Origin of the sequence: Citrobacter sp. UYEF32 (assembly GCF_040546205.1) — a bacterium.
Lineage (GTDB): Bacteria > Pseudomonadota > Gammaproteobacteria > Enterobacterales > Enterobacteriaceae > Phytobacter > Phytobacter diazotrophicus.
The window spans coordinates 1-53,880 of the sequence record NZ_JBEPNI010000013.1 but is presented as its reverse complement, the minus strand read 5'-3'; the positions used below and the strand labels follow the sequence as shown (position 1 = coordinate 53,880).

The 53,880-nt window shown below is 46.8% G+C and carries 71 protein-coding genes; 22 read left to right on the top strand and 49 right to left on the bottom strand.

What is annotated here, in order from left to right; genetic code table 11:
* Nucleotides 1-19: 19 nt before the first annotated feature.
* From ABIB59_RS25505 to ABIB59_RS25465, 9 genes are read right to left on the bottom strand one after another with little or no spacing between them, the layout of a single operon-like run.
* A complete protein-coding gene (locus tag ABIB59_RS25505; RefSeq protein WP_033557746.1) occupies nt 20-514 on the bottom strand; it encodes a thermonuclease family protein in 495 nt (164 codons plus the stop codon).
* The gene (locus tag ABIB59_RS25500; RefSeq protein ID WP_210761562.1) at nt 511-1,053 is read right to left on the bottom strand and encodes a hypothetical protein; all 543 of its coding nucleotides are present in this window, start codon (nt 1,051-1,053) and stop codon (nt 511-513) included. The genes ABIB59_RS25505 and ABIB59_RS25500 overlap by 4 nt, the downstream gene beginning before the upstream one ends.
* Nucleotides 1,050-1,565, bottom strand: coding sequence for a hypothetical protein (locus ABIB59_RS25495; RefSeq protein ID WP_033557748.1), 516 nt, complete (start codon nt 1,563-1,565; stop codon nt 1,050-1,052). Before ABIB59_RS25495 ends, ABIB59_RS25500 begins: the two co-directional genes overlap by 4 nt.
* The gene (locus ABIB59_RS25490) at nt 1,558-1,866 is read right to left on the bottom strand and encodes a hypothetical protein (RefSeq protein WP_033557749.1); all 309 of its coding nucleotides are present in this window, start codon (nt 1,864-1,866) and stop codon (nt 1,558-1,560) included. Before ABIB59_RS25490 ends, ABIB59_RS25495 begins: the two co-directional genes overlap by 8 nt.
* On the bottom strand, nt 1,859-2,491 hold the full coding sequence (locus ABIB59_RS25485) for a recombinase family protein (RefSeq protein ID WP_033557750.1): 633 nt from the start codon (nt 2,489-2,491) through the stop codon (nt 1,859-1,861). Before ABIB59_RS25485 ends, ABIB59_RS25490 begins: the two co-directional genes overlap by 8 nt.
* A gap of 27 nt (nt 2,492-2,518) precedes the next feature.
* Nucleotides 2,519-2,965 carry a hypothetical protein gene (locus ABIB59_RS25480; protein WP_354037495.1) on the bottom strand — a complete coding sequence of 149 codons (447 nt, stop codon included), beginning with the start codon at nt 2,963-2,965 and terminating at the stop codon, nt 2,519-2,521.
* A 33-nt stretch (nt 2,966-2,998) separates the two neighbouring features.
* Nucleotides 2,999-3,505 (bottom strand): hypothetical protein, encoded by a 507-nt coding sequence (locus tag ABIB59_RS25475; RefSeq protein ID WP_354037493.1) that lies wholly within the window; start codon nt 3,503-3,505, stop codon nt 2,999-3,001.
* Nucleotides 3,506-3,524: 19 nt separating this feature from the next.
* Nucleotides 3,525-3,869, bottom strand: coding sequence for a hypothetical protein (locus tag ABIB59_RS25470; protein ID WP_210761559.1), 345 nt, complete (start codon nt 3,867-3,869; stop codon nt 3,525-3,527).
* Nucleotides 3,870-3,911: 42 nt separating this feature from the next.
* Nucleotides 3,912-4,391 (bottom strand): hypothetical protein, encoded by a 480-nt coding sequence (locus ABIB59_RS25465; protein ID WP_354037492.1) that lies wholly within the window; start codon nt 4,389-4,391, stop codon nt 3,912-3,914.
* Nucleotides 4,392-4,838: 447 nt separating this feature from the next.
* Here ABIB59_RS25465 and ABIB59_RS25460 point away from each other — a divergent pair, with 447 nt between their 5' ends.
* Nucleotides 4,839-5,099, top strand: a complete 261-nt coding sequence (locus ABIB59_RS25460) for a hypothetical protein (RefSeq protein ID WP_354037490.1) — start codon at nt 4,839-4,841, stop codon at nt 5,097-5,099.
* A 92-nt stretch (nt 5,100-5,191) separates the two neighbouring features.
* On the opposite strand, the gene ABIB59_RS25455 is transcribed toward ABIB59_RS25460, so the two are convergent.
* Both ABIB59_RS25455 and ABIB59_RS25450 read right to left on the bottom strand, forming a co-directional pair.
* Nucleotides 5,192-5,815 (bottom strand): hypothetical protein, encoded by a 624-nt coding sequence (locus ABIB59_RS25455; protein ID WP_354037488.1) that lies wholly within the window; start codon nt 5,813-5,815, stop codon nt 5,192-5,194.
* A gap of 13 nt (nt 5,816-5,828) precedes the next feature.
* On the bottom strand, nt 5,829-6,332 hold the full coding sequence (locus ABIB59_RS25450) for a helix-turn-helix domain-containing protein (protein WP_354037486.1): 504 nt from the start codon (nt 6,330-6,332) through the stop codon (nt 5,829-5,831).
* 164 nt (nt 6,333-6,496) lie between these two features.
* Between ABIB59_RS25450 and ABIB59_RS25445 the strand changes: the two genes are divergently transcribed.
* The 3 genes from ABIB59_RS25445 to ABIB59_RS25435 all read left to right on the top strand — a co-directional run bounded on the left by ABIB59_RS25445 (nt 6,497) and on the right by ABIB59_RS25435 (nt 7,973).
* Nucleotides 6,497-6,697 carry a hypothetical protein gene (locus ABIB59_RS25445; protein WP_033557761.1) on the top strand — a complete coding sequence of 67 codons (201 nt, stop codon included), beginning with the start codon at nt 6,497-6,499 and terminating at the stop codon, nt 6,695-6,697.
* Between the two features lie 268 nt (nt 6,698-6,965).
* A complete protein-coding gene (locus ABIB59_RS25440; protein ID WP_354037484.1) occupies nt 6,966-7,487 on the top strand; it encodes a hypothetical protein in 522 nt (173 codons plus the stop codon).
* Between the two features lie 27 nt (nt 7,488-7,514).
* Nucleotides 7,515-7,973 carry a hypothetical protein gene (locus tag ABIB59_RS25435; protein ID WP_354037482.1) on the top strand — a complete coding sequence of 153 codons (459 nt, stop codon included), beginning with the start codon at nt 7,515-7,517 and terminating at the stop codon, nt 7,971-7,973.
* A 58-nt stretch (nt 7,974-8,031) separates the two neighbouring features.
* Here the strand turns inward: ABIB59_RS25435 and ABIB59_RS25430 are convergent, their stop codons facing one another.
* The 12 genes from ABIB59_RS25430 to traJ form a co-directional block, all read right to left on the bottom strand.
* Nucleotides 8,032-8,211, bottom strand: a complete 180-nt coding sequence (locus tag ABIB59_RS25430) for an Hha/YmoA family nucleoid-associated regulatory protein (protein ID WP_354037499.1) — start codon at nt 8,209-8,211, stop codon at nt 8,032-8,034.
* Nucleotides 8,212-8,291: 80 nt separating this feature from the next.
* Entirely contained in the window at nt 8,292-8,756 is a 465-nt protein-coding gene (locus ABIB59_RS25425) for a KfrB domain-containing protein (RefSeq protein WP_033557764.1), read from the bottom strand.
* 59 nt (nt 8,757-8,815) lie between these two features.
* Nucleotides 8,816-12,640 (bottom strand): zincin-like metallopeptidase domain-containing protein, encoded by a 3,825-nt coding sequence (locus tag ABIB59_RS25420; RefSeq protein ID WP_354037480.1) that lies wholly within the window; start codon nt 12,638-12,640, stop codon nt 8,816-8,818.
* Nucleotides 12,641-12,645: 5 nt separating this feature from the next.
* Complete coding sequence (locus ABIB59_RS25415) at nt 12,646-12,831, bottom strand: hypothetical protein (protein WP_033557766.1); 186 nt, start codon at nt 12,829-12,831, stop codon at nt 12,646-12,648.
* A gap of 15 nt (nt 12,832-12,846) precedes the next feature.
* Nucleotides 12,847-14,877, bottom strand: a complete 2,031-nt coding sequence (locus ABIB59_RS25410; protein WP_354037478.1) for a DNA topoisomerase 3 — start codon at nt 14,875-14,877, stop codon at nt 12,847-12,849.
* Between the two features lie 2 nt (nt 14,878-14,879).
* Nucleotides 14,880-15,335: an ATP-binding protein gene (locus ABIB59_RS25405; RefSeq protein WP_354037476.1), complete on the bottom strand. Its 456-nt coding sequence runs from the start codon at nt 15,333-15,335 to the stop codon at nt 14,880-14,882.
* 32 nt (nt 15,336-15,367) lie between these two features.
* The gene (locus ABIB59_RS25400; RefSeq protein WP_033557815.1) at nt 15,368-15,664 is read right to left on the bottom strand and encodes a hypothetical protein; all 297 of its coding nucleotides are present in this window, start codon (nt 15,662-15,664) and stop codon (nt 15,368-15,370) included.
* An 18-nt stretch (nt 15,665-15,682) separates the two neighbouring features.
* A complete protein-coding gene (gene traF, locus ABIB59_RS25395; RefSeq protein WP_354037474.1) occupies nt 15,683-16,216 on the bottom strand; it encodes a conjugative transfer signal peptidase TraF in 534 nt (177 codons plus the stop codon).
* Nucleotides 16,213-18,156: a type IV secretory system conjugative DNA transfer family protein gene (locus tag ABIB59_RS25390; RefSeq protein ID WP_354037472.1), complete on the bottom strand. Its 1,944-nt coding sequence runs from the start codon at nt 18,154-18,156 to the stop codon at nt 16,213-16,215. The genes traF and ABIB59_RS25390 overlap by 4 nt, the downstream gene beginning before the upstream one ends.
* Nucleotides 18,140-18,301 (bottom strand): hypothetical protein, encoded by a 162-nt coding sequence (locus ABIB59_RS25385; RefSeq protein WP_210761545.1) that lies wholly within the window; start codon nt 18,299-18,301, stop codon nt 18,140-18,142. The genes ABIB59_RS25390 and ABIB59_RS25385 overlap by 17 nt, the downstream gene beginning before the upstream one ends.
* On the bottom strand, nt 18,298-20,931 hold the full coding sequence (traI, locus tag ABIB59_RS25380) for a TraI/MobA(P) family conjugative relaxase (protein ID WP_354037470.1): 2,634 nt from the start codon (nt 20,929-20,931) through the stop codon (nt 18,298-18,300). Before traI ends, ABIB59_RS25385 begins: the two co-directional genes overlap by 4 nt.
* A 28-nt stretch (nt 20,932-20,959) precedes the next feature.
* Entirely contained in the window at nt 20,960-21,319 is a 360-nt protein-coding gene (gene traJ / locus ABIB59_RS25375; RefSeq protein WP_033557772.1) for a conjugal transfer transcriptional regulator TraJ, read from the bottom strand.
* 348 nt (nt 21,320-21,667) lie between these two features.
* Between traJ and ABIB59_RS25370 the strand changes: the two genes are divergently transcribed.
* From ABIB59_RS25370 to traM, 3 genes are read left to right on the top strand one after another with little or no spacing between them, the layout of a single operon-like run.
* Complete coding sequence (locus ABIB59_RS25370) at nt 21,668-22,090, top strand: TraK family protein (protein ID WP_033557773.1); 423 nt, start codon at nt 21,668-21,670, stop codon at nt 22,088-22,090.
* Nucleotides 22,090-22,872 carry a P-loop NTPase family protein gene (locus ABIB59_RS25365; RefSeq protein ID WP_033557775.1) on the top strand — a complete coding sequence of 261 codons (783 nt, stop codon included), beginning with the start codon at nt 22,090-22,092 and terminating at the stop codon, nt 22,870-22,872. Before ABIB59_RS25370 ends, ABIB59_RS25365 begins: the two co-directional genes overlap by 1 nt.
* A complete protein-coding gene (traM, locus tag ABIB59_RS25360; RefSeq protein WP_033557776.1) occupies nt 22,872-23,312 on the top strand; it encodes a conjugal transfer transcriptional regulator TraM in 441 nt (146 codons plus the stop codon). The genes ABIB59_RS25365 and traM overlap by 1 nt, the downstream gene beginning before the upstream one ends.
* 220 nt (nt 23,313-23,532) lie before the next feature.
* Here the strand turns inward: traM and ABIB59_RS25355 are convergent, their stop codons facing one another.
* The 25 genes from ABIB59_RS25355 to ABIB59_RS25235 all read right to left on the bottom strand — a co-directional run bounded on the left by ABIB59_RS25355 (nt 23,533) and on the right by ABIB59_RS25235 (nt 40,040).
* Nucleotides 23,533-24,213 carry an IncP plasmid survival protein KfrC family protein gene (locus tag ABIB59_RS25355; protein WP_033557777.1) on the bottom strand — a complete coding sequence of 227 codons (681 nt, stop codon included), beginning with the start codon at nt 24,211-24,213 and terminating at the stop codon, nt 23,533-23,535.
* A gap of 22 nt (nt 24,214-24,235) precedes the next feature.
* Nucleotides 24,236-25,249, bottom strand: coding sequence for a KfrB domain-containing protein (locus ABIB59_RS25350; RefSeq protein ID WP_077779780.1), 1,014 nt, complete (start codon nt 25,247-25,249; stop codon nt 24,236-24,238).
* Entirely contained in the window at nt 25,246-25,443 is a 198-nt protein-coding gene (locus ABIB59_RS25345) for an antitoxin VbhA family protein (RefSeq protein ID WP_033557778.1), read from the bottom strand. The genes ABIB59_RS25350 and ABIB59_RS25345 overlap by 4 nt, the downstream gene beginning before the upstream one ends.
* Nucleotides 25,444-25,570: 127 nt before the next feature.
* Nucleotides 25,571-26,587: a transcriptional repressor gene korB gene (locus ABIB59_RS25340; RefSeq protein WP_033557779.1), complete on the bottom strand. Its 1,017-nt coding sequence runs from the start codon at nt 26,585-26,587 to the stop codon at nt 25,571-25,573.
* A gap of 22 nt (nt 26,588-26,609) precedes the next feature.
* Entirely contained in the window at nt 26,610-26,918 is a 309-nt protein-coding gene (locus ABIB59_RS25335) for a hypothetical protein (RefSeq protein ID WP_033557780.1), read from the bottom strand.
* Nucleotides 26,918-27,676: a ParA family protein gene (locus tag ABIB59_RS25330; protein WP_033557781.1), complete on the bottom strand. Its 759-nt coding sequence runs from the start codon at nt 27,674-27,676 to the stop codon at nt 26,918-26,920. Before ABIB59_RS25330 ends, ABIB59_RS25335 begins: the two co-directional genes overlap by 1 nt.
* Nucleotides 27,677-27,678: 2 nt before the next feature.
* The gene (locus ABIB59_RS25325; RefSeq protein WP_033557782.1) at nt 27,679-28,035 is read right to left on the bottom strand and encodes a TrfB-related DNA-binding protein; all 357 of its coding nucleotides are present in this window, start codon (nt 28,033-28,035) and stop codon (nt 27,679-27,681) included.
* 151 nt (nt 28,036-28,186) lie between these two features.
* Entirely contained in the window at nt 28,187-29,053 is an 867-nt protein-coding gene (locus ABIB59_RS25320) for a hypothetical protein (RefSeq protein ID WP_354037466.1), read from the bottom strand.
* A 1-nt stretch (nt 29,054) separates the two neighbouring features.
* Nucleotides 29,055-30,170, bottom strand: coding sequence for a toxic anion resistance protein (locus ABIB59_RS25315; RefSeq protein ID WP_033557784.1), 1,116 nt, complete (start codon nt 30,168-30,170; stop codon nt 29,055-29,057).
* Nucleotides 30,170-30,952: a toxic anion resistance protein gene (locus tag ABIB59_RS25310; RefSeq protein WP_033557785.1), complete on the bottom strand. Its 783-nt coding sequence runs from the start codon at nt 30,950-30,952 to the stop codon at nt 30,170-30,172. Before ABIB59_RS25310 ends, ABIB59_RS25315 begins: the two co-directional genes overlap by 1 nt.
* A gap of 70 nt (nt 30,953-31,022) precedes the next feature.
* Nucleotides 31,023-31,505 carry a hypothetical protein gene (locus ABIB59_RS25305; protein WP_033557786.1) on the bottom strand — a complete coding sequence of 161 codons (483 nt, stop codon included), beginning with the start codon at nt 31,503-31,505 and terminating at the stop codon, nt 31,023-31,025.
* A gap of 382 nt (nt 31,506-31,887) precedes the next feature.
* On the bottom strand, nt 31,888-32,277 hold the full coding sequence (locus tag ABIB59_RS25300) for a hypothetical protein (RefSeq protein WP_354037464.1): 390 nt from the start codon (nt 32,275-32,277) through the stop codon (nt 31,888-31,890).
* 28 nt (nt 32,278-32,305) lie between these two features.
* Complete coding sequence (gene kleE, locus ABIB59_RS25295; RefSeq protein WP_033557788.1) at nt 32,306-32,626, bottom strand: KleE stable inheritance protein; 321 nt, start codon at nt 32,624-32,626, stop codon at nt 32,306-32,308.
* A gap of 38 nt (nt 32,627-32,664) precedes the next feature.
* A complete protein-coding gene (locus ABIB59_RS25290) occupies nt 32,665-32,889 on the bottom strand; it encodes a DUF2688 domain-containing protein (RefSeq protein ID WP_072019480.1) in 225 nt (74 codons plus the stop codon).
* A 359-nt stretch (nt 32,890-33,248) separates the two neighbouring features.
* Entirely contained in the window at nt 33,249-34,373 is a 1,125-nt protein-coding gene (locus ABIB59_RS25285) for a protein klcB (RefSeq protein ID WP_354037461.1), read from the bottom strand.
* A 47-nt stretch (nt 34,374-34,420) separates the two neighbouring features.
* Nucleotides 34,421-34,888 carry an antirestriction protein gene (locus ABIB59_RS25280; RefSeq protein WP_033557791.1) on the bottom strand — a complete coding sequence of 156 codons (468 nt, stop codon included), beginning with the start codon at nt 34,886-34,888 and terminating at the stop codon, nt 34,421-34,423.
* A gap of 91 nt (nt 34,889-34,979) precedes the next feature.
* Entirely contained in the window at nt 34,980-35,300 is a 321-nt protein-coding gene (locus ABIB59_RS25275; RefSeq protein WP_354037459.1) for a glyoxalase superfamily protein, read from the bottom strand.
* Between the two features lie 58 nt (nt 35,301-35,358).
* The gene (locus tag ABIB59_RS25270) at nt 35,359-35,556 is read right to left on the bottom strand and encodes a DUF905 family protein (RefSeq protein ID WP_033557793.1); all 198 of its coding nucleotides are present in this window, start codon (nt 35,554-35,556) and stop codon (nt 35,359-35,361) included.
* Between the two features lie 89 nt (nt 35,557-35,645).
* A complete protein-coding gene (locus ABIB59_RS25265; protein WP_033557794.1) occupies nt 35,646-36,212 on the bottom strand; it encodes a hypothetical protein in 567 nt (188 codons plus the stop codon).
* A gap of 9 nt (nt 36,213-36,221) precedes the next feature.
* Nucleotides 36,222-36,797, bottom strand: a complete 576-nt coding sequence (locus ABIB59_RS25260; protein ID WP_033557795.1) for a hypothetical protein — start codon at nt 36,795-36,797, stop codon at nt 36,222-36,224.
* Complete coding sequence (locus tag ABIB59_RS25255) at nt 36,794-37,042, bottom strand: antirestriction protein ArdR (protein WP_033557796.1); 249 nt, start codon at nt 37,040-37,042, stop codon at nt 36,794-36,796. The genes ABIB59_RS25260 and ABIB59_RS25255 overlap by 4 nt, the downstream gene beginning before the upstream one ends.
* 2 nt (nt 37,043-37,044) lie before the next feature.
* Entirely contained in the window at nt 37,045-37,353 is a 309-nt protein-coding gene (locus ABIB59_RS25250; RefSeq protein WP_033557797.1) for a HigA family addiction module antitoxin, read from the bottom strand.
* A 9-nt stretch (nt 37,354-37,362) separates the two neighbouring features.
* Nucleotides 37,363-37,659 carry a type II toxin-antitoxin system RelE/ParE family toxin gene (locus ABIB59_RS25245; RefSeq protein ID WP_033557798.1) on the bottom strand — a complete coding sequence of 99 codons (297 nt, stop codon included), beginning with the start codon at nt 37,657-37,659 and terminating at the stop codon, nt 37,363-37,365.
* 1,029 nt (nt 37,660-38,688) lie between these two features.
* Entirely contained in the window at nt 38,689-39,657 is a 969-nt protein-coding gene (trfA, locus tag ABIB59_RS25240; RefSeq protein ID WP_240532223.1) for a plasmid replication initiator TrfA, read from the bottom strand.
* Nucleotides 39,658-39,680: 23 nt separating this feature from the next.
* Nucleotides 39,681-40,040: a single-stranded DNA-binding protein gene (locus tag ABIB59_RS25235; RefSeq protein ID WP_033557799.1), complete on the bottom strand. Its 360-nt coding sequence runs from the start codon at nt 40,038-40,040 to the stop codon at nt 39,681-39,683.
* Nucleotides 40,041-40,146: 106 nt separating this feature from the next.
* Between ABIB59_RS25235 and ABIB59_RS25230 the strand changes: the two genes are divergently transcribed.
* The 15 genes from ABIB59_RS25230 (at nt 40,147) to ABIB59_RS25160 (ending at nt 53,031) form a co-directional block, all read left to right on the top strand.
* The gene (locus ABIB59_RS25230) at nt 40,147-40,560 is read left to right on the top strand and encodes a transcriptional regulator (protein WP_033557800.1); all 414 of its coding nucleotides are present in this window, start codon (nt 40,147-40,149) and stop codon (nt 40,558-40,560) included.
* Nucleotides 40,561-40,747: 187 nt separating this feature from the next.
* On the top strand, nt 40,748-41,704 hold the full coding sequence (gene trbB / locus ABIB59_RS25225; protein ID WP_033557801.1) for a P-type conjugative transfer ATPase TrbB: 957 nt from the start codon (nt 40,748-40,750) through the stop codon (nt 41,702-41,704).
* Nucleotides 41,705-41,804: 100 nt separating this feature from the next.
* Nucleotides 41,805-42,188, top strand: coding sequence for a TrbC/VirB2 family protein (locus ABIB59_RS25220; RefSeq protein WP_033557802.1), 384 nt, complete (start codon nt 41,805-41,807; stop codon nt 42,186-42,188).
* 2 nt (nt 42,189-42,190) lie between these two features.
* Nucleotides 42,191-42,505 (top strand): conjugal transfer protein TrbD, encoded by a 315-nt coding sequence (locus tag ABIB59_RS25215; RefSeq protein WP_033557803.1) that lies wholly within the window; start codon nt 42,191-42,193, stop codon nt 42,503-42,505.
* Complete coding sequence (locus ABIB59_RS25210) at nt 42,502-45,039, top strand: VirB4 family type IV secretion/conjugal transfer ATPase (protein WP_033557804.1); 2,538 nt, start codon at nt 42,502-42,504, stop codon at nt 45,037-45,039. Before ABIB59_RS25215 ends, ABIB59_RS25210 begins: the two co-directional genes overlap by 4 nt.
* Nucleotides 45,036-45,743, top strand: a complete 708-nt coding sequence (locus tag ABIB59_RS25205; protein ID WP_033557805.1) for a VirB8/TrbF family protein — start codon at nt 45,036-45,038, stop codon at nt 45,741-45,743. The genes ABIB59_RS25210 and ABIB59_RS25205 overlap by 4 nt, the downstream gene beginning before the upstream one ends.
* Before the next feature lie 15 nt (nt 45,744-45,758).
* Nucleotides 45,759-46,652, top strand: coding sequence for a P-type conjugative transfer protein TrbG (trbG, locus tag ABIB59_RS25200; protein WP_033557806.1), 894 nt, complete (start codon nt 45,759-45,761; stop codon nt 46,650-46,652).
* A gap of 11 nt (nt 46,653-46,663) precedes the next feature.
* Nucleotides 46,664-47,104, top strand: coding sequence for a conjugal transfer lipoprotein TrbH (locus tag ABIB59_RS25195; protein ID WP_240532227.1), 441 nt, complete (start codon nt 46,664-46,666; stop codon nt 47,102-47,104).
* 3 nt (nt 47,105-47,107) lie between these two features.
* Nucleotides 47,108-48,535 (top strand): TrbI/VirB10 family protein, encoded by a 1,428-nt coding sequence (locus tag ABIB59_RS25190; RefSeq protein WP_033557808.1) that lies wholly within the window; start codon nt 47,108-47,110, stop codon nt 48,533-48,535.
* Between the two features lie 11 nt (nt 48,536-48,546).
* A complete protein-coding gene (gene trbJ / locus ABIB59_RS25185; RefSeq protein ID WP_033557809.1) occupies nt 48,547-49,317 on the top strand; it encodes a P-type conjugative transfer protein TrbJ in 771 nt (256 codons plus the stop codon).
* Nucleotides 49,318-49,380: 63 nt separating this feature from the next.
* Nucleotides 49,381-49,554: an entry exclusion lipoprotein TrbK gene (gene trbK / locus ABIB59_RS25180; RefSeq protein WP_033557810.1), complete on the top strand. Its 174-nt coding sequence runs from the start codon at nt 49,381-49,383 to the stop codon at nt 49,552-49,554.
* A gap of 4 nt (nt 49,555-49,558) precedes the next feature.
* The gene (gene trbL / locus ABIB59_RS25175; RefSeq protein WP_354037452.1) at nt 49,559-51,142 is read left to right on the top strand and encodes a P-type conjugative transfer protein TrbL; all 1,584 of its coding nucleotides are present in this window, start codon (nt 49,559-49,561) and stop codon (nt 51,140-51,142) included.
* 10 nt (nt 51,143-51,152) lie between these two features.
* Complete coding sequence (locus tag ABIB59_RS25170; RefSeq protein ID WP_033557812.1) at nt 51,153-51,458, top strand: TrbM/KikA/MpfK family conjugal transfer protein; 306 nt, start codon at nt 51,153-51,155, stop codon at nt 51,456-51,458.
* Between the two features lie 15 nt (nt 51,459-51,473).
* On the top strand, nt 51,474-52,325 hold the full coding sequence (locus tag ABIB59_RS25165; protein ID WP_430861272.1) for a lysozyme family protein: 852 nt from the start codon (nt 51,474-51,476) through the stop codon (nt 52,323-52,325).
* 19 nt (nt 52,326-52,344) lie between these two features.
* Nucleotides 52,345-53,031 carry a TraX family protein gene (locus ABIB59_RS25160; protein WP_050517058.1) on the top strand — a complete coding sequence of 229 codons (687 nt, stop codon included), beginning with the start codon at nt 52,345-52,347 and terminating at the stop codon, nt 53,029-53,031.
* Here ABIB59_RS25160 and ABIB59_RS25155 read toward each other — a convergent pair.
* Nucleotides 53,024-53,350 carry a hypothetical protein gene (locus tag ABIB59_RS25155; RefSeq protein WP_033557813.1) on the bottom strand — a complete coding sequence of 109 codons (327 nt, stop codon included), beginning with the start codon at nt 53,348-53,350 and terminating at the stop codon, nt 53,024-53,026. The two genes, ABIB59_RS25160 and ABIB59_RS25155, sit on opposite strands and share 8 nt — an antisense overlap.
* Between the last annotated feature and the right edge of the window lie 530 nt (nt 53,351-53,880).

The following is a 53,880-nucleotide window of genomic DNA, read 5'->3' as shown; positions in this document are numbered from 1 at the left end:
ACACTAGTCGAAAACGAAATTAATGACGCTTTTCGCTCTCACGATAACGCCAGGGTTCTACAGCTCCGGGCATTGACCAAAGGCCCACTTTTTCCACCCGCGCCCTACTTTCCAGATTCTCCATGTCCTGACTGGTTGCCTTTCCGTGATACCGGTAAGCCCATGCCATGCCATTCTTTACCATTTCTTCGTTAATAAAATATACCTGGCATTGCGACTGGCATTTTTTTACCAAAACATTAGCTAGTGTTCTACCGTAGCGATCTGTGCCGGTTGATTTAATTTCAACATCTGCAGCGTTACTCACCAGTTCAATGAGTTTTTGTTTAGCCCGTTGGCCGAACGGCTGACTTTTCTCCGGTGCGTCGATATCAGCCAGACGAATCCGAAGCAGGCCGCTATCTTCACGAACTTCCAGCGTATCGCCATCCAGGATACGCGTTACAGTTGCAGCGGAAGCCGCGACGGGTAGCAGTAATGCCAGAATGCCAGCAACAATAGAATGATTTTTCACAGTATTTTACCCTTTAGATCAGGTGTGAGATCTTGCCCCTTTGCCTTGGCCTCTTCAAACAGCTTTTGTTGCTCGGCCTGGAGAAATTCTAAATCTTCTCTAAAAAGAATATCTTTGCCGTACAGACGTTCCTTAAAAATCGCCCTAAACTCTTCGTCGTGAAGGCTATCATAGACAAATCCCCAAAGAATTACGGAAGGCACAGCGTACTTTAGATTTCTGTTAATTAAAGCAGAAACAAATAACCACGCCATTACTACAAGCAGCAACATAATTAATACGGATATGATGCCTACATAAAAGTATCCGATGACAGCCATGATTAAACAAAGAGGCAATGGAACCATTTTACTTATCATGATACGTTTCTTTAAAGCATGATTAAAATCATCATGATTTTCAATTCTACAATATGTTTCAAAACTAACTTTATTTTTTAATACCTTATTCAAAAGCGCATCTTTTTCATCGTTAAAATTAACTTTTCTTTTTCTTTTAACAAGAAACTTAAATTCATGTTCATTAACCTGCGCTGTCATTTTCCACCTCCATTAGATAACGGCTCATTTTTTGTATCAGCGGTAAACACCGCAGACCATGAATGTAAAGGCTCTCCATTCTGGCGTGTAATTAAAAACGAGTTATCTTTGTCACTCAACCAACGTACATTAAGTGTCTCGTTTGGTTTATCTCCTTCGTATATAAATTTACTTGGGTTTTTTGCTTCTAACTCACTCAAATCTTTTACATACACTCGAATTTGTTTAATATCCTTATTAACTTTTATACAGTATTTCTGTTTATCGTTCTGACACTCATCAAATCCATGAATAACAGATGTGTTACCTTTAGAGTTAGCAACAATAAATCCAGGCTGAAAGAAAAATGTTAAATTCCCATTATTATCACGACTTGCCGTAGTTTTTGCAGCCCATGATGTTGAGGCGATATTTTGCTGGCTGTTTTCTTTTGCATCTTTTTTAGCCTGGTCGCAACCAGTTAATGCAATAGAAATTGCCGCACAAAAAACCATTAAAATAGATTTATTCATCTTTTTTACCCCCTTCACTCATCATTTTTTCCCAATCTGCATAACCCATTTTAGACTTATTTTCCTTTAGCCATTGTTCATATAACTGGTGCTTTGCTAACATTATTTCGGTTGCATCATAGACCGGATATCCACTGCAATTACAGCTTTGTCTCTGTTTTTGTCCTGTCTCGTTATTAAGCGCTGTATTTCTAGAAAGTTGCTGTTGGGTATGTAAATTAGTAATAGTGATAGTCGAAGACATCACAGGGCCAGAAAATAAAACCGCAACAACATTACAGATAATAATATGCTTATACATTTTTCTTATTCTCTTGTTGTTTGTGTTTAGCCCATACGGATTTTACTAGACTCACGCTACATTCACAAAGCTCTGCTGTTTCCGCGATACTTGTCTTTTTTAAACGATACTCGATGATGCGTTTATGAAGCAGCAAGTCTGCAGTTCGGCCCTGATACCGGCCTTTGCGTTTAGCCAGTTCTATGCCCTCTTTCTGACGTTTGCGACGATTTTCATAATCATCCCTTGCCAGCTGCAGGGCAACTTTGAGCAGCATATCCTGAACAGATTCCAGAACGACCTTAGCAACACCGGTTTGTGCGTTAGCCAGCTCAGTAAGATCCACAATACCGGGAATGGCAAGTTTCGCGCCCCGCTCTTTTATCGAGTTTATTAACGCCAGCGCACTATCGAGCGGTAGACGACTGATACGATCTATATGTTCTGCAATAACTACTTCATCTGGCTGCAGATCATTAATCATTCGTTGCAGTTCCGGGCGGTCAGCTCTTGCACCGGACGCCTTTTCTTTATAGACACCGGCAACATAGAATCCATTTTTCCGGGCATTTTCGATAATCTCATTTTGCCTGGTCAAATCCTGTTCTTCTGTACTAACCCGCAAATACACCCGCGCTATTTTCATAAAATGTCATATCCCAAAACTTAACTATCATTTATTAAAATACTTATTTCTCTCATCCTCAGATGTGAAAACGAGAAATTCAGTACCTGCGGGGATTAATGCAGAATAGCTCTTTCTGTGTATTGTCTTTGTATCAGGTGCTAAATATAGTGTTTGTTTAACTGAGTATGGGGTCTTATCACGGTCACTCCCCTGACAGACTTTGCTGTTGATAACAAAATCCCACGCTTTGCTTTTCGGTGCGTCTGGAATTTCTACGCCTAATATTTTTGCATTTTGTTCGGAAACTAACAGCGCCTGCCCGAAATAATAACAACTGCCCTTCTTGTCAGCAAATTTAACATCTTGATTGCCGTCATCGACAATATCATTCATATTCAAAACTCTAAAAACTTGTTCATTGTTCGCATATGCGAAGTTTACCAATGGAAACGCCATCATTAAAACAACAAAACATCTGTATTTTAAACTCATTTTATCTAACCTCATAGATTTTAGCGGCTAAAATTAACTTTTATCTTGTTGATTATACTTCTGTAATTTTACAGCCCCTTTACCTATTAAACTCTTGTCTCTTTCTTTCAATAAAAGGAGTTCCTCTCTAATTTTAAACAGATCACTCCATCTGAGCACCCCATATTCTTCATTCTGCGTTTCTGCAAGTCTTCTTTTGGCGTAATTATCAATATTTTTAGAATCGGCCAGAAGTGAAATAAAATCATCACTAATCACGCCTGTTTGAGGACCACCATTTTTAAAATCAGAGTATTGCATCTTTAACTTGGCTAAAGACATTCTCCTGTTTAAAATCAAAGTGGCACTAAGAAAAAACCCCCACATAGCAATCAATAAACAGAGGAATCTATTTATATCAAAGTACCAATACATCACAGCGGCTGCCGCGATAAATGTTGGTATGTAATACCAGCAAGAATAAATTCTTTTTTTGTTTTCCTTGTTATAACCCCTGCAATAGTTATCTATTAAATCTAAAATAGGATCTGATTTATTCATTTTTATATTCCATCATCATTTATTTAAGGAAGGGCTTTAAAAACTCGCGCGCGCCATTGTTTTCAGGCATCGAATTAACAATGCGCCGGATGGCAGCCTTATGCTGAGGCGTCTTGTTTACAAGAGCCATTAGATTGTCATTGGCTGTTTTAGTAATGTGATTATAACGGCTATATTCTTTCGAATTAAATAAACGCCAAAAAAAGCCACAATTACGTAAACGATCTTCACAAAACTTTAGTGCGGCTAATTGTTTTCTCACTTCCAGTTCTTCGTCAGGAATTGTACCTTCTTCTACCATTTCCCCCGGTTCAATCAGATAGTGTTCATCAAGGGGATCATTCAAATATTTGCTATATGTCATATATTTATTCCACCTCTGTTTTTTCCAGACTAAGGAAGCTGATTAACTATCAAACCCAAACACCATACGCACTTCGCCATACTCATTTTGAAGCGCTTCTACAGTTTTCAGGAATTCAGAGAACTCTTCTCTGATTTTTACTACCCAGGATACTTCAATATAGCCGGGACGACCTGACAGGTCTGGTCCATAGATAACATCTGCTGATGGCTTTTCGGCACCATTCCATTTTTTATATTCAGCTTCGGCCAAACAGCCTTTCATTGTGATTTCCTGGTCTGGTGCATTCAGGATCTCATCGGCACTCAGCCAGCTTTGTGAATACTCCCCCGGACCATCCTCGTAACGATAATCCATCGGCAAATCCCTGGGTTTTGCTATTGGCTGGACGCCATACTCATTTTGTTGGTTGGCTAACCATGCGAAGAACAAATAATTGCGCTCGATGGCGTATTGATTATGTACCGGCTCCCACTTACCGTTTCTCTTCGCCTCAAACTCCACTTTTACGTCAATACCCATCGTTCATAATTCCTTATTTTTAAAGTAATTTTCATTGGGTGTATCGCCAGTGATCCAGTAGTTTTGATTGATAATCCACGAACGCCGGTCAAAAGCGACAGCCTGACGACAATTGATCAACCAGTACCACCAGGCTGCAATGCGCAAATTGCCCTCATACAGAATCGAACCATGAGGAACGCCAACGATGTATCTGGCTTTAGGTTTCCTGTTTCCCACAAATCCCCTCCCCTTGCCGTACAGACGGTTAACTAAGGTATACCCTTAAAAGCCACGGTGTTTAGGTATGGCTTTTTTACAACAATTACAGTTTATACTGGCTAGGCCAAACAAAGCAACTTAAAAAAGCCTACCACACATAAAAATGACATGACAGCACTTCTCTAGACAGCCAGCGCCTCTTAAACTAGCATAACTGTATATATGTACAGTTATGCAGGAGCGCGTATGGGCGGTAAAGATGCAAACTATCAGGTTGTCTATAGGGGAGAAGTGCTTGAGTTTCTAAAGCATGGAGAGTGGGTTTTCTTTCAGCGGAGCAAGGATGTAGGAGGCGGGTACTGGCTTGGCCGTACATATCCTGATTTTTATCAGTTTGGCCCGGAACTACCGGTATCCTTGTTTCAGGGATTACAGTACATTCTGGCTTCGGATAAAGTTGAAGCGGTAAGCAACACCTTTGATGATGATTTTGAACTTTTTGGATGACTACGGGGTTTACGCCATAAGAAAGAATCAGCAAAGCGGCTATGATTTTAGCCGCTAAAAGGTTTTTTATTCAGGCTCCTACAGATCACTAATTATTTATCTTTAAACTTTTCCTGTAGTTCTCCAATGCCTTTAGTCAGTTGGCTACTGTGACCACTTTTATAGTCAGGCCATGGGATAAATAGTTTATTACTCTCCTGCATCATGGCTAAACCTGATGTACACCGCCATTCTGTTTCTCCTTCTTTATTGTATTTAAAAACTACCATTCCTTTTTCACAGTCAACGTCGGTTGCAACAGATTTTATGAACAATCCATTTGCCTGACCTGTTTCCCCTGAATTAAATAAAGCTGAATCAAAAAATATAAAACACAAAACAAGGGAAAGAATTGCACAACCCATAAACCAGAATCTTTTACCTTTCTCTGAAAGGCTCCAGAACAACACGGAAAGCAGCAGGGAAGCTACGACGCCAGCCCACTGAACTAAAAGCGCAATTGTTTGCAATGTCGCAACTGAATACGGCGTATTAGCAAAAAAAATAGATAAGCCAAACGGTAAATTAACGATTATTACCAGAGGCATGACAGCAAATACCTTTTTTGCTTCTTTGACCTGCATTTCCCTATTGCCATTTACTCCAAACAATACACTTTTAAACATCATACTTATAAATGTAAGAGAAAGTGCGGAACATATAAGCATATATAACATTATCCACCCCAGATTATTCAGGTTTAAATTCCATCATTGGAATATTCAAACTATCAGTTAAAAATAACGCTTCTTTCTTCTTTATCCTCAATTTACATATAATCATTTTATCTTCATCAAGACCAATAAAATAATAATCATCGAATAAACCTTTTTTACTTATGATTATTTTTATTTGATGAATTTTTTTTATCTCCAGTTCATCCCCCCTGAGTTCATAAGTTATGCCTGTATCATTTTCACGGCGAAAAAGGGACATCCCGCCCAAATATGGCATCAACTGTTCAGTCAGTTGATCGTTCAGATAAAGAAGTGTTGATTTAGCGCCATAGGGTTCTACCAGTGCCTCAATGGGTAAGCCGGTGTACTCTGCGACAGCTTTAAGGACGGATAATTTCGGGTCATATGTTTCTTCGGTACAGATGCGTTTCAGTGTCCTGACACTGATACCGGTCGCTTCTGCTGCGTCTTCATAGGTTCCCCTGGAAAGGATCGAATCCCGTAGGCAAGCATTCATTTTCTGGCCCTGCATAATTTAACAAGGGCCAAATATGGCACTTTATAGTGCCAAATTCAATAAATTCTGCTTGCATATAGGACAGAATGTCCTATTCTAATAGAGGACAGGGAGGCGGCCACCTCCCTGCCAGACACCCATTAATCCGTGCAAGGAAAAGTGAAATGTCCCGATTATCATATGGTAAATCAGACAGTGATAACACCCTTAAAACCCTTTCATTAAACCAGTTCATCAAGCAGCTGCCGCACGTTACCATTCATGAAATGGAAACGCTGGCTGAAACTAACCACCATCTGGTTGAGCAAATACCCCGCTACATCAGTCAGATGGTAAGCTATGAATGCCGTTTAATTGGTTTCTGATTCGCCCAGGGAAAACGAAAATGATGCTACCCAAGAGACGTAAAGAAAGCGCATTGAGCTACCCGCAGGCAACGTTACCAGACTGCCCGTGTGGTGGGTACGCAGCACTTCGCGGAAGATATTCGACAGAAGGCGGGCGTTTAACATGGTATTACATGGTTTACTGCAGACGTTGCGAGTTCCGCATTCGTCTGTTCGGGGATATTTATCAGAAGAGTGATGCCGTTACTGCATGGAATCGTTCTGTAAGCACTTTTAAGGGGATGGCATGATTATAGAAAGGCTAACTAACAGCAGGCTGCAGGATACGCTTTTCTGGAGCGTGACCGGCTTTTTTATGGTGGGTACAGCAATAAGCCATTTTATGCTTGGCTTGCTGGGTTTAGCGGTCTTCTTAGGGGCTTTTATCATTGAGTATTTCAGAAAGTCAGCGCGTCCAGTTGTTAGACCGTTGCTCTATATGGTGCTGCTGATTTTATTTATCGATGCAACAGAAATCTATGACGAGAAATACCTCGCGCCGGTAGCCGGGTTTATAGTTGACCTTCCAGTGAAAATTTTCACAGGAGGATTGCTGGGGTTGCAGTTCGCTTTTGCCCTGAGTTACCGAAGTTATAAACAAACCAGACGCGCATATGTAAGTTGTGTCATAACAGGCTTACTTGTGCTTCTGGCGGTGAAACTAACCTGGGATATTACGGTATTCAGTCTGGTATTACCTGCGATGTTTATCATTGCGACGTTTTTTCTTCTGCCAGAATTTATTCGACGTTCACGCTTTGAATCCTGAACGCACTGACCAATAAGGACGAGTTAAATGAAAACTGAAAAGCCCTATTCTGATTTACTAAAACCAGAACATCTTTACTCGATGTTACGGGCCTATATTATCGAACGTGCCCCCTTCGCGTTATCTGCCGTAACTGTCTCTGACGTTATTAATGCATATATGGGTAGAAATTCTGGCTATCCATTCCTGATGTCCGATGATCTACCGCCACAATTCAGCGGAAAAGGTTTCGAAATTTTCGGTGCTTACAAAAACACCGAAAATGAGAGTACGCTGGTTGAAAACTCAGCGGCGTGGTTTTGTTGCAAATTAACCTATTTAGAAACTGAGCATGACGTTAACACTTTTAATGAGGCTCTTAATGCGATGATGCGCTGGATGTACGCTACGGAATATCTTATTAAAGATGAATGTGGCTATCTTCCCACGCAGAAATTATTTAATGAGTTAACATTAAAAATTAAACGTGATTACGGTGACAAATAAAAATATCTTCTATTTTAGCGGCTAAAACAACCTTCATGCAAAGGCCGGTATACCGGCCTTATCTGACGTTTCTCCACGCTGACGCAGGCACTTTATCCCATATTTTACCATGTGTAATTTCGGCCTTTCTGTGGTCATATGCTCCTAAAAAATCCGCCATATATTTTTCGGGAACTGTATCGCGCTTATGTTCGTAAACGCGCTCTATCGTGTCCATGGTTCTGCACCGACGGAACATATACAAATACTCGGTTCGTTTGTCAGAATGACTCAATTTTAATCCTTTAAAGGCATCTTTCGATGCCTTTATTTAATCTGTTAGCGTGAGTGTGATTTAGACTGGCTGTTACTCAGTTTCTGCGCCTCGTCCTGTGTCAGCTCTCCTTTTACCTTCCCTACCCCGCGAGAATAAACCACTTCATAATTCTGGCCCACTACCGGCTCCTTTTCCCAGGCGCTGCGGCTGTGCTGAACAACGCCTTTCTGTGAAAGCTGGTAAACATGGCGATCATCTGCATGAAGCACCTGGCCCACATGTGAATGTGGGTGAACATTCTTGGATGCCTGCTGTGCTTCTGAAAGCTGATAAATGCCTTTTGGCAGCCCAGCTTCCGGCAGTACCTTCTGAGTCTGCCATTCTCCATCCACAACTTTATCTACCTGGCGTGAACCATTCAGCACACAGATTTTCATCGAGCCTTCCGGCTTCATGATCACACCCATATCAGTGCTGCTGCGACCAGCTGGCATAGCGGCATCCTGGGTATAGCTACGTTTTTGCATCTGACTTACTCCTTTAATGGATTATGGCTGGCCTGCAGGCAGGCCAGCGTTAATATCGCTTACATCGCATGGCGAATGGTGCGTTTTTTCTCTTTTTCCTGAACCAGTTTTTTCTCTTCGGTCTGGACTTGCGTTTGTTGCTGTTTTTTATTCAGCTGCTCCGCAATGACGGCTTTTAACTGCATAGCCACCCCTTCCCGGCCAAGAGAACTGTTAACGGCCATATCGTTAAAATCAGTGTAACGATCAGCGCGGCGAAGGGTTTCCAGCTGTTTTTCCGATAGCTGTGCAGCCTGCAGCACCTTCATTTCTGTATCCGGGAGGGGTTTCTCTCCGCTGGCGTGAGCCTCCAGTTTGCGTAGCGCAGCCTGATGCGCCAGATATGCAGCTGGCTTAATCTGGCTGAGTTCGTCTTTTCCTGGTACTTCACCTTTTGCAAATACAGGGAATACGGCCACGCCGCCAACTGCTTTAGCTGTTTCCAGCGCTTTTTCACGGCCAACATTCACAGTTGCCTTATCCTTCACCTTCATTTTGCAGGACTGCGAAATATCATCATCACCGGCAATAATAATTGGCTTATCGGGATAGGCTTCTTTCAGTGCCTTCGCCACTGGCTCCAGATTGCCGGAATCGAAAGCTGCGACCGTTGGCACCTGGGTAGCTTCTGTTATGCTTCCTGCAGTTGCGTAACCTTCGGCCACAATGAGCACCGGCGCTTCTTTAAGCGCATCCAGCCCGCCAACAACATGGAAGCAACCTTCTTTGCGCGCGTTCTTGGCAAAGCGTTTAGTGCCGTCCTCGTTGATATATTGCATGGTCCATTGTTTGCCCTGTACATCATAAGCAGGGATGAAGGTTTTCTGACCTTCCTTGTCAGTGAATACGCCTTTATGGATCTGCAGCCCTTTTTTCTCCAGGTAGGCTGTCGGCTGTTGTAGCTCACTAAGCTGGCCCAGCTGTTTTTCAACACGTTTAGCAGAGGATTCATGTTCCTTCTGCTGTTGTGCCGCTTTTTCTGCCTGTTTCTGAGCTGCCTGCGCCCGCAGGAGCGCCTTTTCTTCATCAGACTGTACATAGCCTTTGGAAGACCAGCGCGTTTCCTCCTTGGTCCGGTTATTCTGCATAAACCCGGCAGGATGACCGTCAGTATGAATAATATAGAAACCCGATTTTTCGCCCTTTTTATCACCTTCGACGGTAATACGATGGCCTTCACCGTCCATAATCGGGTGCTTCTGTCCGTGATCGGTGTCTGCATCGAGGATACAACCGATACTTTTCAGCGCGTTCTCAACTTCTTCTTTTAGCGGGATGGCCGGGGATTGCTCTACCACCACATTTTCTGGCTTCCATTTAGCCAGCTTCTCCATATCGGCATCGCCATCGGCATACCAGGTTTTTTTCTCTTTATCCCATTTAGCGCCAGCTGCTCTTGCTTCTTCCCGATCTTTGTAGGGTACGGCCAGATTCTGGCGTTCGTGGCGTTCGCTGTTTTCAGCGGTCGCAGTTTGCTGTTCAGCAGCTGCATCTGCTTTTCCGTTCCATTTAGCAAACTTATCGAGAGATACCCCCTGCGGCACATACCAGGTTTGCTCGTTACGGTCCCATTTCGCACCCAGCTCTTTAGCTTCTTTACGTTCCTTATAAGGTACGTTGATCGGGGTATTTTCCTGAGCAATGTTCAGGCTTTGTTCCGGGATTAGACGCGTACCGTCATCACGCAGATATACTGCCTCGTTTTCGCCAGGTTCCGGCCCCAGCCCCGCCAGGCTATCGCGCATATCTTCCTGTGTCTCAGCCCCTTCCATCACGGATTCAACGCGGTCCTGATACCACTCCTGCGCTTCTGAGGGGGGAAGGACACTGATTTCGTCATCTGGAGTCATGATCCCCTGAGCAATCGCGGCTTTTTCAGCGTTCAGAGTCTGATAGAAATTGTTTGAATGGTTGCTCAAGTCAACCTGGCTTTTATCCTTGTTAAAAATGCGACTGTCGTGAATAGTGCGATTATCGCCTTCGTTAACTGCTGCCAGTGCTTTTATCGCGCTGTTAGTGCGCATCACCACCTGGTTACTGTCAGATTGCCCCTGACTCTCAGTGACCACGTATTTTTGTTCAGGTAAAAAATCTATATTTAAGGCAACATCCCTGTAGGCTTTTTTGATTTTTTCCTGCACATCAGGCCAGTTCTGTTTGAATGCGTCAGCAAACGTACTGTTACGCTTCCAGAAGTCACTAGCCAGGTCATTGTTCTGAGCGTCATCAAGTACGTCACGAGCAAGATTAAGCTGGCTGCGGTTCATGTTCTGAACATGATGCGACAGACCGCCATCGAGGTTTGAAAGAATAAACTTTTCTGCACGTTCCCGGCGCTGCTGCTCAGGGGTGATAACGGGTTGAGGTGAAGTGTTCATGTCAGCCTCGTTATAGGATCTTGTCTCATTCCAGACGTTTTTGTTTGACGCCAGAAAACTGGAATCAGGCCACCAGTTTTTAGGAAACTGTACGTCTTCCGGTAATTCGCGGGGGTCACTACTGACACGTTCTACCTGCTCACGCACGTTTTTAGCGGCTAAAGTCAGGTTTTTATCGACGCTCTCAAACGCAGTTTCCAGTGCTGCGCGTTGCCATTCGTTATCCGAAGAATACATTGTGCCAGGTACGCGCTCATCCCCGATATACGTCGCAGCCTTTCCGCGTCCAACCACATCAGTATGTACAGGGATGGTATTGCCGTCCTTGTCCTCGTAATTAACCCGAATACATTCGCTACCCAGCACTTCTTCTGTACCGCGACTGTAATAAGTGACGTAACCGGCTTGCTCTGCTGTATTCTCCAGCGTCATGAAAGTGAAATGATAGAGTTGCGCGGTTTCAACATCTACAGTCTGCGGATTTGTCAGACGTTGTACCTCGGCCATCACCTCCTGATGCTCTTTTATCCGCTGCTCTGCTTCCAGCGTTACCGGCTGTTCCTGTGTTCTCTGTTGCTCAAGGCCAAGCACAAACCCCTGAATTTTTTCAGCGTCGGCTGCGGCGCGAAAAATTTCCATCGGGTCATCCTGCAGGGCTTTAATCCAGGATTTTACATAAGCAACATGCTGTGAAGGATCATGACCAATACCCAGCTCATCACCCATTATCATACTGGCAATCTCAGCCCGGAGTTCTTCTTTGGCGTAACCCTCACTACCAAACGGATGCGCCAGATCGCGATTCAGACGTGTAGTGTGACCGGTCCAGTGTCCCAGCTCATGCAGGGCCGTAGCATAGTAGTTGTCAGCAGTAGGAAATGATGCCTGTTGCGGCAGATGAATACTGTCGGTAGACATACGGTAAAAGGCACGGTCCACCTGATCATGCGAAATTCTGGCTCCTGACGCTTCCAGAATGGCTTCGGCACGTTCAATGCTGTTCCAGCTTTTATCCTGGCGCACCGCCATTGGCGGCAACCCGTCAATCTGCTCGGCATTAAAAACTACTGCGTTAAAAACTTTTGGCCGCTCCAGCTGGACGATTTCTTTTACCGGATTGTTATCCTTATCCAGCACAATACTTCCGTCATCATTGCGCTTGATTCGTTCCTCTGTGAACTTCCAGTATTGTACCAGCGTCCCTTTCTCGCCTTTTCGTACCTGTGCATCTGCAGCAGTTGCCTGCTTATAGGTCATCCAGCGCTGATCGCTGTAACCCTGAGCCATCAGGTGAATGGCGTTAATGCCTTTATAGCGTTTTCCGGTTGTCGGGTTCATCGGAAGGGCTGCACCGGGTGCGCCGGGGTTCCATGGCTTCTGCCATGGCGCAGTACCCTCTTTGAGCTGGGCTATCAGGTTTTCAGCCACAATCTCATGAAATGGTTTTTTCGCTTTAGCTTCTGCCATGGTCCTTACTCCGCATCAAAAGCACTGTCGTATGCGTCACGCATACTCAGTGCGTCGTCTTCGAAAGCCCCGGCAAGTTCAGCCTCATCAGGGGCAAACTCGGCCACAAAGCCAGGTGTCATCAGATCGCGATATTTTGCTTCTACAGCACTGTTCACATCCGGGCGACTCACTGCGTTAATGTCAGTCATATCCTGCCTCCACGATTAAGCACGTTTTACGGGGTTATAGTTCGGACTGCCTTTGATATCCGGGTATGACTCCTTGCAGGTCGGATAACCGCTACAGGACCAGAAGTAACCGGATTTTTTGGATGCGCGGCGAATAAGCCCTTTGCCGCATACGTTGCATTTGTACTTGTCAGAAATCTGTACGCCGCCCGCGACTTTAATAGAACCGGTATTAATCACCTGAATCTGTTCGCGTACAAATTTCTCCTGCATTTTGACGAACGAATCCACATCGCGTTTACCCTGTTCAATTTCCAGTAGCATACGTTCGTTAATGGCAGTCATAACCGGGCTTTTAACCAGTTCAGGAAGAATTGCAATCAATCCACGCCCTAAACGGGTACTGATAATGTCTTTCCCCTTATTTTCAATGAAGCCTCGTTTTTTCAGTTCAGACACGATTGTTGCGCGGGTTGCTTCTGTCCCGATGCCGTCCCCTTCCCGCAGCAATTTTTTCTGCGCCGGGTCATCAACGAATTTATGAATATTCACCATCGCCGTGTTAAGCGTACCGTCATTAAAACGACGGGGGGCTTTTGTTTTGGCATCCAGGCGTTTTGCCTGCGCACAAAGCACACTGTCACCGTTTTTCATGACAGGTAATTTCTGTTCTGCCTCTTTTTCTCCTTCGTCCTCTTCTTCTGCCGCAGTGTAAATATCTTTCCAGCCGTTTTTGGTCACTACTTTACCGCCCGCAGCAAATGTTTCGCCTTTGATATCCAGAACGATAGTCGTGGCTTTAAATTCATGCACCGGGTAAAACTGCGCGAGGTACGCCCTGACAATGAGATCATAAATATTCCGCTCAACCGGCGATAATTTATTTACATCGCCTTTATGTTGCGTAGGAATAATGCCGTGGTGCGCTGTTACTTTCGAATCATCAAAAGTTTTTGATTTTATTTTCGGATCTGCATTATCAATCAGGCCGGAAATATCCGGGTACGTCTGACGCAGAGATTTAAATATTTCAGGCGCATCAGAATGCTGTGACTCCGGCAGATACGAGCAATCTGAACGCGGATAGCTGGTCAGTTTATGTGTTTCATATAAAGACTGACAGGTTGCCAGCACCTGCTCTGCGGTATAACCGTAGCTACTGGATGCCTGCGCAACGAGATCAGATAAAGAGTAGGACTTAGGCTGGTTCTGTTTTTTGGGTTCCTGTTTATATTCAACTACGCGCCCATCACTGTTAGTCAGTTCATTAACCAGCCTGTCAGCTTCTTTGGTATCAACCAGGCGGCCTTCGGAATCAAGACCAGCCTGATCCTCACTGGCTTTCCAGGCTGCAACAAAAGCACTGTCACCGTGTTTAATCACAGCACGAATATTGTGATAAGGGACCGGTTTAAAATTTTCAATTTCCAGATCACGGGCAACGACCAGCGCGAGCGTAGGCGTTTGAACACGCCCGACCGTCAGCAGAACGCGTGAACCACCCCGCGCCGCCTTGAGGGTAAACCCGCGTGAAAAGTTCATGCCAACAAGCCAGTCAGCACGACCACGCGCAAGAGCTGCACGGCCAAAACTCACATACTTGTCATTACTTTCCAGGTTCTTTAACGCCCTTGTGACACTCACCGTATCGTTAGCATTACACCAGTAACGCAGTACCGGTTTAGTACAGCCCACATCATCCAGAATCTCATCAACCAGCAGTTGCCCTTCGCGATCCGGGTCGCCTGCATTCACAATCGTGTCGGCCCGCTCTACCAGGTGGTGAATGGTTTTGAGCTGTTTTTCTGCATCTTCACGAGGACTGATAATCCATTTTTCCGGGATAATGGGAAGATCATCTTCACGCCATATTTTCTTGCCGTTTTCATTGCGTGGAACATTATCTGGCGTATACGCATCCGGTTCAGCCTGTTCATACATATGGCCGAAACACCAGGTCACGTAATCACTGCCACATTCAATGTAACCGTCTTTTTTGTTGGTTGCGCCTAACACAGCGGCAATCGCTTTCGCAACATTTGGCTTTTCTGCAATAAACACTCTCATAATCAGGCTTCCTCGAAATCACTTTTAAAAAGAACATGACGCGTATATTCACTGCCCTCACGTTCCATTTGTATAACTGCATCAAACCAATATTTGACCTTTTCAGCATTCGATGGAAAAGCCACCACGATCAACCTTTTCCCAAGACTTTTAGCTTCTGAAATAAATTTAACCAACGGCGAATTATATTCTTCATTGGAAAACTCAACAGCATCAAGAATTAAAGTGCTTTCTTTTACGTTATAAAGATCAAAGTCGTTAAAATTGGAATCCGTAAGGCAACAGGGTACATCCCATCGCATATAGCGTTTTTCCTGGGTTAATTCTGCAAACTCGAAATATTTGCTGTCAGGTATTTTTAGCGATTGTAAATACGTTGACTTACCCGTACCAGTTTTACCGGTGACAAGGATATTTGCATTAAGGTTTTCGAGTAATAATGTAGCTTTATCAGTCATCAGTTAGTCCTCAAATAATTTACATGGTAAAACTATTCAGGTTGTTCCGGGAAAGCGCGAGGATACGGCTTATCATCGTAGGGTCTTTCAAATGGGTTTTCAGCTCCCGATACCTCTGCCAGTTTATTAAGATACTCGTCCTGGCTAACAATCCAGTTCCTTATCCAGGGAAAGTTATTCATTAGCTCTGGCGCTTCTCTGTAAAGTAATTCGAGCAGTTCCCGATTCTCATCGATGCGTTTAAACACTCCACGATGACTCTGAGCAATTACTTCCTCAAGTACCTGTAGCTTTTCACGGCTTTCTTGATCTCTACTGAATAAGCGCATATTTATCACCTTTAATAGTTACCAGGTAAAAACTGGTAATACAGTCGAAATTATCTGTGACGTTGTAACTGCGCCAAAATAGCGACCGTCAAACGATGAGGGACTACGATCAGTCATTAGCAGTAATTCAGACTTACTCAGGGTGTACACTTCACGAATAGCGGGCAGTTCACGCCCGCCCGGATCAACACTTAACGGTTTGCTGTATGGCAACGGCTGGCCGTTGACATAAACACCGTCATCACGAAACGCCACTTCATCCCCTTTAGCCGCTAAAATCCGCTTCATCATTTCGCCGTATCCTCCCGGACAGAAGCCGCTGCCGATGTAGCCACGTTTCTGTGCGACAGCGAAAATTTCTTTTTCTGGCGGGCAGAAAATGACGTAATCCCCTTTCTCCGGGGTTTTAGAGCTGATTTTATAAAGCCCGACCGGAATACTTTTCGTGGTATTGATGCGTAACCCGGCAGCATAGCCAAGACCACACACCACAGCCCCAATAACAGACGCTGAAATCACGCAGATAGCAGCATACCGGGTTACTTTTTTCATATCGCAATAGCCCTATCACTGGCGTCATCATTCGCAGCTGCTGCGCGAATACGGTCGGTTGTCTTAGGCTCGGCTACAGATGCCCGAAGCGAGAAAATTTCATCCTGGAAGAACAGAGGCTGTTTGCCATAAATGGCCGGGAAGCCAGCGACATAAACCACCATGTCGCCACGCTCCGTAATCAAGCCTTCTGCATTCTTTTTAGGCCCAGGCATACGCAGGCATTCATCCACGGTTAATAGCGGTCGCTGTACTTCCTGCATGGTTTTTGACACCCCGCCCAGCACAGCGCTGGCGCGTTTACCGCTGGTCGTGATCTGCTCTTTGATAACCGTTGTTTGCCCTGTCAGTTTGGAAAGGTGCTCTGCGGTTTCAGTACGGTTTGGCGGGTACGCATTCTGGACGTGACAGTTAGAGGTAATAGTTTCATCAGGCCCGTAACCTGTTTCACGGCTGCGTAGCTGGTTTATGTCCTGACATATGAGGTAGAACTTAATGCCATAACCGGCCAGGAACGCGAGCGATTCCTGAATGATTTCAAGTTTACCCAGGCTCGGAAATTCATCGATCATCGCCAGCAGACGATGTTTGTAGGTTTTTTTGGTCTGTACCCGTTTCGTGCCTTCTACCGATAAACCAACAGCCTGTTTAAACCTTTGCCACAGGGTCAGTTTGTTATCAACGCGCTCAAACTCCATTTTGTCGGCCAGTAACCGCACAATCATGTTCAGCATGATGCGAACCAGTGGGCGCAGACGCGCTTTATCGTTCGGCTGCGTAACAATATAGAGAGAAACCGGATCGTCATGGTTCATCAGGTCTTTAATTTTGAAATGGGACTCACTGACGTTGCGGGCCACAACCGGATCACGGTAAAGCGCAAGATAAGATTTTGCCGTTGACAGAACCGAACCGGCTTCTTCTTCCGGGCGATCCATCATATCCCTGCCAGCAGAACCTACTACCGGGTGATTCTCTCCGTTCACATGGCTGTACTGTGTCATTTCCATCCACAGTTCGCCCGCGCCTTTTTCCGGGTCGGCCATGATTGCATCAACATAAGGAAGGGTTGCAGGGGTTCCTTCATTTTTATGCTTATACAGGACATGGAGGATAACCCCGACCAGCAACGCCTGAGACGTTTTCTGCCAGTGGTCATTAAGTCCTTTGCCGTCCGGGTCAACAATCAGTGTGGCAAGATTCTGTACGTCACCAACTTCATTTTCAGTGCCTACACGGATTTCATCGAGCGGATTCCATGCAACAGAACCGTTGGCTGCAGCGGGTTCAAATTTAAGACAGATATTTTTTGCAAACTGTTTGCGCCAGCCAGCGGTCATAGCCCACAGCTCGCCTTTCAGGTCGGTAACAACGGTTGAGTGTTTCCATGAAAGCAGCGTGGGGACCACAAGGCCCACACCTTTACCGGAACGGGTAGGGGCGTAAGTCAGTACGTGCTCCGGGCCGTTGTGACGCAGATACTGGAGTTGGCCGTTCTTGTCTTCCCAGGCTCCCACATAAACACCTTCATCGTTTCCCAGCAGACCAGCCGCCTTGATATCCTGCTCATCAGCCCATCGCGCGGAACCGTGTAAGTATTCATTGGCCTTGGATGAGTTGGCTTTCATCATGCTGGTTAGCGCTGTCAGAACCAGACCACCGGCAGCGACCATTGTCCCGACACTACCAGCAGCAAAAAACGCATCCGGCAAACGATCATGCCAGGCAGAATACCAGGTGAAATATGACCATGGCGCGTAGATGTGATTGAAGTTTGGCCCCAGCAGTTCCTGATAATTAAAGCTGTAGGCGAAATACTGAGTTGCGGCCTGGACGCCTGCAGCCAGTGATGTAAGCGCCATTGCAGGGACCAGCTTTCCTTTAACGGCTTTATTCTTGGAACGGACCTGCGGCCCTACGGCATTATTCGGCTTTCTCATGGGTATCCTCGTTAATCAGCCAGGGTGCATCTGCAGTTACATCCATTACAGATATTGTTTGTTCCCAGGACAAAACAGACGGAATGACAAAAGCGACGGCTTTATCACCTGATACATGTGTTTGTCCTGATTCACTTATATTCATCGTCCTCTTCCTTTTGCTTTTCTGACGGAGCCGGAAGGTGTCAGGGTTACTGCCTCTCCGACCTTAATACTACTGAGTCTCCGGGCGGTGTAATCGCTGACAGGCATAACAACAATTTCATCATCACGTTTAAGCAGGGCTAAAGTTTCATCCCCACTTTTACGCTGGCCTGCATATTCGTACTGACCTTTATCCGTTGAATTATACCTTCTATGTTTCGGTATATCGAACCCTTTAAGGCGTTTTTCCTCTCTTTCGGCCACATATTTTTGTGCGCCAGTAAGGGACTGAGTGACCTGTTCAGGGGTATTTATTCCTCCTGCCCCAGGTATATTCCGTCGCAACTGATCAACACGTTCGGTTGCTTGGTGCTCCAGCTTGTCAGGAACATTACCCGGCAATAACACTTCACTTCCTCCGGCGATGCGAACCATACTGAGTTCGGACATTCTTCGCAGACGGTTTTTTGCGAAGGGCGGCGGCTGGCGTCCAGGTCGCGCAACGTTGGGCTTACGATGTTCTCGTTCTGAAACTGATTCGTGACCTCGTTCTGCTGCGCGGGCATTATTTCCCCCTCCTGGCTGGCCTGCTCCTGCAGTAATGCCATCGCCTGCGCCAGCTCGTCCTCGCCCTCGTCCGTCTGCGTAGACGGTTCCGGCATCAGCGGAGGTTCTTCCTGAGAATCGTGATTCATCTGTTGCAGAAGCATTTGCAGTGCCTCTTCGTTCTCGTCCTGAGTCGGTTCCTGCTGTTCTGGAATTTCTTTCTCGTCTTTGCTCATTGTCTTTTTCCTCATTCATACGGATAAAGTTTTCAATCCGATCTCTGGTCGAGTAAGGACCAACAAACCAGGATTTCTTTTCTGTGTCCCACATGGCCCCGGCTTGACGGGCTTTTCCTCTTTGTTCAAACGGAATATGGATGTATTCACGTTCGCGGGCCGCTTTTTTAGTGAGGATTTGTCTCAGCTTTTCCAGCTCTGGATCAGAAAATGTCACATTGATTTCACGCGCAGCGGCTACGGCCACAATGCGCTTTTTGAAGTCGAAACTACCGTTTACCGTTAGCTGGTTCCCGTAACGATGTTTTGCCATCAGTAATGCTGCATGAAGCCCGTCATCACCCGCTTCGCGTGAAATATCGAGACGTTGACCACCATCACGGATAGCACTTTCCCCGACGCGATAAATGATCGTGCCTTCTTTTGTCACGCTGTCAGGTTTCAGGCCCGGAATCCGGCCATCATTTTTCACTTTGTCACCATGAACCAGGTTGGCTTCTTTTCTGGCCGCCTGAGCATTTCTCTGACGCAGGATTTTAAGAGCCTCATCATCACCGGCGCTGGCTTTATGCTGCAGCCAGTCTGCCCAGGTCCGGCGTTTATGAATGTCGTAAGCTGCCTGTCGGTCTTTCTTGTAAATGGCATTTGCGCGTTCAAGTTCGGCGCCCAGCGCTTTACTGACCAGGCTGTACAGGTAGCGTTTATTTACACCTGCACCTTTAAGTAATTTGATGGCAGAGCGTTTTAGCCTTCCTGTCCTTTTAGCATTTTCAATTAATCGATCACGTTTCACTTTAGCCAGACGTAAGGCTTCATTACGCGTGGCCGTCAGCTGCTGCTGTTCGCTCTGATAACGTCCATAAAGAACGGTTGTATTAGCTCCCTGAGTTCCCAGCGGCCTGCCTTCATAGCGTTTACCGCTGTTAATCTCCATTTCCGGCACATCGCCTAGATTAACCAGCCGTTTTTCCCGCATAGGGGGCGGGCGATCTCCGGGCCTTTTGACGTGCGCAGCCGGACCAAAACGCTGCTTAATGGCCTCCGGGGAAGGTTTTGTTTTTACCGTTGCGCCTGTTGCAGATGGGGGTTCAAACGCACCGAATTTTTTCTCAAGGGAGGCACGGGAAAGAACGCGATCAACAGAGCTGGCTTTTACGCCTATCCCCTCCGGGCCGGTTATGACAAAACCGTTTCCTTTCTGGCGTAATTCAAGTCCGTTTTGCCTCATGGCTTGATGCAATTCCTGCCAGCTGGCCGCGCTTTTAAGCTGCTCTGCACACTCCCTCTTAATCCACCCAAGAAAACTTTCCCGGCCTGAGTGCCTTTCCATATCCGTAGCATTATTTTCGGATCGCGTTTTACTTGGCCGGTGATTGTCACTTTCAAGGCCAAATTCCTTTTCGAGTGCCAGGCATACGGCAGAACGGGTTTTGTAATCGTTGTAGGGCGTATGAATATTGTGGGTTTGTGGATGAATTTTATTAATGGCGATATGGATATGCACATTATCAGTGTCGTAATGTACAGCACTGACACGTTGATGATCGGCATACCCCATAGCCGCGCAGATACGTTCTTCTGCAGCGTCCAGAACTTCCTGAGACGGGTTTTCTCCTGGACGGAATGAAACGACAAGGTGATAAGTCTTGTCGCCCTCAGAGCGCGTATTACGCCGTTGTGTAGGCTCAATGTCATACCGGGCTGCATCAAGGATATTTTCATGATGGCAGTTAGTTACTTTAATGACACCCACGCGCTCCTGTTTGTTTTGTGGATCTTGCACATACTTGGCAAGCTCCACAAAACTACTCTTTTTGACATTGCGCATGGGAATGTGACGGGATATCACGATACCCCCCCAATTTTAGCGGCTAAAATCATTTGCTCAGTACCCTGTCCATAACTGTGCGTAACTCGTTTTGGGTTGACTCTATTTTTCCCAAAAGAGTTTTGATCAGCGACGGGGAAAAATTACGGGTTCGCTCGTCATTTGAGAGCCACAATTTCAGCAATCCCCCAAGTCGGCCTAAATCACCATTTACCCGACTCAGCTCCTGAACCTGTTCAATATCAACCATGGATTCAACCTCGTAGCCCATACCAACCTTACGCAGAAATGCTGCGGTACTCAGTCCAGCCGCATCTGCATTGCGCTTAATGAGCGCCTCTTCTTCTGGCAGAACCGGCACACGAATGTGTTTGCCGTGCTTACGTGTACTTTTCGTTTGAACTGTCATTTGACCTCACTCGCGGCGGTAGCCGCGTAGCCTCGCAGAGCAGGACTCCCCTTGAGCATCGAAGATGCGAATACGGGGAGAGTAAAGTTGATAACCTGTTTACAGGTTAGCTAACTTTACATGTCCTGCCCGGCTTTCGCCGGTGTTTACGCCAAGGAAAGTGTACACAACCAAAAGTGGATTGTCGTGTTTTTTGGTGCAAAACTGTGGATATAACGAAAAAACGGCGCTACTATGCCACATACCCCGGAAAACCAACGTTTTCCGGGCCATATACAACTGCTATCCTGCTCAGATACACAGTCAAATACACAGAAATACACCACAAATACACACGCAGGTTAACGGATGGGAAAAGATTACTTAGCTGACCTACAGGAGTGGGTAGCACAGAAAAAAGGGCTTAACAGCAGCAGTGCAAACACTGCCAGAGTGGTTTTTCTGGCAATCCGTGATGATGTGAGAACGGCTATGGAGGCTGGGTATTCGCTCACCACGATTTGGGAGCACATGCACGAGACAGGTCGTGTCACTACGACATATGAAACTTTTCGACGCCATGTTAAGCGATACATACGGGAACAGAAACCAGCAGCGCCTGTTATAAAACAGGCACAAGCTGCAGCGAAGAACGAAAGACAGAAGACCGGGGAGCCACAGAGCAAAACTGTGATACCAGAAAAGACGCAGGTACAACGAGATACGCCATCGCCTACCGGTAGTCAGCTTCCAGCGTTTCATTTTAAACCGCCTACAAAGGGGACTAAATAATGCCTACAGACAAAAACAAACTGCAGACTGAACCGGAATCAATGCCGGTACGCCATTCGGTACACAGCGCACAACAAGGCAAGGGTGGTTGTGGGAAATCCGTGAGTATGGCCCTGCTTGCGATGTACAAAGTTAGTAAAAGCGAAACCCCGGTTTGTATCGATACTGATCCACTTAACCCGACATTTTCTAACTATAAGGCGCTGAACGTTCGCCAGCTGGATATCATGGAAGGTGATGATATTAATCAGCGCAAACTGGACACGCTAATTGAGTGGATTGAAGAGGCTGGCGACCATGACGTTATCATTGATAACGGCGCACCCTCCTTCATCCCGTTATCGAGTTACCTGATTAGCCAGCAAATTCCTGGACTGCTCTATGAAATGGGTAAGCAGCTCGTTATTCACATTTCCATTGTCGGCGGCCAGGCACATGATTACACGGTCGAAGGTTTCCGGGCTATGGTGGAACAGTATCCTGCAGAAACCCGTTTTGTAATCTGGATGAACCCATATTGGGGTGCTGTCGAATCCGATCAGGGTGTGCCATTCGAACAGTCAGAAGCCTACCTGACAAACAAGGATAAGATTGATGCGGTAATCCGTTTACCTGTACTTAAAAAGGATCTTCACGGACAGGATTTTGCCGAAATGCTGGAAAACTATAAGACGTTTGATGAGGCCATTGCTGACAAGTCTCTTTCGATTATGGTTCGTCAGCGTATTAAACAGGTTCGCGCCCTTATTTTTGAACAACTGGATCTGGCTACGGTGATCTGATGGACGAAAAAACAGAAGAACTCATTGCCCTGATTGCTAAAGAGCATGGCGTTGTACTGGATGTCACCGATCCTATTCTGGTGGTTCCTACCATGCTTCGCTTCATGCTGGAGGAAAGCCGTGAAAAGCAGCAAGAGCTTCTGGATGAGCTGAAATCAGAGCTGCAAAGCTCGCTGATGCAATGGGACTTCACGGCCAAGGATAAGGCTGACCGTATTCTTAACGCCGCCCTGAAAGCGAACAGGGAGGCGATGGAACAGGTATTGAAGTCTGCAGCCAGTCAAACAACTGACCTGGTACGCCAGGCTGTGGCCGACGAACTCAATAAATCCCGCGCTGAGAGCAGGAACGCAAAGCGCCTGGTGATGTGGAATGTTTTTGCCAGCGTTATTACGCTGGCCGCTGCAGCCATTGCGTTTATCACGACATTCTGGAACTAGTTTTTAGCCGCTAAAATTGTAGCGGCTAGAGTAATTGCAAAGGTGTTGCCAGTTAAGTATTATTTTTTGGCGATGCGGTGAGGTTTAGGCAACCCCCTAGCAAGGCGGGAAAGCGAAATGCAGCCATTAGTAATCGTATCGTGATTCTGTTGTTTGATGCCTTGCCGACAACCAGCCTGAACCCCGCTATGCGGGGTTCCGCTGTTTTTGGGCCTTGCTATTAGTCAATTGATCGTGAAAGGCTCAGACTGTTACTTTTCCCCTGTGTGGGAGCCTGTTCTTTTCGTAGCTTTTCCTTTTGTTCCCTGGCTTGCTTGCGCATCAAATTTTCATGCGCCCGGTGAGCAGCACGCATTTCGTCCCAGTCTTCGGCTAGTTCCGGTTTGTCATGTCTTACTTTAGCTGTCGCCAGTTCATGTATCTTGGGACCATGTAACCCCATGCCATCATGAATTTCTTTGACTGTTTCAAGGCGGTTCTGCAAGCGGCTTAACAATGCCTGTTGCTGCTGAACCTGTGACTGCCATTTTGCTTTCTGGCCGGGTAGCGAGAGGAATCCTGGCTGTTTGCTCATCATCTGCTGCAAAACTGTTTCTTGCTTATCGATCATGGATTCAAGCCGGTTTTCAAGATTCTCGGCCTGAGTTTCCTTTTCTGCGATCGCAGCATCTACAGCGTCCTGATATTCCTGCGCCACGTTGCCATTTTCAGCGTTTGTTTCCTGCAGCTGGGGATGTTCACCGGCTAACTGCTGCTGTTCGTCATGCAGCTGCTGCACCTGCTCCTGAATATTAGCGGCGTCAGAATCTGCAGTATGGTCTGGCTTAAGATCAGGCGGTGTGCGGGGGGGTTGTGTATCCCGGCCTAGGCCGGGACTCCGAAAGGGGGTTACTGGTTTCATCCGGGTGCTCCTTCGCTATTCGCTATCGGGAGAACTTCCGGCCTTGCTTCTCTGTTGCTGCTGCTACCTGGGCTTTGCCGGAAGTCTGGTCATAAGAGATACTTTTTTCTGTACCCACTTCTGGCAGTTTATCGAAATTCTGTCGGTCATGCTTGATAATTTGCTTCCCTACCTGCTGATATACCGAATTTTTATCAGCATGTAAGATTGGCCCGTTATAAGCATTCGCCTTATCCGGCCCTTTAGATAAGTAAAGCGGGTAAATACCCGGTTTAATGATACCGGCCTTATCTACGTTGTCGTTTTTCCATTTGCCTGCCTCTTCGCTTTGCAGCACGCGCTGGCCGTTCATGACAAGAACACGTTCTTTGCTCATGTCGGGGTTACTCCTGGTAATCTCTTCTGCAGCCAGGGTAGGAATAGGGCTGACTGCTTTTTTTATAATCTCGGCTAACATTGATGAATCTGCATTGATAACGGCCACGTCACGCGCAAGATACAGTTTTCTCCGTGCATCATCATCTGCTGCCACCATAGACCAGTCCAGGTTCATGCCAGCGTTTAACGCCAGATCTGCCGTGAACTGTCTGAGCGTTCGGCTGTTCCCTTCCCTGAATGGATGCAAAGCATCTAATTCGCCGTAGTAATGTCCTAACCGCTCTGAAAATTTTTCGGGGTCCATTCCGTGAAAGAATTGCTCGTTCTCCAGCGTTCGGAAAAGTTTATTCAACTCAGGTTCAATGTATGCTGAATCAGCGTACACCACCTGATTTCCCAGGCGCTCTTTGACCATCATCCCTGTGTTTTCCCGATACTCCCCGGCCCATGGATAAATGCCGGAAAAAATGCGCTTGTGAGTTTCCTTGAGGCGCTGACCGTCGAAAGGACCAAGGATCGGGGTTTCTTCAAGCTGGGAAAGATTCAGCGCTACCGTATCGCGCTCAAACTCTTCCAGTAAATTTTTATCCCTGATCCCGGCAGTATTGATGAGAGTATCTGTGCCCGGATAAAGATACGGGTCTTTATTGTCACTCATGCCTGGTCTTGTTTGGCACGGTGGGCATAATGCTGAAAAATTTCTGCGCGGCCCTGCTCATAAGAAACATCACCGGCAATAATACGCTTTTTGATACCTTCGTACAGAGGGGTTCCGCTTGGGTCCATGCCTTCAAGTTTCAGACTTGCCTCAGCTTTTTTGAATCCTCTCGCTCTGACAGCATTGTTTGACATGGCCCCTCCTACACTAAATTGTTTAGCTATATTCTATAATATTTTAGCCGCTAAAATCACTCAATACAGTATTTAACTTAAAAAAAATCCCGCAAAAGCGGGATTTTGAGCGGATATTGATAACTGATTACCCTTCCATAAGGCAAACAATTTTCACATTTTCCAGATTTAATTCTTCTTCAACGCCGGTTGAATCGAATTTTATCCATGCCAGCCCTTCCTCGGTTGGACGTTTGTTGAGAAGAAGACGGCCCTGCTCGCCCAGGTACTCCACGATGACTATCGCTTTTTTAAACTTGTCCGGGTCAGTTTCCTTTTCCTGTTTTTTGCGGGTCTTGTCAGTCACGTCATTTTCATCGATGCCGTCATTGTCTTCGCTACTTTCACCTTCTTCCCCATCAGCACGGCCATTAAAAGCATCAATGGTGAGCGGGTCGCGTTTGTTCGCTTCCTTATCATCAAGAAACTCACGGAAAACCTTCACTGCACTGCGGGTAATATCTTCACCTTCATTTTCTTCAAGCAGCTTTTGCACTTCATCAGGATCTTGCTTGTAAGCTGTAACCAGCTCATTCACAACCGTCACATCACGGATTAAGCCTTTGTTAAAGGCATCGGCAATGCAATCCGGTAAGTCAAGCAGTGCGGCGTGTTGCGTGACAAAGGCAGGTGATTTCCCCAGCGTTTTTGCAATCTGCGACTTAGTTACGCCTGCAGCGAGTTTGCGGCCAATATGCACCGCGATTTCACGCGCTGTGAGGTCATTACGTTGAATGTTCTCGATCACCTGGTCATCGTCACTGTAATCATTATCAATAAACGCGGGGATTTGTTTTTTTCCGGCAACTTTACTGCCACGCCAGCGGCGTTCACCATGATTGATAATATAACGCCCCGCCTGCTCCGGGTTTTCACGCACGGAAATTGGCATTTTTACACCCCGCGCTTTGATGGTGTCAGCCAGCTCCTTAATGGATTCCTCAGAGAAACCTGGGTTATCCTGCTTACGCGGTTGCTCCGGGTCTGGATCGATTGCATCGATATCCAGCATCAGCGGTTTACCATCACTCCCCACATCAGGATCTAAGAAGTTAGAAAGGTCGCCAACAGTATCAAGGCCAAGGCCAGAATTTTTTTTATTCATTTTGCTATTCTCTCCAACTCGTTCACTTGCAAATTTGCGCTTCGCCACTGAATAACAGATGAACAGGGCGTTCTAATGTGGTTTGTCCAGGACAGTACAAAACAGCACTAATTAGCTGGTTCGCCACGCTAAGGGCCGTATGTGAATCACTGATTGATACGACCAGTTGATCAGGGTAAGTATCTTTTCCAGCGTTAAGGGTTTTACCGGCCCCTTCCACCATTTCAATCTGGCCTTGAAAGGCAGCAGTCAGAATGCGCTCAATGTCAGACCGGGATACTCCCGGCGCTGTTTTACTGGCGGCATCAAGCATTGCAGTATCAATTTTCATTATGCGACACCCATTTTGCTGTATACATGATTGGCAAGTGCGCGCATTTCCTGACTGGCTTTACGGGCGGCAGTTTTCTTGATCTTCCATACCGGCACATGAGACGCTAGGGCATCTGCAATACTGCTACGAAGACCTATTGAAGCCGGAACCATAAGAGAAGGGTAGGCATTCTGCAGCTCGGCCAAATGCCTTACATGACGGGGGTTACGCCCGTCAACCTTACTCGGCACCATCCCAATGAACTCAAGTTTTTTGTTCATCTGGCGTTTGACCTGATTAAAGGTTGTCAGCATTTTTTTAATGCCCTGGATGGAATACACCTCCAGTTCAATCGGTGACACCACAAAATCTGCACTCGCCAGCGCTACAATCAACGCATTACTGAGTGTTGGGGCAGTATCAATCAGACAAACATCAAAACCACAGCGGGCCAGATTCTCCATGTTCTTACGGAAACCAATAACCATTTCCTGCAAGCTGAGTTTTTCAACATTCGCCAGCTGAGTATCGGACTCAATAAGGGCAATGCCGGTATCTGGTATAGCGGCAAAACGTTCTTGCTCGATATCGCCCCACAATTCACTTGCACGGATGCCAGAAGACAGCTCCTGCAGGGTGTAAGAAGCATTCCCCTGCGTGTCCATATCGATTACAGCTACCCGCTTGCCTCTTTCCGAAAAATCAAACGCCAGATGAACCAGAGTGGAAGTTTTGCCAACTCCCCCTTTTTGATTTGCTGTAACCAATACTTTCATCGCTAATCTTCCTGTTTCCGTTTGGCCTCATCAGCCCATTTTTTCACAATGAATGCCTGACGCTCCGGCAATACCACTTCAAGGCGCACAAAACCGTCAGGAACTTCTTGTTTGTAGGCATCCCATACGCGGTTTACTGCCTGTGATACCGCCCCGCGTGAAATATCCAGCGTCTCCACAAAGTGCTTTTGTGGTTTGCCTTTCACTAATACCCCGTAGGCTATATCAAGCGTCTGCTGCCCTACGCTGAGGTTTCTGGTGACACGATAAAAATCCTCTTTTGAGAGTTTTTTCTTTTCGCCTTTTTCTTCACCAGGCGCGTGACTGTCATTCAGATTTAAGCCCTTTTGGGTCGTCATATTTTTACTTCCAGACTCATACCCTTTTTGGCTGCAGCCTCAACGCCACAAACAAAGTTTAGCTAAACCGCGTGTAATGGTCAACGATTTTAGCCGCTAAAACACCAAAAAGAGCGGATATAACGAAAAAACCCGGCGTACCGGGTTCAGTTTAGTAGTACGTTTGCAAATATGAAACGCGACGTTTTAGCCGTAGCCCGCTGCTGAACAGTATTAAGCCCAGGATAAGCAGAATTGCAGCACAGTAAAATCCCGAACGAGCCACGCCTGAAAAAAATTTCACTTTTTTCAGACTGCCAGCTTCATAGCGTAAAGCCGGTGCTGATACAGCTCTATTAAAAGCTGTCATTTCCATTGCATAGCTGATATCTGACGGGACCATTTTTAAGGTTTTTTCATCCTTGGCATAACCTTCGACAGCCTGTTTTGCAAGCTCCGCAGCGGGTTTCCCTGTCTTAATTGCAACCTGTGCAGACAGACAGGCATACTCCCAGGATAATCTCATTTCTGGCGTATGAACATTTTCCTGGACATATTCTAACAGGGGTTGTGCGCGGTCTTCCTTCACATATTGCTGGATTCGTTTCAGATCCGATACTGGTTCATCATCTGCTAACGGGAGCATGACAGTGTAAACCGGGATACACACCATAACAAAGGCAGCTAAAATCCCAAGTGAGGCAATGGACTCACCTTGAACGAATGCCCGATAGCCAGCGAATAACAATAGAATCACAACAATTACAATGCCAAAGGTACGTAATGAATCGACCATTGAACTGAATGGATTCGAAAACCCTGCAGAGCCATCCCCCTGACCTGCGGGAATTAGCATTTTCGGTACATAAAGTACAAATTCCCTGTAATCAGGCTGCAAGGTATGCGCTAACAGGAGCGCTATCCCGCCGAGCAAACCAAAAATGACTGATGTAATGAGCAAAATAAGGCCAGTTTTTTTGATCCTGCAGGTTCTCTTCGCAAGCTGATTAACCTGGTGACTCATCTCGACGCGTTTCACGTTAAGCCTCCTGCAGGGTAGCTTTATCATCAAAACGAGCGCGAAGACTCTCACGCATTGCCAGAACTTCTTTTTCTACATCGAGCAGCTGCGTGGCCGCATCCTGATGAACTTTTGCAATATCTTCTGCGGTCTGGAAAAGCGTGTCCTGAACCACTTTCAGCGTTTTAATATCATCGCCAAGACGTTGATTAGCTTTCATCACCGCAACCGCATTCTGGCGTAATAATTTAGCATTGCTGATCAAAAGCTCGTTTTTAACATCATGCAGCTCTCCGGCCAGCGCCTCTGCCTCCTTTTCTTCCGTAAGGGCTGCGGTCATCAAAAACTGACGTTTCATACTAGGAAACGTAACCTGTCTGACCGTATGGAACTCATCAACGAGGTTACGGTTAACACCCTGAATAACCCGGATCATTGGCAGTATCTGCAATGCTGACTGCTGAGAGACAATAAGGTTGCCAATGCGTTTATTGAGATTTGAGATCACCATTTCCATATCGCCAATCTCATTCATTTTTAAGGGGTCATCACCAACGGTCTGCTTCATGCCATCCAGTTTGTCATGTAACTCATTCAGACAAAGTTTGCCTGCGGCAATATGGACGCCAAGAAGACGATATTCTTTCGTTACTTCTTTGTGCATCTGATCCAGCACCCGATTACTGTCGGAAAGATTGGCCTGTGTTGTGTTCACTTCGGAAATAAGAGCGTCAATCTGTTCTTTCGTGGACTGAAACTGGTCCGCAAAAGTTTTTCCGCGATTAATGATACGGTTAATGAGCGGGCCAATTACCGGTAGTCTGGATTCATGAAGGCCCGCGCTGGCTTCATTATTCGCACGAGCCAGGCTGAGAATTTCATTCAGTTTTTTCCCTGCTTCGCCGGTGTTCCTGCGGTTCATCTTTTCCAGTAATTCATCGGCATAACGAGACGTGTGTTCTGCAACACCATGACCAAATTCATACACGGTATCAGGGGAAGCAATATCAATCGTGTCAGCAAGCGCCCGAATATCCGCTTCATCTTCCTGGCGTAAACCGAATTGTGACAGCGTAGCCGGTGTAATAACGAATGGCTGGATTTCCGTAGTTGTGGCAGTAGTTTGTGTGTTCATTATTCAATTCCCTCAATACTTTTATTCAGACTGGTCATCAGGGCCGTATGCGCCTGCGTTGCCTGAGCGATCATTTCCGGGTTCATATGTTTAGCGGTAAGCAGGGCAAGCGTATGCTCCTGCCAAACAGGAACCATGATTTTTTCTGTCTCTTTGAAGCGGTCCAAAATATCGATGGCGTTCGCTTGCACGATTTTCATATGCATGATGCTCAAGTCATGAGAATGTTGCAGGGTCGCCAGATTCGCCAGCCTTCTTGAGAATCGCGCACGGGGATTAGCAACCACCATACTTACTGCATCTGCGGGGCTGCTATCAGGGATTTCTTTCAATAATTGTTTACCGGCATCCAAATATACCTGCAGCTTGTTTTTTTCAATTTCATACTGGCTTTTCAGTTCCTGCAGGACGGTAAGCAACTCTTTAACATGCTCAGATAATGATTTTCCTTCCTCAACCAGCTTGTTTACGTTGCTTCTGGCGTTCTGATACCGCACCATTTTTTCAAGATGTTTACCGGTAAACCGTGCGAACCAGGATGGTTCTTTTGCTATGCGGCGCGGGTCTGCCTCGTTCAGCTCGTCCTTGATCTCGACAATTTTCCGTGCCAGCGCAGAAACAGCAGATTTTTCAATTAGACGGGAATAGCGTTCGCCATTGTCCTGCGATACAACTGACTCCCCGTAACGGCTGATAGCGTCAGCCTCCGTAAAGAGTATCGGCAAGAATGCTTCCCTTAAATTCTCAATTGTCGGGATAGTGGTCAGTGGGTTAGTCGTCATCTTTACCTCTGTATTCCAGGAGGATTTAAGCGGCTATGTTTTTAGCCGCTAAAATCTGTGGGTGTGGCACTCACACGCCCGCGTCTAGCTGTTTGCTGATATTGAAACGCAGTTCATCCTGCTTCAAAGCCTCTTCTGCATCTTTTAACAGGTCTTCAAGCACGGTATAGGTCAGGCTGCCGCCGTTGTGCTCCATCGCTTTACTGACTATTTCTTTGACAAACGGCGCAAACTCGCGAATTTTCTGCAGATCAGACATTGTGATCTCATCGTTTTTCCAGTTCCCCGCAAGATAACCCGCAGGGCCAAGGTACAAACCGTAAACACAGATGGAAGGAATAAGCGTGAAGGCAGCGCCTGCAAGTGGACTGATATCCGTCATAAACGGATAGCCAACTAACAGGATCATCGCGCCAGGCAGAAAAAGAGTCAGAAGCGTTTTCCAGCCATGTTTTTTGGAATGGGTTGAGGCGTAGGTGTCAAGAAGCGAGCGGAGTGTAAGAACGTTTGCCCGCGCCTGATTATGTTCTGCAGTAGTTAAGATCTGTTTCATATAGCCCCCTTGTTTAGCTATACAAAAGTTTAGCTAAACAAATCATGCAGGGCAACAAAAACTTCAAAAAAAAACCGGCATAGGCCGGCTTATTTAATGATGACTTCTCTGAACAGCAGAACGATAGCCGCTATACACAATAGCTGCGATATCCCCCTGGACTGGCGGCCCCATGCAGCCAGTCTGCGTATCAGTAAATTAGGGCTATCTGTGTGGCAGGAGTAATAATCTGGCGGCATCAGACCGGGCGATGCTGCAGCCCCAAGTAAACATGCAAATGCAATTTTAGGTTCGCCTGCAGACAGAAATACTACGGCAGTGAACAGCATCATTACGCCAGAAAAAAGGAAAAGGTAGAAATGCCACCGCTCCTGTAAAAACCTCATGACGCTACATGTCCTCTTTTTTCATAAGCATAGGTAAAGCGATTAAAATCACTTACGGGGATATTTTTTATCACTCCGTCGCAATTCACTTTATTTACAGCTTCACTGAACGTGCCGGGAAGGGCATTTTCTTCAACTAACCGGCACTGTGTCAGCGCCTTTCCCTGGCTGATATCGTTGTCATTATAAACGGGTACAGAACCATACATGACCAGTAATGCGCTAAACGATATGGCAGCCAGCAAAAGACTCCCGTCCAGGAAGTGCTCGCCCTTGTTCCTTTTTTTAAGCATCCAGACCGACAACAGAAATACGATGACTGAAAGAGCCAGCAAAATGAGAAGTCCGACTGCATAGGGTTGTAAATCACGGTAATAGAAAATCATATTCTCTCCCGCAGCTCTCACACTCATATCAGGGCGCTTTGGGTTTCCAGGTTGCCATGATGTAAGTAAGAGCGGCCAGCAAAAGGAAACTGATCACGAATGGCCATGCTGCAGTGAACGGGCCATGACTCCAGTTAAAGAGCATTCTGAAAAACTGCAACAGAACATTCGCAATCAGCATTATCCGTACAGGAATCCAGAGGATGACCAGCACCAGGTAAACAGCACCGATGACACCATGCAAAATATTGCGCAAAGTGCTGTCAGACGCATTACCATTCTTTGTCTGGTGCGTCTCTTCCTGCGGCTTGCTGTCCTCATGACGAGGAAACTTAATTACATTGGTCATACTGGCCTCCTGCTGGATGGGTACACTGGAACCGGCAGTCAGTGTCCTCGACGTTGAAGCGTTAATGTCGGCCTGCATACACGCCGAACAGCAAGCTCCATGATTTCTGTACAGATACGATGATGTTCTTTTGGTGTCAGACAATCAGCACAAATCTGCCCTAATTCAGCTTTTAGGGCATCAGCTCCCCAAATGCTACGTTCTGACATGATGAGACTGCAACCACAGCGCCTGCAATGTGTGTGAACAAGTGATTTCTTCATCGGTGTTCTCCGGTAGTTGACCTGAGTGATGTACCCGGCCTTTATATACATTATAGGACATTTTGTCCTAAATGGGAATTTTAGCGGCTAAAATATTTTCACACACCCCAAATTTTACCAAAGCCTGCGTATTCAACCAGGATAGCCCAGGATGAAAAGGGTATTGGTGTATCTCCCCCAATCCACCGGCGCACCGTTCTGGAGTCTTTCAGACCGGTCAGTGTCGCTGCTTTACTGCCCGTTAGTTGAGCGATTTGCAGAAGGGTGCGAATTTCTTCTGGCGTCGGACAAATCCATCCAGCGCCGTAGGATAAAAAACACTCCGGCCTGATAGCCGCAGGGTAGGGGTTATTTTGCATTCACGATTCACCCAGGTTGTTTTCGTTATTATCAAGCAGTTTCAGCTGATCAACGCTGTAAAAAGATCGGATACAGGTCGGGTCAAAATCAACCACCCTGTCGCCGCGTCGGTTGATACGGTAGCGTACCGGTTTATCTTCATATGCCTGTACATTACCGGTATCGTATATCGTAACGATTTTTACAATCGTGCCAATGGTTTTAGTAAAAACTGGATGATGCACACTGACGACTTCGCAACGAGCACCAATATAAAACTCTCTGTACTGCTTAACGGTAGTAAGCCGGTCTTTATATTCTTTTGGACGTTCCTGTGCCAGCTGCCTGCGCCTCTCTCTTTCCTGTTCCATCGCAGCCAGGCGTTCTTCACGTTCCCTGTGTACGATATCAGTTATACGTTCCTGGGCCGCTACAGCCCATTTTCGGGCGATAAATGCTTTAGGGGCAGGCAGAAGCACCTCAACCCTGACAAATCCACCAGGGAGCGTTTCAGGCGTTCTGTCTGGCGGGGGGGTTAATGACTTCATCCAATCTGGCAAATATTCAGCAGCCAGACGGTCGCGCGAGTCAGAAGCGATGAAAAGAGGTTTCTTTCTGGCGTCAACCAGGCTCTGAAATATGCGCGTCATATGTGCAGCAACGGTTTCCCCAAGCTTAACCTCAGAAAGGCTAAACATATAAGAACGATAGCCCGTCTCTGAAACAAATGGTGCGCCAAGGTCTACTGCATTAAAAGAGGCTGACAGATACCCAATCATGCAGCCCGCTTTAATCTCAACCCGCGCGCGGCCTCCTGCAGTGTTTTCTACGATAAATTCACCGTTCTGGCCCCAAATCGGTACACCCCCCCCCTCAGCCCGGCAATAGTCACTGATAACATTCGCAGCATCACGTTCTCCGCTGCTGCAGCCAAAAAAAGTATTTCCGTTTAATTTCCATATGCAGGCTTCAAAGCGAAGAACAGCAACATCGCGGCTTTCGCTATCACCGGCAATACAGGCTTCGTTCAGATCAATAAGTGCGGAATAAGCGGCATCGAGAATACGATGATCGTCAGGCAGCTGCTTCGCGAGAACTTCCATTTGCTGATCACGCGAGTCATCCCCAGGATAATTTTTTGACATAGTACCTTCCTGAAAAACCCCCTGCAGGGCAGGGGGACCAGACTCATTTAATCGATAGCGGCACGAAACTGCGTATATTCATTATGCCCGTAAGCATAATCAAATAACCGATGATAATAATCATTACACCGTTCGGAGAAAGGCAGTTCAGAATTAGCGAGTTGAGCGAGTACAAAGCTGGTTACTACCATACCCGCAGCCTCTGCGGTTAAAAGGCCGTCAAAATAATTACCCTGGACAGAAATACGGTAGTGCTCCCGGCTATTTGGGGCCATAAAAAAACCACCGTTTGAGAGTTCATAAAAATCCCATTCACCGCCGTCGTAATGCGCCTCAATTTTATCCAGCGCACTGCTCAAATAATTACTTTTATTTTCAGGGCTTAATTTGCGCATCCAGTTATAAGTGTGGTTTTCAACAAAATGCCAGTATTGGCCGAAAAATTTCGGCATAAACATCAGGCGTTCTTCATAATCGGTAATTTTACGGGCAGTAACAATAACTTCATTATCCATCGGAGTTCTCCGGTAGTTGACCTGAGTGAATTACCCGGCCTTCAAAAAAAAGTATAGGACATTATGTCCTATACGTCAAGAAAATTAACATTCATTCGTGATTATCGCTTAATTTCGCATGAGCAGTTTTAAAATCCCTGTAATTATAAAAGGCAGCAACTAATTCCTGCGATTGCGTAACTTTAATGTTTATCCCGCTTTCATTTAAGGTTTTTTTTAAATGCCGTGCATGTCGTTTGATTTCATTAACATCTAACTCAATAATATTGAAATCAAGCAATGCTTTAAATACTTGATCAGCATATTCCACTAGATCAAATTTTATTAATCGGGAAAGTATTTTTTCCCTAACTCCGATATCAATCTTTGGGTTTGTGTTATCTGTATATTTCATACGAGAACCACTGGACATTATTTATACCTCTTCAATATTCACTGATAAAGCCCGCTGCGCGGGCTTATCTGAAACATTAGCGTTTTAAAAACCGCTCCAGCTGCTGCTTAAAATTATAATCAAAATCAGGTTCAAAATCCCATGCCCGCCAGATAAGTAGATTGGTATCTGATTCACGGATTTCGACCTGATGATCATCATATTTGGTTATATTAGAAACCTTGACAGTCACAGTATCCAAAAGGGGAGGGATATTTTTAAGTACATCTTTCATCGGAGTTCTCCGGTAAATGACCTGGGTGAATTACCCGGCCTTCAGATACATTATAGGACAAAATGTCCTATAATGTATAGTCTTATTGACTAAATTAGCCTGAATAGCAACCAGGCAAATCCAATCATCCCTATAAACGGAATAAGAATATTGAGTGTTAACACAATCCCCTCTGTTTTTATTAGTTTAAGGAATACTGTGTTATACAAATCAGATGATATATTTTTCTCCAGTTCCCGATTTTCATTTCTGGCGGAAAACCATAAAAAAACGATGAGGAATGTACGATGAATGCAAAATGCCAGCAGAAAAGCAGTCATCATCAATGATAAATGTTGTGCGTTCGCGATGTTTACCATGTAATAAACACTTAAAATTGCAAAAGCCACAGCAAAAACTGACGTTAGCCATCCCAGCGCCAGGTGTTTTTGTCTAAGCAATTTCAAAAAGTGTGTATTTGCGCCATCTAAATTTATATCGGGCTGGATATGTCCGTTAAGTACATTGCCTAAATATTTCGCACGGTCAAAATGGTGCTGCAAGAAAGCAATCATAATATATAACACTGCTCCTAATGCAGTAGGTAGCACTGTGCCTAAATCAGCCCCAAATGTACCAACAGTGAAGACCGATTCAAAGTGAGCATCCTGTTTCATATTTAACCCTTACCCGAAGAATTTAATAATACTGATACCGGATATGACAATACCAACCACAGAAAAAAACAGCATAGCCTTATAAAATCGACTTTGTTTTTTCAAAAATAATTTATTTATTTTATTGTATCCGTCTTCCGATAATTCCTTTTTAGCATCTTCACTAAATTCATTATTTACCTTTAATGAGCCAATTGCTCCAAATAAGCACTCAATACAAAAAAACAGAACAAATGAAGACAAAGCCAAAATTGCTGACCTGTAATCCCCTGATTCAATCATATTCGCCACGAAAAGCGCTATAAATCCGCAAAATGCTATAAAACTTGCACATGCAGTAACCAAGCTATATTTTCTTTTTTTACAATAAAATTTTCTTGTATTTGGGTTATCCGGGCTAAAAACGTCATCACTGGTAGAAAATACAAATTTCTTGTTCAGAAAATCTTGTAAAAATTTCGCTTGTGAATAGTTAGAAATACACATACTTAATGATAAGTAACTTATTACCCCTGTTACTACTGGCATACTTATCATGAATAAAGATAAGGCCGAAGTAATATCTGCTGAACTGCCACCATTCATATTGTTTCCCTTTTGTCAGAATCGAGCACTACCCAACATTTTGCGCCATCATAGTCATTACCCCCTTCGGCAATAAAAATATTACCGTCACAGTCTACGGCAATAGCTCCAGGTTGTTCATCTTGCGCATCACGTAAACAGTTTTTCCAGCCATATGCAGTTTTTTTCCAGATGAGAACTATACCGTTCTCGGCCATATCCGGGTTATGTTGCCGCCAGCGATGAGCAATGCTTACATAATCCATGATTAACCCGCCGCAGCCAGGAAATCCTGAATAGGACGGAAATGACTGCTAGCGATGATTTTACGGCTTTCCCAGCGGTCATGAGCGGCCTGCAGGTTAATCCAGAAATCCTCATCAGTCTGAAAAAGAACGGCCAGCTGAGAGGCTTCGGAAACGCTGATACGCCGACTGTTATTAATGATTTGCCCGATTACTTTCCGGGAAACCCCCATAACCTGCGCCAGCTCTGCCTGAGTGATATTCAACGGCTTTAAAAACTCTTCTGAAAGCATTTCGCCTACGGTGGTAGGTTCTGCCATGATCGTATCCATATCGCCCCCTTAACGGTACTTATGTGGATCGAGGTAAATCTCGTATGCGTGGCCGTCTCGCCAGCGAAAAATCAAACGCCACTGGATGTTTACCCGGATGCTTGACCATCCGGCCAGATTCCCCTGCAGGCGTTCATAATTATTTCCCGGCGGCGCGAAAAGTGATTTTTCGCTGCTCGCGGCTTCTATGATCGATAATTTACGTCGAAGCGGTTTTTCAATCAGGGCCGGGATCTGTGCGCTACGCGTTCCGTTGAAGTAGAACAGGGCAAGTTCACTTTGGCCGTCCTTAAAGCTCCCAATCATTCCACCGCCTCACCTGACTATTGAATGATTATTATATCACCAATGCCTTACCGTGCAACCAAAATGGAACATGATGCATCCATAACGGAGCATTGAAAAGGATCTAAGGTATGGATCGATCCTCAATGATCCTTTGCCCTGAAAAGCCTTTCTCTTGGCGTAAAACCTTCTTTCTGTCTGGCGACACTGATTTACGATGCGTACTGCGTTCTGGTAGCTGGCAGATTGCTTCCAGCAAAGGTTCACCTTTGCTGAGAGCGTAGCGGCCTAGCTCGCGTAGCGAGTGAGTAATCATTATTTAGTTACATCATCCGTCAAGGTTTCTGTTTTGGGCCATGTGTTGGCCCGGAACAGAAATCCTTTGATGGGTCAGGCAGGGTGCGATTCATGATGGCTGGGGTTTTCGCCAGAGATTTATCTCTGGCAGAGCGTAGCGGCCTAAGCTCGCGTAGCGAGTGAGTCATTTTGGGGTGAAGACCGCTTGCGGTCGAGGGGCTTGCCCCTGGGGGGATGGGAGGCCGCTTGCGGCCGGGTGGGATTGAGAAGGGGGGTTTCCCCCCTTCGGGGGCGTCGTAGACGCGGTTAAAAATAAGGTTATATATATTTTGGTTAAAATGGTTAAAAGATCGGTTAAAGGATCGGTTAAAGATCTGGTTAGAGGGGTGTGGAAAGGTGTTTTATGCTGTTGATTTTTATAAAAAATTCAATCCACAGGCGTACCTCATATGTCATGAAAGCGTACCTCATATGTCATGAAGCCGTACCTCATATGTCACCAAAGCGTACCTCATGTGTCATGAAGGCGTACCTCATATGTCACCAAAACGTACCTCATATGTCATAACAATACCCGGTTGTTAACAGACTTATCCACAGAATTTGTTGATAAAATACACAAGAGAATTTATTGGCATGTATTAGCAAGAGCTGGCAAGAACTAAACACGGCCTAAACTTTTTTTTTGCCCGTAAACTGTACAGCTAAACTTTTGAGGCGTACCTCATATGTCATGAAGGCGTACCTCATATGTCATGAAATTTGCTCTTGGTCGCCTTCACCCTCTTTCCCGTCAGGAGTGTTGACCATGGCGGGATTGGTACGTTGGCAACCAACTGATGAACCGTTGACGAAAGCGTTATGAACCAATCCGCTTTCATTAAGTTCATCGCAAGCCTTCGAAACCTGTTGTTTCCATTTACGTGACGCAGAAGTTTCAGAACCGCACATGAGACGAAACGTTTCCAGTTTCATTGGATACGGATCACGGTGTGAACTGAAATAGTCAAACAAACGGCGAGCGGTGGGAGACAGCTTGCGGTATTTTTCCCAAATAAACTTTGAATAATGGTCCCCGGCAAAAAGCAAAACCATTTCCTTATCAATCATCACTTCACAACGCGATTGCCGCGTTCCGCGCTCAATAACTCGAAATCGTCCGATGAGAGAAACAGACTCCAGCTGCCCGACGCGATCAGAAATGAATTGCATGGCCGTTGCCTGCAGACGGGTAAGACATTCCTCAGCTTTGCTGATGTAACGCCCGTTATAAGACCATCCTAAATCCTGGCAGAGTTCATAAAACGTGAAAGTAATGGGTTCACCCATGGGCTTCCTTTTGGCGTACTCCAGTACCTGTTGCCAAACCAGCTCGTCATCATCGGCCCTTAGCTCAAGGCCGGTATAGGTGATCCGCACATCCTTATTGATATGATAGATTTCTTTCTTCTGCAGAGCTTCGCGGGGCTGGCGCTTATTTTTAACAGTAAAGAGCGCAGACCTAGCATAATCGTTAGGTAGTGCTCGCATGGAATCAGGCCATGGCGCAATGTCGAAAAGCGTCAGTTGCTTTTGTGTATTCTTCTCTTCGATAGTTTTTTTACGCTGGGCCAGCGCAGCCTGTTTCAGCTTATCGAGTTCTGAATGTGTTTTGTCATCTTTCATAAAAGCCTCAGCCGCTTTACCTGCGAATTGAGAAAAGGCCCATAACGGGCCTTTCATTCTATCCCATGTTGCTGCAGCAATCAGTTTTCATTGCCGGAAGCAGCCGGTTCCTTCGTATTCAGAAACTGGATTTTGTCAGCGATGTAATCAGTACCATAACGTTTCTGATCCCCCACGGTATACTGTGTATTACGGATTGTACCTTCAACAAACACCTGAGAGCCTTTGCCAAGGTACTTAACTGCGTTTTCTGCTGTCTTACCCCATACCTTAATCTGGAAATAATCTGTATATTCCTTGACTTCGTTCGTCTGCTGATCGGTATAGCTCCCATTAACGGCTATATCGAAAATTGCGAGCGATGTTTGATCAGGCTTGCTTTTTAGCTCTGTGTCTTTTGTTAAATTTCCGATAAACTGAAAGCGATTAAGACTTTTCATACAAAGATCTCTACCTCAGTAGTTAGGGAGCTTTCAGTTTAGCTATACAATTTGAGGCGGTCAACGATTTTAGCCGCTAAAATTTACATCGAGGCGAAAGCGTATTGTGTACAACCTAATTTTCTTTACTAACATCCTCAGACTGCTTGAAGAACGGAACATGACAAAGCAGGAGCTTTCCCACCAGGCCGGTGTGTCGATTTCATTTTTATCTGACCTGACTAACGGTAAAGCTAACCCTTCCTTGCGGGTGATGGAACGTATCGCAAATGCCCTTGATGTAGCCCTCCCTGAATTACTCGAAACTACTGACCTTGACGAAAACAGCCTGATGCTAATGGCAGATGGTAAGCCAGTTAAAAGCCTGCCGCCTGGTTATGTGCGTATTTCTGTAGTCCTGTCTGAACAGCAGGCGTTCCAGGTGCGTAAATGGAGTGAATCGACACGCCATAAGCTGGGGCAGGAAGCAAAAGAATTACTTGCAGAACTCCAGCAACTCCAGCAAAAGAACGAAGGTTAACGCCAGAAAAGGAACTCCACTGCAGGGAAGCAGATTTTAGCCGCTAAAATTTCCCCGTTTCGTTTCCCCTGAAACTTACAAAAATTTCGCTTTAATGTGGGATAAAGGCTTGCCTGCATCTTTGTTTCGGTATATCGTTTGCCGTAAATTTGTTTTGTAAAAGCAGTGTAAAGATAAAGAGGATTTTATGAGCGCTGTAGATACGGTTGATTCGAGAGCTATTGAAAAACTCAGAAGAGATATGGGGCCACTACTGATGGAAGCCCTCGAAGATCCTGAGACGCTTGAAATCATGCTTAACCCGGACGGAAAAGTGTGGCGCGAACGATTCGGGCAACCGATGTTCTGCATGGGTACTTTAGACAAGATGCGCTCAAAAACCATCCTACAAACAATCGCGGGTTTTCATGACAAAATAATTGATCATACCTCGCCATATCTTGAGTGCGAATTACCTATTGATGGTTCGCGTTTTGCAGGTCAGATCCCGCCGCTGGTTGCAGGTCCGGCATTTGCAATTCGTAAGAAAGCCTCCCGCATCTTCCTGCTTGATGAATACGTTGAAAATAATGTCATGACTAGGGCACAGGCCGACTACATTTGTCAGGCTATCTCTGCACATAAAAACATCCTTGTAATCGGGGGAACCGGTAGCGGGAAAACAACCCTTCTTAACGGCATCATTGCGGAGATTGTTCGCCAGTTCGGGAATGAACGTATTTGCATCATTGAAGATACGGGTGAACTGCAGTGTTCAGCAGAAAACTATGTTCAGTACCACACCACTGTTGATGTATCGATGACAGATATTCTTCGTCTGATCCTGCGTATGCGCCCGGACCGTATTTTTGTGGGTGAAACACGCGGCCCGGAAGCACTGGATATGCTCGATGCCTGGAATACCGGTCATGAAGGGGGCGCAGCATCCCTTCACGCAAACAATACCGCATCTGCCTTAACGCGCCTGCGTTCACTTATTTCACGTAACCCGTTTGCACCGCGTGAAATTGAGCCGGTTATTGGTGAAGCCGTTGATGTGGTTGTTCAGATATCAAAAACGCCGGAAGGTCGCCGCATTAAAGAAATTCGTGAAGTTCAGGGCTTTGAAGGTGGTGATTACATTTCTCGCCTCATTGCAGCTTAAACAGGGAGGACGCTTATACACAGCTACGTTTTATACCTTCGAGCGGGTTTCAAAGCTCACTTTTTATTAACAAAACCAACCTTCACTAAGGGGTAATTTGATGAAATCTGGTCTTTCTCAATTCAATCTCAGCAAACACGCGTTTATCGCGTTCCTGGGCGCACTGCTGTTTTTCGTTGCAGCTGAACCTGCTCTGGCGTCAAACACATCAGGCGGTGGCCTGCCATTCGACAGCTGGCTGACGAACATCCGAACCAGTGTTACCGGACCGTTTGCCTATACCGCCTCAATCATCGGTCTGGTTGCTGCCGGGGCAATGCTGATTTTCGGCGGCGATATGAATGGGTTCATGCGTACCCTGATTTTCATCGTGCTGGTTCTCAGTTTCCTTGTTGCTGCACAGAACACGCTTTCGGCTATTACAGGGCAGGGCGCTGAACTGGCTGCGATGTTGACTAACGGTAAAACCGGGGGAGTTGCATAACCATGGCCTTACGCACGATCCCCATCCGTAGGGTGGCATCACGTTCAAACCTTTTCATGGGCGGGGACCGTGAAATGGTTATGTTTTCAATCCTCCTGGCAGCGGTCCTTATCTTTACCTCACAAGACTGGATCGCTGCCGGTGTGGGTGTCGCGATTTGGGGAGTTTCACTTGCTCTGCTGAGAAGGATGGCGAAATCCGATCCGATGTTGCGCCAGGTCTATCTTCGCAGCCTCAAGTACAACCAAGCGCATTATGCGCCTCGCGCTACACCGTTCCGCATCAATACGACAGCTCAGGGGAACCGATATAAATGAACACAGCAATCCCTATCCTAGTTGCGTTGTTAGGGCTAGTCCTGCTGGGCATGATGTTCGCTGTCTACCAGCGCATGGTGAAGGACTATCACCTGAAAAAACACCGCGCTAAAGATGAAGCCTTTGCTGATTTGCTTAACTATGCCGCAGTAGTCGATGACGGCGTAATTGTCTGCAAAAACGGCTCCTTCATGGCGTCCTTCTTTTATAAGGGCGCAGACAACGCAAGTGCTACTGACCAGGAAAGAGAACTTGTCAGTTTTCGCATCAATAAGGCCATTGGCAAACTTGGCAATGGCTGGATGATGCACGTTGACGCCATGCGTAATCCTGCACCGTCATACAGTGACCGTAACGCCTCTCATTTTCCTGATCGCGTTTCAGCAGCCGTTGACGAAGAACGTCGCAAACTGTTTGAAAAATTGGGCCAGCTGTATGAAGGCTGCTTTATTGTCAGCTTTACATGGTTTCCACCTCGCCTGGCAGAAAGCAAATTTACCGAACTGATGTTTGATGACGAACGTGAAGCGGCCAGCAACCTAGCCACGACACGCAATCTGCTTGAAAAATTCAAGCATGAAATTGCGATTATTAAGGCCAACCTGTCTCAGGCGGTATCTGTTGAGCGCCTGGGTGGTATGAAAGTGGAGCTGGAAGACGGGACTGTCGCCACCATGGATCAGCAGTTAGAGTATTTGCAGTATTGCATTACTGGCCTGCAGCATCCGGTTCGTCTGCCTAACAACCCTATCTATCTGGATAGTCTGATCGGTGGTCAGGAGTTTTATCCCGGCATCGTTCCGCGTATCGGGAAAAACTTCGTTCAGGTGGTCGCTATCGAAGGCTATCCGACAGAATCCTATCCGGGGATTCTGACCAAACTGGCCGAACAGCCTTGCGAATACCGCTGGTCTACCCGTTTTATTTTCCTGGATTCCCATGAGGCTATTTCCAAATTAACGGCATACCGCCGTAAATGGAAACAGAAGGTCCGTGGCTTCATGTCACAGCTTTTTAATACCAATAACGGCTACGTGGATGAAGATGCCTTATCCATGGTTCAGGATGCCTCTTCTGCCATCGCAGAAACAAACTCCGGTATGGTCAGCCAGGGTTATATGACCAGCGTAATTGTGCTGATGAATGAAGACCGTAAAAAAGTCGAAGACGCAGCAGAGTTTATGCGCAAGGCGATCAACAACCTGGGCTTTACTGCACGTATTGAAACGGTAAATACCGTGGATGCCTATTTTGGTTCTCTGCCGGGTCATGGTGTGGAGAACGTGCGCCGCCCGTTAGTTAATACGCTCAATCTGGCCGACCTGATGCCAACAAGCACTATCTGGCCGGGTGAGAACAAAGCACCAAGCCCTATGTTCGATGTGGGCGCACCTCCACTGATGCACGGTGTAACGTCAGGGAATACACCATTCCGTATCAACCTGCACGTTCGCGATCTCGGCCATGGCTTTATGTTCGGGCCTACCCGTGCCGGTAAATCAACACATCTTGCGTTAATGGCTCTGCAATGGCGTCGTTATGCAGGCTCACGCATCTATGCGTTTGATAAAGGTCTGTCGATGTACCCGACCTGTAAAGCCGCTAAGGGCAGTCACTTTACGATTGCTGCAGATGATGACCGCCTGGCATTTGCTCCATTATCACGCCTTGATACGCCATCGCGCCGCAGCTGGGCTATGGAATGGATTGAATCAATACTGATTCTGAATAATGTGAAAGTTGACGCGCCAATGCGTAACTCAATTGCTGATGCGATCAAGAGTATGGCAGACAGTGGGTCTAAAACGCTCTCTGAGTTTTCCGTTACTGTCCAGAACACAGAAATTCGTGACGCACTCAAACAGTACACGATTGATGGCAACATGGGCCACCTGCTCGATGCAGAAGAAGACGGTCTGGATATGAGCGATTTCATGACGTTTGAAATTGAAAACCTCATGAACATGGACCAGAAATATGCCATGCCGGTCTTGTTATATCTCTTCCGTCGCATTGAAGAATCGCTGGATGGCCGTCCGACGCTGATCATCCTCGATGAGGCATGGCTGATGCTCGGCCATGAAGCGTTCAGGGGCAAAATCCGTGAATGGCTCAAGTCCATGGCGAAGAAAAACTGCTCCGTCTTTATGGCAACCCAGCAGCTGGGTGACGCGGCTAAGTCCGGCATCCTTGACGTCATTATTGAATCTACTGCCTGCCGAATCTTCCTGCCTAACCCGAACGCCCTGCAGGAAGAAGCAATGCCACTTTACCTCAACATGGGGCTAAACCGCCGCCAGATTGAAATCATCGCGTCAGCAGTACCCAAACGCGAATACTACTACGTGTCGGAAGAAGGCCGCCGTCTTTATCAACTGGCGCTTGGCCCGCTGGCGTTATCTTTCGTGGGCGCTACCGATCCTGACTCCATCAAAACGATTAAAGAGCTATCGAATACATACGGTGATAAGTGGGTAGACGAATGGCTGCGTACTAAAGGCCTGGATTTGAATGATTACGAGGTTGCTGCATGAAACTTTTTAAGAGCAAAAAAACCCCTCAACCTGACACCCCAAACCCATATCTGAATGCGCGGCGTTCGTGGAATATTCACATGGGGCATGTTCAGCAGTTTGGTGCGCTGGGTATTTTCTTTGGCGCAGCTGGTCTGCTTATTGGACTCGCTGCAGTAGGGGGTATGACCTATATCGGTAGTCAGCCGAAATTTGTCCCAATGGTCTATCAACAGGACCGTGCTGATAACTATGTCAGCCTGACCAGGGCAGACAGACTGCCTCCTGCCAAGGTTGATGATTACCGCTCCAGTGCATGGAAGTTTATTGAAAATATCAGGACGGTTACGCCAGATAGTGAGCTGCAGCGTAAAGCAGTTCTTCGGACGTATGCCTTCCTGTACCCGGATGATGCGGCCACAGTTAAAGCGAATGAGTTTCTTAACGGCTCGAAAGAGCGTAATCCGTTCACCCGCGCACAAACTGAAATGGTCAGCACTGAATTGCTTTCTGCAATTCAGCAATCACCGGACACATGGCAGGTGGACTGGATCGAAACCACCCGTAACCGGGACGGTACACTGAAAAGTGAACCGGTCAAAATGCGCGCGCTTGTCACCATCTATCAGAACACTGATTTGAACGCCAGCATCAACGAAAACAACGATGTGATGAACCCGCATCGTATCTTCATCAAAGATTTTAACTGGTCAAAACAACAGTAAATTCGGGGCCGAAAAATGAAAAAGTCAATTATCGCAGCATTTTTAATGATGAGCTTTCCGCTTCTGGCTAGTGCGGCTCCCGGTAGTGATCCGCTGGCAGACCAGTATTTCAACAAAAACGAACCACAGCTGACACCGCAAGAAAGGGCTGCTATTGGTATTGGTCAAAAATGGCAAACTGGTGCTGGCAGTGTCAGCAGTAAGCCTTTTGCTGGGCCAGATGGTGCGATTAATTACGTTTACACAACGGGACAGACTCAGGTTGTCTGCGCCGTTCTGCAGGTCTGTGATATTGCCCTGCAGCCTGGTGAAAACGTCAACAACATCAACAGTGGTGATCCGCGTTTTATTGTTGAACCCTCGATCACCGGCTCCGGTGCTACGCAGCAGTTGCACCTGATTATCAAGCCGCTTGATGTTGGGCTTGATACGTCGCTGGTTGTCACTACAGACCGCCGTACCTATCGCTTCCGGTTGAAGTCCAGCCGCAAAGAGTTCATGCCTTATATCGCGTTTACCTACCCGGAAGATGCACAGGCAAAATGGGATGCTATCCGTTCCCGCGAAGCCAAGCAGTTGCGCGATAACACTATTCCACAAACCGGTGAATACCTCGGCAACCTCGATTTTAATTACTCAATCAGCGGTTCTGCGAGCTGGAAGCCAGTCCGTGTTTATAACGATGGCGTGAAAACTATCATCCAGTTCCCCAAAAATATTTCTTCTGGCGAAACCCCGATCCTCCTTGTTGTGCGTAAAGAAGGCGGCTTGTTCTCAAAAGATGAAACTCAGCAGGTGAACCTGCGTACCCAGGGAGACAGAACGATTGTTGACGGCCTGTTTGACAAAGCGTTTCTGGTAATTGGCGTCGGTTCGAGCCAGGAAAAAGTGACTATCACAAGGGGCTAATGATGAACGTGATGAAATTAACCTCTGCAATGGTGCTGGCCGCAAGCCTGTTAATGACAGGCTGTGTATCTTCTGGCTACGGCAATTATTCCAACGCCAGCATGTTTGCCTCTACCAGCATGGCTGATAACACCGTAACGCATTTGGCCGCGCTGTATCCTCCTGGACGCACAACGTTCACGATGAAACAGCCAGCCAAAGACCAGTTCGGTTCTGCACTTGTTCAGCGTCTGCGTTCACGCGGTTATGCCGTCAAAGAATTTACAAAAGATGGGAAACCTCAGAGCGCACTGACTAATGCGGGAACGTCCCTCGGCTATGTGGTGAATACTGTCGCACCGAACCTTTATCAGGTCACAACGTATGTCAATGGTGTGACATTAAGCCGTGGTTTTGTCGTGGCTACTGACGGCAAGGCATACCCTGCTGGCCCCTGGACTCGCGAGGAATAAAGGATGGCAGACCAAGATAAAATGTCCCCGGATGCTTCTCCGGGGGTAGCAAATAAAACCGGTGTACGCCGCGTTAATAAAAGGCCGATGTATATCGCACTGGCTTGCGTTGCCGCTTTTTGTCTCGTTGTAGCTTATGTGGCAAACAAACGTGCAAATCAGAGCGCCGCAGATAATGCAGAATCTACCGTGTCCCACGGTGGAAATCGCACCACGTCTGCAATGGCAAATGAAGTTTTAGGTGGCGGTAGCACGGGCCTGATTGGTGCTCCTGCTACCCCGCCAACATTGCCTGAACAGAACAACAAGACAGCACAGAACAAGCCAACAACTGCGTTGCCTTCTGTTCCTGTCGCGCCAGTAGCTAACCCCGATGAACCGCCTGTTCCTGAACGGACGGGGGCGGCTCCCCAGCAAATCGATCCAGAGCTGGATCAGATGCGTCGTAATAAAGCGCGCGATTTTATGGATGCAGTCAAAGCCAAAACGCAGGTCAGTTTACCTGACCAGTTAGGGCAGGGAACCCGCGCCAGCGGTAATACACCTCAGACGCGCGATGAAATGCTGCAGCAACTTGCCAATGTGCGCCGCCAGATGGAACAGAACACATCTGATCCAACCGGCAGCTATGAGGCTCAGGTACAGCGCATTCGTTCAACCATGAACGGCGGCGGTGATGATAGCTCAATGGGTAGTGCCGGTGGTGGTGGCGGTGGTATGCAGCTGGCCGCTGTAGGGGGATCGCCGGTTGGCCGTAACGATATTAATCAGTTTGGCAAAAAAGGGCAGGGCGACCGCTGGTTACTGGATGAGAAAGTTACAGCCCCTCACAGCCCGTATGAACTTCGTGCTGGCTGGGTTATTCCTGGCGTCATGATCAGCGGTATTAACTCTGATTTACCCGGTCAGATTGTCGGCCAGGTATCTCAGGACGTTTATGATACCGCGACGGGTAAATACCTGCTTATTCCTCACGGTACGCGTCTGGTTGGCACGTATTCAAGCGATGTTGGTTACGGTCAGGAAGGCGTGATGATCGCATGGCAGCGTCTGGTGTTCCCGGATGGTAAAGCGCTTGATTTAGGCTCTATGCCGGGTGCTGATATGGCGGGTTATTCTGGTTTCCGTGATCAGGTTAATAACCATTACTTCCGTATCTTTGGTAATGCCCTGTTACTGTCCGGTATCACCGCGACTATTGCCTATTCTCAGGATCGCGACCAGAACAACAACAACTCTAACCAGGCTCCTAACATGAGCAGTGAAATGTCTGCGGCGCTGGGTCAGGTGTTTGGTCAGGCGATTGCGCAGGTTGTTCAGAAAAACCTGAATATCGCACCTACGCTCGAAATTCGTCCTGGCTATCGATTCAATATCATGGTCACAAAAGACCTGGCTTTCACCAAGCCTTACCAGTCCTTTGATTACTAGGAGAGAAGACGATGACAAACCGTATTATTTTAGCGGCTAAAAAAGCGTTACTGGCTTCCTTCGTGGCTACTGTCATGACCTTACCGGCGCAAGCCGGTATTCCGGTCATCGATGGCACAAACGTTGTCCAGACAACCATCAGCGCTGTTAACAACGTTCAGGCGGTGGCGAAGCAAATTCAGCAGTACCAGACGCAGCTCCAGCAGTACGAAAACATGCTACAGAATACCGTAGCGCCAGCGGCATATATCTGGGATCAGGCGAACTCAACAATCAACAAGCTCCTGCAGGCGCAGGATACGTTGAACTACTACAAAAATCAGGCGGGTAGCCTTGATTCTTATCTCCAGCGTTATCAGGATGTTAACTATTACCGGTCTTCTCCGTGCTTCAACAGTAATGTCACATGTACAGCTGATGAGATTAAGGCACTGCAAAATGCCGACAAAAACAACTCAGAAGCCCGTAAGAAAGCAAACGATGCTGTCTTTAAAGCAATCGACCAGCAACAACAAACCCTCACGACTGACGCAAACAATCTGGCGGATTTGCAGAGCCAGGCGAGCGGCGCAAAAGGGCAGATGGAAGCAATTCAGGCGGCAAACCAGCTTGCCAGCGCTCAGACCAATCAACTCTTACAGATTCGTTCGATTTTGCTGGCACAGCAAAGTGCTGCCGCGACGCTTGCACAGGCAGAGGCAGATAAAGATGCGCAGCGTACTGCTGCATCTGCGGCAATAAGAGAAGGGACTTACACCAAAAGCCCGGCTAAAAGCTGGTAATTTTATTTAATTGAATCATTACCTGGTAATTATTTACCAGGTAATAAACAAGGATTATTTACCATGAAAAAATTACTCCCTATTGTTCTTGCTGCCTTTTTCATTACTGCCTGTGACCAGAAACCCGATCCTAAAAGAGAGGATTGCAGCAAACCAGTGGCAAAAATGACAGACGCAGAAAAAGAGCAGTGCGGCAAGGCTGGTAGCTTTACTAAAAGCCCACATAAAGAATGGTGAGAGTATGAAATCCCGGTATTTATTTTTTCCCTGCCTGACTCTCTTGTTACTTTTTTTAAGTACGCAAGTGCAGGCCGCGCCATTAGATAGTGCAGGGCTGCTTGACGATATTCTTAATCGTTTTGCAGAAACCGCTTATCTTTGGGCTGACAAAATTCAGAGCTATGCAAGGTGGTTATTCTGGACACTTGCATTAATTTCAATGGTCTGGACTTTTGCCATTATGTATATGAAAGGGGATGGCATTAGTAGCGCTCTAACGGAGATAGTTCGTTTCTTCGCTGTCCTGGGGTTTTTCTTTTTCCTGGTTGATAACGGTCCCAAAATAGCAAGTGACCTGCTGTTGTCGTTACGACAACTGGCAGCAAGTGCCTCAAAACTTCCTCAAGGGCTTTCTCCATCAGGGATAGTGGATATCGGTTTTGATATCGTTGGCCGCGTGCTGGAACAGTCATCAATATGGGAACCATCAGACTCCATAATTGGCGCATTCCTTGCGGGCATTATCCTGTGCATCCTGGCTCTTATTGCTGTCAACATGCTTCTCCTGTTGATCACTGGCTGGATTCTGACCTATGCAGGCATATTACTGCTCGGCTTTGGTGGCGCTCGCTGGACCTCAGATATTGCGATTGGGTATTTCAAGACCGTACTAGGGTTGGGTTTACAGGTATTCACGATGATTTTGATCGTGGGTATAGGCCAGTCATTCATTGACCAGTATTACACGGCAATGGGGGATGGAACCGTTCAGTTGAAATCCATGTTTGTCATGCTGGTTGCGGCTATCGTTCTGCTTGTACTGGTTAACAAAGTACCGCCAGTTATCGGAGGCATTGTCGGCGGTGCGCAAATGGGCGGGATTGGATCATTTGGCGCGGGTGCTCTTGTAGGGGCTGCAGCAGCCGCTGCCGCAGCCGCTGCAACAATGGGCGCTGCCGCAGCCGCTGGCGCTACCTCAGCAGCTGGCGGTATGGATGCCCTGAAAGCTGCCTTCCAGTCTGCACAGGCTGCAATGGCAGAAGAAGGGGGGAGTGGTGGATCTGGCGGTGGAATGGGTGGCGGTGGCGAAGATACCGGCAACGTTGATGCTACCGGGGGAAATCAGTCAGGTTCTGGCGGCGGTTCTGAAAGTGGTTCGCAGGGTGGTTCCCAGGGTGGTTCCGGGGGCAGCTCAAGCGGAGGAAGTAAGGGTTTCGCACAATCTTTCTCCCGCGCTGGCCGTATGGCTGGACACATGGCTAACAGCCTGGCAGAAGGAATGTCCGCGCGTAATGCCGCAAAGCATGAATCAAAAATGGCTTCGGCTAGAGATGCTATTTCACAAACAGCGGGCGGCCAGCTGGCTGCGCAAATCCGTGCTCAAACTGCATCACGCAATGCTGGCCCGATGGTATCTGATGACGTTGCATTACAGGGGGCATTTGCCAGCAATAACAATAATGAAACCGGCACTGACTTTGCCGGTGACAGCCTGGGTGGTAATGATCAGGCTCAAAATAATAGCACTGACACAGGTTCTGTTGACGAACAGAAACAACAAGGCAGTGATGAATATGAACAGTTCAAAAACAAACAGCGTTTCTGAGAGGCTTATCATGAAAAATACCCTGTCAATTTTACTGCTTGCTGCTTCCACAATGGTGTTAACAGCCCCGGCTAAAGCAGCCGATCCATGTCAGCAGGTATTGTGTCTTTCTGGCGTCATGGCCGGGAAAGGAGTCGTTAGCGGTTGCTCTGGTGCTGTAGGGGATTATTTCAGCATCATTGAAACTAAACACGGCTCATTCCTGCCGGATCACACAGCGAAAAAAAGAAAAAAACAACTCGATAAGTGTCCCGCAGCAGGTGCTGATGTTATTGAGAAAATCAACAACAAATTTGGTCGCTTACGCGGTCTGTAAGAAGGTGAGTCTGCGATGAATAACCATATCGTTTTAACTACCCAAAAAGCGTTACTGGCTTCTTTCGTGGCGTCCTTAATGATGGTATCACCGGCGCAAGCCGGTGTACCAACTCTGGACATTCCTCCTGCACAAGTTGAGCGTGTTGTTTGCTCTATAACAGCGGCAATAAAGTATCAAATCCCCGCCAACTTAATGCTGGCCGTCGCAGAACAGGAAGGAGGGAAACCGGGCCTGGAAAATAAAAACAGAAATACCGATGGAACATACGATACCGGGCCAATGCAGTTCAATACTGTCTATCTGCGAGATCTGGAGAAATATGGCATCACTGCTGAGGACGTGTCTCAACCAGGTTGCTATTCCTACGATCTGGCTGCATGGCGCATTCGCGGCCATATTAAAAATGATACTGGTGATATCTGGACTAAAGCGGCTAACTACCACTCCAGAACACCTTATTTTAATCAAATCTACCGCGACCAGATCATACCCAAGGCGGCGAAATGGGAAAAATGGATTGAAGCACGATTTAATACATTTGACGCCACAAATCCCGCAAAACTAGCTGAACAGACGCAGTTAGCGTCTGCGGTTGTTACGCCAGAAGAAAAGACGATTTCTACTCCTGAACAGGTTTCATCAACTGAGCAGGCGGGTGCTGAACCCCCTAAAAATGACGGTACAGCTGCAAGCGCTACACCATCAACAGAACTTATTGGCTTTGCCGCCTCGGTTAAGCAAATACCAGTAAAACAGGTAGCCAAAGCTGATTATCAGCCTTCTACTGAACCACTGGCAGGGCATTACAACAAAGCGGCAGCTGACGCACTGGCAGCTGTGTACGGGAATATAAAATTTCGCTAATTTTAGCGGCTAAAAAATCATGCCTTATAAAAATTTATCATTATTAAAGTGGATCGCTTTAATCCTTATGATTGGCGATCACATTAACAAATACCTTCTAAATGAAAGCATTCCTTTCCTGTATTATGCAGGAAGGGTTGCCATGCCATTATTCGTGTATGTGATGGCATATAATTTAGCAAGACCAGATACTTTAATGAATGGAGGTTACTCAAGAATATTCCAGCGGCTTTTTGTTTTTGGTGTTATAGCAACGCCAGCATATATATTACTTGGGGGTATTTTATATGATTGGTGGCCTTTAAATATATTATTCACACTACTGACTATATGCTTGACTTGTTATTTAATTGATAAGCCCGGACGAATATATAATTTATATGCTCTACTTGTTTTTGCATCATTCGGGGCGGTTGTGGAATTTTGGTGGCCTGCTGTTGCCATGGGTGTTCTGGTATGGCTGTATTATAAAAAAGAGCAGGGCGTTTTTCTGTTTCTGGCGTTACTTTCCTGCGCGGCGCTCGCGGTGATAAATCAGAACTTTTATGCTCTGCTGGCCGTGCCGGTGATCATCGTTGCAGGAGGGATAAGGATCAATGTTCCTCGCCTTAAATGGTTATTTTACGCCTTTTATCCGGTGCACCTTTATCTGATACTGGCCCTGAGAGCCTATCTGTCAAATCAGGGCTATCTGTTTTTCACTTAATGCCGTCAGCGGGATTATCGTACTGAATATGGTAAACCCTGCTGATGATGTGATTCCTGCAGCGTACAAACGTCCCATTCATTTTAAACGCCACATCTGCATTGTCATAAACGTCATCGATATCGTTAAGCCCACATACTTTACGGGCATCCCTTGCAGAAAAGCTGTCCACGTTTTGAGGAGTGTTGACCACTCTGTTTCCAGCCAGAAGCGCCGGATATGTATCTGCTGCCTGCCATACAGCCTTTTCCAGTAACATGCCAGTAAACCCAACCAACGCAACTACAATGCCTGTTCTGATAATTGTTTTAGCTTCCATGTTTAACTTAACCGGTAAAGTTTCTGTTAACGCAATGGTAACACCGCCTATGAGGACAGTACATGCGCAGCTGGAGCACTCCGGGCCTCTGCGACACGCACACGGCCAGCGGGGGACAGAACATGCGCAGTGGAGCACTCCGGGCCTCTGCGACACGCACACGGCCAGCGGGGGACAGAACATGCGCAGCTGGAGCACTCCGGGCCTCTGCGACACGCACACGGCCAGCGGGGGACAGAACATGCGCAGTGGAGCACTCCGGGCCTCTGCGACACGCACACGGCCAGCGGGGGACAGAACATGCGCAGCTGGAGCACTCCGGGCCTCTGCGACACGCACACGGCCAGCGGGGACAGAACATGCGCAGCTGGAGCACTCCGGGCCTCTGCGACACGCACACGGCCAGCGGGGGACAGAACATGCGCAGCTGGAGCACTCCGGGCCTCTGCGACACGCACACGGCCAGCGGGGACAGAACATGCGCAGCTGGAGCACTCCGGGCCTCTGCGACACGCACACGGCCAGCGGGG

Excerpts from the sequence above, each read along its gene's own strand:
- ABIB59_RS25500 (WP_210761562.1), bottom strand. The coding sequence starts at position 1,053 with ATGACAGCGCAGGTTAATGAACATGAATTTAAGTTTCTTGTTAAAAGA.
- ABIB59_RS25495 (WP_033557748.1), bottom strand. The coding sequence starts at position 1,565 with ATGAATAAATCTATTTTAATGGTTTTTTGTGCGGCAATTTCTATTGCA.
- ABIB59_RS25490 (WP_033557749.1), bottom strand. The coding sequence starts at position 1,866 with ATGTATAAGCATATTATTATCTGTAATGTTGTTGCGGTTTTATTTTCT.
- ABIB59_RS25485 (WP_033557750.1), bottom strand. The coding sequence starts at position 2,491 with ATGAAAATAGCGCGGGTGTATTTGCGGGTTAGTACAGAAGAACAGGAT.
- ABIB59_RS25480 (WP_354037495.1), bottom strand. The coding sequence starts at position 2,965 with ATGAGTTTAAAATACAGATGTTTTGTTGTTTTAATGATGGCGTTTCCA.
- ABIB59_RS25475 (WP_354037493.1), bottom strand. The coding sequence starts at position 3,505 with ATGAATAAATCAGATCCTATTTTAGATTTAATAGATAACTATTGCAGG.
- ABIB59_RS25470 (WP_210761559.1), bottom strand. The coding sequence starts at position 3,869 with ATGACATATAGCAAATATTTGAATGATCCCCTTGATGAACACTATCTG.
- ABIB59_RS25465 (WP_354037492.1), bottom strand. The coding sequence starts at position 4,391 with ATGGGTATTGACGTAAAAGTGGAGTTTGAGGCGAAGAGAAACGGTAAG.
- ABIB59_RS25460 (WP_354037490.1), top strand. The coding sequence starts at position 4,839 with ATGGGCGGTAAAGATGCAAACTATCAGGTTGTCTATAGGGGAGAAGTG.
- ABIB59_RS25455 (WP_354037488.1), bottom strand. The coding sequence starts at position 5,815 with ATGTTATATATGCTTATATGTTCCGCACTTTCTCTTACATTTATAAGT.
- ABIB59_RS25450 (WP_354037486.1), bottom strand. The coding sequence starts at position 6,332 with ATGAATGCTTGCCTACGGGATTCGATCCTTTCCAGGGGAACCTATGAA.
- ABIB59_RS25445 (WP_033557761.1), top strand. The coding sequence starts at position 6,497 with ATGTCCCGATTATCATATGGTAAATCAGACAGTGATAACACCCTTAAA.
- ABIB59_RS25440 (WP_354037484.1), top strand. The coding sequence starts at position 6,966 with ATGATTATAGAAAGGCTAACTAACAGCAGGCTGCAGGATACGCTTTTC.
- ABIB59_RS25435 (WP_354037482.1), top strand. The coding sequence starts at position 7,515 with ATGAAAACTGAAAAGCCCTATTCTGATTTACTAAAACCAGAACATCTT.
- ABIB59_RS25430 (WP_354037499.1), bottom strand. The coding sequence starts at position 8,211 with ATGTTCCGTCGGTGCAGAACCATGGACACGATAGAGCGCGTTTACGAA.
- ABIB59_RS25425 (WP_033557764.1), bottom strand. The coding sequence starts at position 8,756 with ATGCAAAAACGTAGCTATACCCAGGATGCCGCTATGCCAGCTGGTCGC.
- ABIB59_RS25420 (WP_354037480.1), bottom strand. The coding sequence starts at position 12,640 with ATGGCAGAAGCTAAAGCGAAAAAACCATTTCATGAGATTGTGGCTGAA.
- ABIB59_RS25415 (WP_033557766.1), bottom strand. The coding sequence starts at position 12,831 with ATGACTGACATTAACGCAGTGAGTCGCCCGGATGTGAACAGTGCTGTA.
- ABIB59_RS25410 (WP_354037478.1), bottom strand. The coding sequence starts at position 14,877 with ATGAGAGTGTTTATTGCAGAAAAGCCAAATGTTGCGAAAGCGATTGCC.
- ABIB59_RS25405 (WP_354037476.1), bottom strand. The coding sequence starts at position 15,335 with ATGACTGATAAAGCTACATTATTACTCGAAAACCTTAATGCAAATATC.
- ABIB59_RS25400 (WP_033557815.1), bottom strand. The coding sequence starts at position 15,664 with ATGCGCTTATTCAGTAGAGATCAAGAAAGCCGTGAAAAGCTACAGGTA.
- traF (WP_354037474.1), bottom strand. The coding sequence starts at position 16,216 with ATGAAAAAAGTAACCCGGTATGCTGCTATCTGCGTGATTTCAGCGTCT.
- ABIB59_RS25390 (WP_354037472.1), bottom strand. The coding sequence starts at position 18,156 with ATGAGAAAGCCGAATAATGCCGTAGGGCCGCAGGTCCGTTCCAAGAAT.
- ABIB59_RS25385 (WP_210761545.1), bottom strand. The coding sequence starts at position 18,301 with ATGAATATAAGTGAATCAGGACAAACACATGTATCAGGTGATAAAGCC.
- traJ (WP_033557772.1), bottom strand. The coding sequence starts at position 21,319 with ATGACAGTTCAAACGAAAAGTACACGTAAGCACGGCAAACACATTCGT.
- ABIB59_RS25370 (WP_033557773.1), top strand. The coding sequence starts at position 21,668 with ATGGGAAAAGATTACTTAGCTGACCTACAGGAGTGGGTAGCACAGAAA.
- ABIB59_RS25365 (WP_033557775.1), top strand. The coding sequence starts at position 22,090 with ATGCCTACAGACAAAAACAAACTGCAGACTGAACCGGAATCAATGCCG.
- traM (WP_033557776.1), top strand. The coding sequence starts at position 22,872 with ATGGACGAAAAAACAGAAGAACTCATTGCCCTGATTGCTAAAGAGCAT.
- ABIB59_RS25355 (WP_033557777.1), bottom strand. The coding sequence starts at position 24,213 with ATGAAACCAGTAACCCCCTTTCGGAGTCCCGGCCTAGGCCGGGATACA.
- ABIB59_RS25350 (WP_077779780.1), bottom strand. The coding sequence starts at position 25,249 with ATGAGTGACAATAAAGACCCGTATCTTTATCCGGGCACAGATACTCTC.
- ABIB59_RS25345 (WP_033557778.1), bottom strand. The coding sequence starts at position 25,443 with ATGTCAAACAATGCTGTCAGAGCGAGAGGATTCAAAAAAGCTGAGGCA.
- ABIB59_RS25340 (WP_033557779.1), bottom strand. The coding sequence starts at position 26,587 with ATGAATAAAAAAAATTCTGGCCTTGGCCTTGATACTGTTGGCGACCTT.
- ABIB59_RS25335 (WP_033557780.1), bottom strand. The coding sequence starts at position 26,918 with ATGAAAATTGATACTGCAATGCTTGATGCCGCCAGTAAAACAGCGCCG.
- ABIB59_RS25330 (WP_033557781.1), bottom strand. The coding sequence starts at position 27,676 with ATGAAAGTATTGGTTACAGCAAATCAAAAAGGGGGAGTTGGCAAAACT.
- ABIB59_RS25325 (WP_033557782.1), bottom strand. The coding sequence starts at position 28,035 with ATGACGACCCAAAAGGGCTTAAATCTGAATGACAGTCACGCGCCTGGT.
- ABIB59_RS25315 (WP_033557784.1), bottom strand. The coding sequence starts at position 30,170 with ATGAACACACAAACTACTGCCACAACTACGGAAATCCAGCCATTCGTT.
- ABIB59_RS25310 (WP_033557785.1), bottom strand. The coding sequence starts at position 30,952 with ATGACGACTAACCCACTGACCACTATCCCGACAATTGAGAATTTAAGG.
- ABIB59_RS25305 (WP_033557786.1), bottom strand. The coding sequence starts at position 31,505 with ATGAAACAGATCTTAACTACTGCAGAACATAATCAGGCGCGGGCAAAC.
- ABIB59_RS25300 (WP_354037464.1), bottom strand. The coding sequence starts at position 32,277 with ATGATTTTCTATTACCGTGATTTACAACCCTATGCAGTCGGACTTCTC.
- kleE (WP_033557788.1), bottom strand. The coding sequence starts at position 32,626 with ATGACCAATGTAATTAAGTTTCCTCGTCATGAGGACAGCAAGCCGCAG.
- ABIB59_RS25290 (WP_072019480.1), bottom strand. The coding sequence starts at position 32,889 with ATGAAGAAATCACTTGTTCACACACATTGCAGGCGCTGTGGTTGCAGT.
- ABIB59_RS25285 (WP_354037461.1), bottom strand. The coding sequence starts at position 34,373 with ATGTCAAAAAATTATCCTGGGGATGACTCGCGTGATCAGCAAATGGAA.
- ABIB59_RS25280 (WP_033557791.1), bottom strand. The coding sequence starts at position 34,888 with ATGGATAATGAAGTTATTGTTACTGCCCGTAAAATTACCGATTATGAA.
- ABIB59_RS25275 (WP_354037459.1), bottom strand. The coding sequence starts at position 35,300 with ATGTCCAGTGGTTCTCGTATGAAATATACAGATAACACAAACCCAAAG.
- ABIB59_RS25270 (WP_033557793.1), bottom strand. The coding sequence starts at position 35,556 with ATGAAAGATGTACTTAAAAATATCCCTCCCCTTTTGGATACTGTGACT.
- ABIB59_RS25265 (WP_033557794.1), bottom strand. The coding sequence starts at position 36,212 with ATGAAACAGGATGCTCACTTTGAATCGGTCTTCACTGTTGGTACATTT.
- ABIB59_RS25260 (WP_033557795.1), bottom strand. The coding sequence starts at position 36,797 with ATGAATGGTGGCAGTTCAGCAGATATTACTTCGGCCTTATCTTTATTC.
- ABIB59_RS25255 (WP_033557796.1), bottom strand. The coding sequence starts at position 37,042 with ATGGATTATGTAAGCATTGCTCATCGCTGGCGGCAACATAACCCGGAT.
- ABIB59_RS25250 (WP_033557797.1), bottom strand. The coding sequence starts at position 37,353 with ATGGATACGATCATGGCAGAACCTACCACCGTAGGCGAAATGCTTTCA.
- ABIB59_RS25245 (WP_033557798.1), bottom strand. The coding sequence starts at position 37,659 with ATGATTGGGAGCTTTAAGGACGGCCAAAGTGAACTTGCCCTGTTCTAC.
- trfA (WP_240532223.1), bottom strand. The coding sequence starts at position 39,657 with ATGAAAGGCCCGTTATGGGCCTTTTCTCAATTCGCAGGTAAAGCGGCT.
- ABIB59_RS25235 (WP_033557799.1), bottom strand. The coding sequence starts at position 40,040 with ATGAAAAGTCTTAATCGCTTTCAGTTTATCGGAAATTTAACAAAAGAC.
- trbB (WP_033557801.1), top strand. The coding sequence starts at position 40,748 with ATGAGCGCTGTAGATACGGTTGATTCGAGAGCTATTGAAAAACTCAGA.
- ABIB59_RS25220 (WP_033557802.1), top strand. The coding sequence starts at position 41,805 with ATGAAATCTGGTCTTTCTCAATTCAATCTCAGCAAACACGCGTTTATC.
- ABIB59_RS25215 (WP_033557803.1), top strand. The coding sequence starts at position 42,191 with ATGGCCTTACGCACGATCCCCATCCGTAGGGTGGCATCACGTTCAAAC.
- ABIB59_RS25210 (WP_033557804.1), top strand. The coding sequence starts at position 42,502 with ATGAACACAGCAATCCCTATCCTAGTTGCGTTGTTAGGGCTAGTCCTG.
- ABIB59_RS25205 (WP_033557805.1), top strand. The coding sequence starts at position 45,036 with ATGAAACTTTTTAAGAGCAAAAAAACCCCTCAACCTGACACCCCAAAC.
- trbG (WP_033557806.1), top strand. The coding sequence starts at position 45,759 with ATGAAAAAGTCAATTATCGCAGCATTTTTAATGATGAGCTTTCCGCTT.
- ABIB59_RS25195 (WP_240532227.1), top strand. The coding sequence starts at position 46,664 with ATGAAATTAACCTCTGCAATGGTGCTGGCCGCAAGCCTGTTAATGACA.
- ABIB59_RS25190 (WP_033557808.1), top strand. The coding sequence starts at position 47,108 with ATGGCAGACCAAGATAAAATGTCCCCGGATGCTTCTCCGGGGGTAGCA.
- trbJ (WP_033557809.1), top strand. The coding sequence starts at position 48,547 with ATGACAAACCGTATTATTTTAGCGGCTAAAAAAGCGTTACTGGCTTCC.
- trbK (WP_033557810.1), top strand. The coding sequence starts at position 49,381 with ATGAAAAAATTACTCCCTATTGTTCTTGCTGCCTTTTTCATTACTGCC.
- trbL (WP_354037452.1), top strand. The coding sequence starts at position 49,559 with ATGAAATCCCGGTATTTATTTTTTCCCTGCCTGACTCTCTTGTTACTT.
- ABIB59_RS25170 (WP_033557812.1), top strand. The coding sequence starts at position 51,153 with ATGAAAAATACCCTGTCAATTTTACTGCTTGCTGCTTCCACAATGGTG.
- ABIB59_RS25165 (WP_430861272.1), top strand. The coding sequence starts at position 51,474 with ATGAATAACCATATCGTTTTAACTACCCAAAAAGCGTTACTGGCTTCT.
- ABIB59_RS25160 (WP_050517058.1), top strand. The coding sequence starts at position 52,345 with ATGCCTTATAAAAATTTATCATTATTAAAGTGGATCGCTTTAATCCTT.
- ABIB59_RS25155 (WP_033557813.1), bottom strand. The coding sequence starts at position 53,350 with ATGGAAGCTAAAACAATTATCAGAACAGGCATTGTAGTTGCGTTGGTT.